The sequence below is a fragment of the Cellulosimicrobium sp. SL-1 genome (assembly GCF_011033075.1).
Lineage (GTDB): Bacteria > Actinomycetota > Actinomycetes > Actinomycetales > Cellulomonadaceae > Cellulosimicrobium > Cellulosimicrobium funkei.
The window spans coordinates 1-56,684 of record NZ_JAACJC010000010.1 but is presented as its reverse complement, the minus strand read 5'-3'; the positions used below and the strand labels follow the sequence as shown (position 1 = coordinate 56,684).

The window sequence follows — 56,684 nt, the reverse complement described above, 5'->3', positions numbered from 1 at the left end:
CCGCGCGCGGCTTCCTCGGCACCGGCCGCCGTTTCGAGGCTCGCGGCGAGGCGGGCGGCGTGCGGGTCGTCGACGACTACGCGCACCACCCGACCGAGGTGGCCGCGCTGCTCGCCGCCGCCCGGCCCGTCGCGGCCGGCGGCCGGGTGCTCGTGCTGTTCCAGCCGCACCTGTACTCGCGCACCGCGACGTTCGCGCGCGAGTTCGCGCAGGCGCTCGCCGGAGCGGACGAGGTCGTGGTCACGGGCGTCTACGCGGCGCGCGAGGAGCCGGACCCGGCCGTGAGCGCGCGCACGATCACCGACCTGGTCGACGCCCCCGGCGTGGTCGTCGCCGCGGTCGAGGACCGCGTCGAGGCGGCCCGCCGCGTCGCGGACGCCGCCCGCCCGGGCGACCTCGTGCTCACGGTCGGTGCGGGGGACGTCACCGAGCTCGGCCCCGTCGTCCTGGAGCGCGTCCGCGCGCGTCGCGACGGCGCCCCGGCGCCCGGAGGAGGCGAGGCCTGATGCGTCCGCCGCCCCAGCCTCGTCCCGCCGCGCCGCGGCCGGGCCGGTCGGGCGCGGGCGAACGGGCCGGACGGCCCGCGGCTCCGGGCCCCGCGAAGCCGGCCCCGAGCTCCGCGAAGCCGGCCCCGCCCGCGGGCGCGCGCCGTGCGCCGGTCGAGGACACGCCGACGCGACCGGTGCGCCGCGTCGCGGCACCGGGCTCCGAGCTCGTGCGCTCGTCGGGCGGCCGACCCGGCACCGATCGTCCTCCGGCCGCGCGCGGTGGCGGCGGCCGGGCCACGGGCACGACGACGTCCGTACCGCGCGGCGCGTCCGCCGCCCCGATCGGGGTCGTCTCGCACGGCATGGCCGAGCGGCTCGCCGAGCGCGACGCGATGCGCCGTCACCGGGTCCGCACGCGCGTCCTCGGCTGGGTCGCGGCGCTCCTCGTCGTCGCCGGTCTCGCGTGGGTGGCGTTCTTCTCGCCCGCGCTCGGCCTCGACCTCGACAAGGTCACGGTCTCCGGCGAGGGCACGGTGATCGACCCGCAGCAGGTCCGCGACGTGGTCGCCGCCGCGGACGGCGTGCCGCTGCCGCGGCTCGACACGGTCGCGCTGCGCGAGCAGGTGCTCGACCTCAACGGCGTGCGCGACGTCGAGATCCGGCGTGCGTGGCCCTCGGGGCTCGCTGTGCTCCTCGAGTCGCGCGAGCCCGTCGTGGCGGTGCCCGTGGACGACGGCTTCGCGCTGCTCGACGCCGACGGCGTCCACGTGCGCACCGACCCGGTCGTGCCCGAGGGGTTGCCGGAGATCGACGCGCCGCTCGACGACCAGGGGGCGCGGGCGCTCGACGCCGCGCTCGTGCTGCTCAACGCGCTCCCGGCGGACCTCCACGCGCAGGTCGCGGAGGTCTCGGCGCCGACGCGCGACGCGGTCCGCATGACGCTGCGGGACGGCGTCGTCGTCGAGTGGGGGAGCTCCGAGGAGGCGGCGCTGAAGGTGCGCGTCCTGCAGACGCTCCGGGCCGTCCCGGAGAACGCGGGGGTCACCGTGTACGACGTCTCGGCCCCACGGCTCCCGGTGACGCGGTGAATGCGCGCGTGGCGATCCCCGACACGCGCGAGACGGTCGTTGATGATGGGCACGTCGACACCTACGGTCGACCCATGAACGACCTGACATAACTATAACCCTCTACTTGAGGGTGAAGGTTCAGGGCTGACCGATCGAGAGGCATTGACGTGGCAACTCCGCAGAACTACCTAGCAGTGATCAAGGTGGTCGGCATCGGCGGTGGGGGCGTGAACGCCGTCAACCGGATGATCGAGGTCGGCCTCAAGGGTGTCGAGTTCATCGCCATCAACACGGACGCCCAGGCGCTCCTCATGTCCGACGCGGACGTCAAGCTCGACGTCGGTCGCGAGCTCACGCGCGGTCTCGGCGCCGGCGCCGACCCCGAGGTCGGCAAGAAGGCCGCCGAGGACCACGCCGAGGAGATCGAGGACGTGCTGCGCGGCGCGGACATGGTCTTCGTCACGGCGGGCGAGGGCGGCGGCACCGGCACGGGCGGCGCACCGGTCGTCGCCCGCATCGCGCGCTCGCTCGGCGCGCTGACCGTCGGCGTCGTGACGCGGCCCTTCACGTTCGAGGGCCGCCGCCGCTCGGTCCAGGCGGACCAGGGCATCGAGAACCTGCGCAACGAGGTCGACACCCTCATCGTCATCCCGAACGACCGCCTCCTGTCGATGTCGGACCGCAACGTCAGCGCGCTGCAGGCGTTCCACCAGGCCGACCAGGTGCTGCTGTCCGGTGTCCAGGGCATCACCGACCTCATCACGACCCCCGGTCTCATCAACCTCGACTTCGCGGACGTCAAGTCCGTCATGCAGGGCGCGGGCAGCGCCCTCATGGGCATCGGCAACGCGCGGGGCGACGACCGCGCGGTGCAGGCCGCCGAGATGGCGATCTCGTCGCCGCTCCTCGAGGCGAGCATCGACGGCGCCCACGGCGTGCTGCTCTCCATCCAGGGTGGCTCCGACCTCGGCCTGTTCGAGATCAACGAGGCGGCGCGCCTGGTCCACGAGGCCGCGCACACCGAGGCGAACATCATCTTCGGCGCCGTGATCGACGACGCGCTGGGCGACGAGGTCCGTGTCACCGTCATCGCGGCCGGCTTCGACGGCGGTGCCCCGCAGGTGCGGGGCGACGCGCGGGCGCTCGGCCAGGTGGCCGGCGCCCAGCGCCCCGCGACGAGCGCGATCCCGGTCGTGCCCGCCGCGCGGGCCGTGCCGCCGGCACCGACGACGGGCGCGCACACGCTGCCGCGGCCGGTCGTGCCGATCCAGCCGGAGGCCGACGACGTCCCCGTCACGCTCGACGGCGGTCACGGCCCGGTGCCGGTGCAGCCGGTCGCCCCCGCGCCGTTCACCGTGGTCGGTTCCGGCGACGCCGGGAACCACAACGCGGAGGCCGTGCCGGGCGGGCAGAACGAGGGCGTCGACGTGCCCCCGCGGATCTTCGACGAGGAGCCCCCGCGCCGCAAGGTCGAGGAGCTCGACGTGCCCGACTTCCTCAAGTGACGGTGCGCGACCGCGCGGCGCGGTGCGGGGCGGCGTGAGCGCCGGGACCGTGCAGGACGGGAGGGGTGGCGCCGACGGCGCCGCCCCTCCCGTCGTGCTCGAGGTGGACCTCGGGCCGGGGGTGCGCGCCGGATTCACGACGCGTGACGGCGGGCTCTCGCCGGCGCCGTGGGACACGCTCAACCTCGGGCTGAACGTGACCGACGACGCCGACCGGGTGCGCGCGAACCGCGCGCGGGCAGCCGCGTGGCTCGGTGCGGACCCGGCCTTCGCGACGCAGGTCCACGGCACCCGGGTCGCGACGGTGGAACCTGCGCCGCGCGGTGCGGACCCCGTCGACACGGTGGGGGAGGCCGACGCTCTCGTCGCCCCGTCCCGCGGCGTGGGTCTGGGCGTCCTCGTGGCCGACTGCGTGCCCGTCCTCCTCGCGGACGCCGAGGCGGGCGTCGTCGGCGTCGCGCACGCCGGACGCCGTGGCCTCGCGCACGGGGTGGTCGACGCGGCGCTGGGCGCCCTGGTCGCCGCCGGCGCACGGGTCGACCGGGTGCGGGCCGCCGTCGGGCCGAGTGCGTGCGGGCGGTGCTACGAGGTGCCCGCGTGGATGCGCGACGACGTCGCGCTCGCGCGTCCGGCCACGTGGTCGACGACGTCCTGGGGGACGCCGGCGCTCGACCTGCCCGCGGGGGTCGTCGCCGACCTCGTCGCGGCGGGCGTGGCGGACGTCGTGCGCGTCCCGGCGTGCACGATCGAGGACGAGCGGTTCTTCTCGCACCGTCGGGCGGCGCGCCGCGGCACGACGACCGGTCGGTTCGCCGGGCTCGTGGCGCTCACCGGCACCTGAGCGGGCTCGGTCCGACCTCCGCACGAGGTTGCGCACGCCGGGCGTGTCGTCCGGGGCTCGCCGCGCACCCTCGGTTAGCGTGAACGCACCGGTCCGACGGCCGGTGGACCGAGGATCGATCGAGGACGGAGCAAGGCCCATGGCGGGAGCGCTGCGCAAGACCATGCTGTATCTGGGCCTCGCTGATGATCGCGGCGAGGACGAGCAGGACGAGTACGTCGACGAGCTCGACGAGACGGGGGCGGACGTGGCGCACGACTACCAGGCACCGGTGACGCCGCTGCACCGCGCGCTCGGGCCGCGCGAGGTGCCGCAGACGAGCATGTCGGCGGCCGAGCTGCGGCGGATCACGACGGTGCACCCGCGGTCGTACAACGACGCGCGCGTGATCGGCGAGGCGTTCCGCGGCGGCACCCCGGTGATCATGAACCTCTCGGACATGGACGACGCGGACGCGAAGCGCCTCGTCGACTTCTCCGCGGGCCTCATCTTCGGGCTGCACGGGGCCATCGAGCGCGTCACCAACAAGGTGTTCCTGCTCTCGCCCGAGCACGTCGAGATCACCGGCGAGGAGCAGGCCGCCGCGCCGGCCCCCGGTCGCGCGGGCTTCTACAACCAGAGCTGAGCGTGCGCGCGGCGCGGTGACCCGCCGAGCACGCGCCGCACGCACGGAGGGGCGGACGCGGTGACGCGCCCGTCCCTCCTGCGCGTCCGCCCTGGGCGTAGCGCGTGTCCCCGGCGGGGCCGGGGGCGGTGCGTCTGGCACAGTTGACCCGTGATCTGGGACCTCATCACAGGCATCGTCGGATTCCTGCTCTGGCTCTACCTGCTGCTGCTCATCGGTCGGCTCGTGTTCGACTGGGTGCAGTTCTTCGCCCGCGACTGGAGGCCCCGGGGGGTCCTGCTGGTGCTCGCCGAGGTGATCTACTCGGCGACGGACCCGCCCCTGCGCGCGCTGCGTCGGCTCATCCCGCCGCTCTCGCTGGGTCAGGTGCGCCTCGACCTCGCATTCATCATCCTGTTCTTCGCGGTGACGATCGCGGCGCAGGTCGTGTCCTCGCTCTGAGACGCACGTCACCCGATCGGGGTGTCCGGGCGGTCCGTACCGGGCCGCTACGTCCGGTTCGCCCCGACCCCCACCGCACGCCCGCGCACGCTGCACGCCGTCGGCACGGTTCGACGGCGCGCGACGGCGCGGCTGCTCCCGCCCCTGAGGGCAATGTCCGCTACTTTGGAGTCTGGTGATCGCGAGGTCGCCCGGACCGACACGCAAACGCTATGAGGTGAACCGATGGCACTGCTCACTGCAGAGGACATCCTGAACAAGAAGTTCTCGGCGACGAAGTTCCGCGAGGGCTACGACGTCGAAGAGGTCGACGACTTCTTGGACGAGGTGGTGAGGACCCTCAACTCCGTGCAGGAGGAGAACGAGGACCTCAAGGCGAAGCTCGCCGCGGCGGAGCGTCGTCTCGCCGAGCTCAGCCGAGCCGACGCGTCCAGCGCTGCGGTGCAGCCCCCCGTCGTCGAGACGCCGAAGGCGCCCGAGCCGGAGCCGGAGCCCGTGCGCGCCGCCCCGATCTCGCAGGCCGTCGTCACGAAGAACGCGGCGGAGCCCGAGTCGGCGACGGGCATGCTCCAGCTGGCCCAGAAGCTGCACGACGACTACGTGCGCTCCGGCCAGGAGGAGGGTGACCGCCTCATCGCGGAGGCCAAGGAGGAGGGCTCGCGCATCGTGCGCGAGGCCGAGGAGACCTCGCACCGCACGCTCTCGCAGCTCGAGCAGGAGCGTTCGCTCCTCGAGCGCAAGATCGACGAGCTGCGGATCTTCGAGCGCGACTACCGCACGCGTCTCAAGAGCTACCTGCAGAACCTGCTGGGCGACCTGGACAACCGGGGCAGCGCCCTCCCGCCGCGCAGCAACGTCGGCGGGGCGAGCCGCACGAGCGACCTCGCTCCCGGCATCTAGCACCTGCGTCGACCGTCCGGCAGCGGCCGGTACGCCACGCACCTACGCCTTCTCTCCCGCCTCGGCGGACCGGCGTGGTGTGTTGTGCGTACCGGCCGCTGCGTCTACTCTCGCGTGACTCGAACTTGGAGGGGCGACATGACCAAGCTCACCACCGCGGCCCGTTCGGCCGTGCGCGACCGTTTCCCGAACCTCGCGAAGGACGTCAAGTCCTTCCCCGTGCGCGACGGGGAGGAGCCCTGGACCCTGCGGGAGGCCGAGGAGCTCGCCGCGGAGCTGCTCGCCGAGAAGGAGCGGCTGGAGGGGGAGCTCGCCGTCGCGGACGAGGAGCTGTCGAACCTCCTGCGGCACTCCGGTGACGGCGCCGGCGACGACCAGGCGGACTCCGGGTCCAGCGCCCTCGAGCGAGAGCAGGAGCTGACGCTCGTCAACAACGTGCGCGACCTCCTCGCGCAGACGTCGCACGCGCTCGACCGCATCGCGGCCGGCACGTACGCGACGTGCGAGGAGACGGGGCTGCCGATCGGCAAGGCGCGCCTCCAGGCGTTCCCGCGCGCGAACCTCTCGGTCGAGGCCAAGCAGCGCGCCGAGCGGCGCTGAGCGCCGACGCGTCGCGGGGCCGCGTCGACCGGGGCGACGACGTGGCAGACTTGCGGCCGATGTCCACCTCCGCGCGCCCCGAGCCCACCGACCCCGCCGACGCCTCCCCGCAGGCGCCCGCCGACCTCGCCGCAGGAGCCGTCCGGCGCGGTCCGCGACGCGTCCTGGTCGTGTGGACCGTCGTCCTCGCCGTCCTCGTCCTCGTGCTCGACCAGCTCACCAAGTGGTGGGCGGAGTCGAGCCTCACGCTGGGCGACGACACGATCCCGCTGGTGGGGTCGCTGCTCGGGCTGCGGCTCATCTACAACCCCGGTGCGGCGCTCTCCATCGCGACCGGCATGACGTGGCTCCTGACCATCGTCGTGGTCGCGGTCGTCGTCGTCATCGTGCGCATGGTGAGCCGCATCGGCTCGCGCGCGTGGGCCGTCGCGCTGGGCCTCCTGCTGGGCGGCGCGCTCGGGAACCTCGTCGACCGCTTCTTCCGGGAGCCCGGCTTCGCGCGCGGGCACGTCGTCGACTTCATCGCCTACGCGAACTGGTTCGTGGGCAACGTCGCGGACATCGCGATCGTGGCCGCGGCCGTGATGATCGCCGTCCTGTCGGTGCTCGGCATCGGGCTGGACGGGACGCGCCACGGCGGCGACCACGCGGGCTCCGGGACGAGCGCCGACGACGCCGTCGAGCCGACGTCCGGGCCCGCACCCGAGCCGACCGCCACGGGGACCGACGACGAGGGGGCGCGGTGAGCCTCCGGTCGCTCCCGGTGCCCGACGGCCTCGCGGGCGAGCGGGTCGACGCCGGGCTGTCCCGGCTCCTCGGCCTCTCGCGGACGCGGGCCGCAGAGCTCGCCGCAGGCGGCGCCGTCCGCCTCGACGGGCGCGAGGTCGGCAAGTCCGACCGGCTCGTCCCGGGCGGGTGGCTCGAGGTCGACGTGCCCGACGCCGCGCCTGTCGTCGAGGTCGTCGCGGAACCCGTGCCGGGCATGGGCATCGTGCACGACGACGACGACCTGGTGGTCGTCGACAAGCCCGTCGGGGTCGCGGCCCACCCGTCGCCGGGCTGGACGGGCCCGACCGTCGTCGGCGCCCTCGCGGCCGCGGGGTACCGGATCTCGACGTCGGGCGCCGCGGAGCGCCAGGGCATCGTGCACCGCCTCGACGCCGGGACGTCGGGACTCATGGTCGTCGCGAAGAGCGAGGTCGCGTACACCGCGCTCAAGCGCGCCTTCAAGGAGCGCACGGTCGAGAAGGTCTATCACGCGCTCGTCCAGGGCCATCCCGAGCCCACCACCGGGACCATCGACGCGCCGATCGGGCGGCACCCCAGCGCGGACTGGAAGTTCGCGGTCACGGCGGAGGGCAAGCCCTCGGTCACGCACTACGAGGTGCTCGAGATGCTGCCCGCCGCGTCCCTCGTCGAGGTGCACCTCGAGACGGGTCGCACGCACCAGATCCGGGTGCACTTCTCCGCGCTGCGGCACCCGTGCGTCGGCGACCTCACGTACGGTGCCGACCCGGTGCTGGCCTCGCGCGTGTCCCTGACGCGCCAGTGGCTGCACGCGATGCGCCTCGGGTTCGAGCACCCCACGACCGGGCAGTGGCTCGAGCTGACGAGCGAGTACCCGGACGACCTCGCGCACGCGCTCGAGGTGCTGCGCGGGGCGTACGCGTGACCGTCGCCGCCTCGGGGCCGGGCGACGCCCGGCTCGCCGTGGAGCGCGTGGCCGACGACGCCGGGCTGGCCGCCGCGCACGCGCTGCGGCTCGCGGTGTTCGTCGACGAGCAGGGGGTGCCGGTCGAGGAGGAGATCGACGACCTGGACACCGCGGAGACGACCACGCACGTGCTCGTCCGGGACCGCGACCGGGGCGGGGACGTCGTCGGCACGGGCCGGCTCCTCACGGACCCCGCGCACCCGGGAGAGGTGCACGTCGGCCGGGTCGCGGTCGCCGCGGTCGCGCGCGGCACCGGCGCGGGAGTCGCGGTGATGCGCGCGCTGGAGGAGGTCGCGCTCGCCGAGCACGCGGTCCCAGGGCCGGACGGACGCCGCGCCGTGCGCGTCCTCCTCTCCGCCCAGGTCCAGGCGATCGGCTTCTACGAGCGGCTCGGGTACGCCGTGTCCGGACCCGTCTACCTCGACGCGGGCATCGACCACCGCGACGCCGCCAAGACCCTGACGACGGACGTCTGACCCCTCTCGGCGGGGCACCGCGCGCCGTTCGCGTGACGTGCCGCACGACCCGCCGCGACCTCGCCCGGGTGTGGGTGGGGCACGCCTAAGATCGGTGCATGCCCACCGCGACCGAGGACTTCGTCCACCTCCACGTCCACACCGAGTACTCGATGCTGGACGGTGCGGCCCGGATCGGGGACCTGTTCGACGAGGTCGAGCGCCTGGGCCAGAAGGCCATCGCGACGACGGACCACGGCTACGTGTTCGGGGCGTTCGAGTTCTGGTCGCGGGCGCAGGCGAAGGGCATCAAGCCGATCATCGGCGTCGAGGCGTACGTCACGCCGGGCACGAGCCGGTTCGACCAGACCCGCGTGCGGTTCGGGCAGCAGGGGCAGGAGTCCGACGACGTGTCGGCGCGCGGTGCGTACACGCACATGACGCTGCTCGCGAAGGACAACGAGGGTCTGCACAACCTGTTCCGGGCGTCGTCGCTCGCGTCGCTCGAGGGGCAGATGGGCAAGTGGCCGCGCATGGACCGCGACCTCCTCCAGCGCTACGGCAAGGGCCTCGTCGCGACGAGCGGGTGCCCGTCGGGCGAGATCCAGACGCGCCTGCGCCTCGGCCAGTGGGACGAGGCGGTGCGGACGGCGGGCGAGCTCCAGGACATCTTCGGCCGCGAGAACTTCTTCGTCGAGCTCATGGACCACGGGATCGACATCGAGACACGGGTCACGAAGGACCTCCTGCGCCTCGCGGAGACCATCGGGGCGCGCCTCGTCGCGACGAACGACCTCCACTACGTGCGCGAGGAGGACGCTTCCAGCCAGGAGGCGCTGCTCGCGATCAACTCCGGCTCGACGCTCGACGACCCGGACCGGTTCAAGTTCGACGGCACCGGCTACTACGTGAAGTCGGCGGCCGAGATGCGCCGGGTCTTCGCGGAGCTCCCCGAGGCGTGCGACAACACGCTGCTCATCGCCGAGCAGTGCGAGGTGTCGTTCGACACGAAGGCGAACTACATGCCGCGGTTCCCCGTCCCCGAGGGCGAGGACGAGACGAGCTGGTTCGTCAAGGAGGTCGAGCGCGGGCTGCACCGCCGCTACCCGAACGGCATCCCGGACGCGGCGCGCAAGCAGGCGCAGTACGAGACCGAGGTCATCATCCAGATGGGCTTCCCGGGGTACTTCCTCGTGGTCGCCGACTTCATCAACTGGGCCAAGGACCAGGGCATCCGCGTCGGCCCCGGCCGTGGGTCCGCCGCAGGCTCGATGGCGTCGTACCTCATGGGCATCACCGAGCTCGACCCGCTGGAGCACGGGCTGATCTTCGAGCGGTTCCTCAACCCCGAGCGCGTCTCGATGCCCGACGTCGACGTCGACTTCGACGAGCGTCGGCGCGGGGAGGTCATCCGGTACGTCACGGAGAAGTACGGCGACGACCGCGTCGCCCAGATCGTCACCTACGGCACGATCAAGGCCAAGCAGGCCCTCAAGGACTCGGCACGGCTCCTCGGCTTCCCGTTCGCGATGGGGGAGAAGCTCACCAAGGCGATGCCGCCGGCCGTCATGGGCAAGGACATCCCCCTGTCGGGGATCTTCGACCCGAAGCACGAGCGGTACTCCGAGGCCGCGGAGTTCCGCCAGCTCCACGACACCGACCCGGAGGCTCAGCGCGTCGTCGAGCTCGCGCGGGGTATCGAGGGGCTGAAGCGGCAGTGGGGCGTGCACGCCGCGGGCGTCATCATGTCGAGCGACCCGCTCATCGACATCATCCCGATCATGCGCCGTCCCCAGGACGGCGCGGTCATCACGCAGTTCGACTACCCGACGTCCGAGGGCCTCGGCCTCATCAAGATGGACTTCCTCGGGCTGCGGAACCTCACGATCCTCGACGACGCGCTCGAGAACATCGAGATGAACGGCAAGGAGCCGATCGAGATCGAGTCGCTCACGCTCGACGACAAGGCGTCGTACGAGCTGCTCGCGCGCGGTGACACGCTCGGCGTGTTCCAGCTCGACGGCGGCCCCATGCGCGCGCTCCTGCGCCAGATGAAGCCGGACAAGTTCGACGACCTCTCGGCCGTCATCGCGCTGTACCGCCCGGGCCCGATGGGCATGAACTCGCACACGAACTACGCGCTGCGCAAGAACGGGCTGCAGAAGATCGAGCCCATCCACCCGGAGCTCGAGCAGCCTCTCGCGGAGATCCTCGACGAGACCTACGGCCTCATCGTCTACCAGGAGCAGGTCCAGAGGGCCGCGCAGATCCTCGCCGGGTACTCGCTCGGACAGGCCGACCTGCTGCGGCGCGCGATGGGCAAGAAGAAGAAGGAGATCCTCGACAAGGAGTTCGTGCCGTTCCAGGCGGGCTGCCGGGAGCGCGGGTACTCCGACGCCGCGATCCAGGCGGTCTGGGACACGCTGGTCCCGTTCGCGGGCTACGCCTTCAACAAGGCGCACTCCGCCGGGTACGGCCTCGTGGCGTACTGGACGGCGTTCCTCAAGGCGAACTACCCGACGGAGTACATGGCGGCGCTCCTGCAGAGCGTGCGCGACGACAAGGACAAGCTGGCCCTCTACCTCAACGAGTGCCGCCGCATGCACATCACCGTGCTCCCGCCGGACGTGAACGACTCCGCGGCGAAGTTCACCGCGGTGGGCGGCGACATCCGCTTCGGTCTCACGGGCGTGCGCAACGTCGGCGCGAACGTCGTCGACGCGATCATCCGCACGCGCGAGGAGAAGGGCGCGTTCACGTCGTTCACCGACTTCCTCGACAAGGTGCCGGCCGTGGTGTGCAACAAGCGCACCATCGAGTCGCTCATCAAGGCAGGCGCGTTCGACTCGCTCGGCCACGCGCGGCGCGCCCTGCTCGTCGTGCACGAGCAGGCCGTCGACTCGGTGATCAGCGTCAAGCGCAAGGAGGCGGAGGGCCAGTTCGACCTCTTCGCCGACTTCGGGGGCGCCGACGCCGAGGACGGCATGTCGTTCTCCGTCGACGTGCCCGACCTCCCGGACTGGGACAAGAAGCAGCGCCTCGCGTTCGAGCGCGAGATGCTCGGCCTGTACGTGTCCGACCACCCGTTGTCCGGGCTCGAGCACGTGCTGACGCGCGCCGCGGACACCGGGATCGCGAACCTCCTCGCCGACGAGGGCCGGCCCGACGGCTCCACCGTGACGATCGCCGGCCTCGTGACGTCGCTCCAGCGCAAGATGAGCAAGAACGGCAACCCGTGGGCCGCGGTGACCATCGAGGACCTCGAGGGCGCCGTCGAGGTCATGTTCTTCGGCGAGACGTACCTCGCGTACTCGACCGTCCTCGCCGAGGACCAGGTCGTGGTCCTGCGCGGGCGCGTGCGCCGGCGCGACGACACGATGCAGCTCCAGGCGATGGAGGTCTCGCTCCCGGACATCACCGTGGGCGCGGAGTCGCCGCTCGCCGTGAAGGTCTCGCACACGCGCTGCGTCGAGCCGATCATCCTGCGCCTGCGCGAGGTCCTCGCGACGCACCCCGGCTCGGCCGAGGTGCACGTCCAGGTCCTCGAGCCCGGCAAGACCACGGTCGTGCGCGCGGGCGACGGGCTGCGGGTCGAGAAGTCGCCGGCGCTGTTCGGCGACCTCAAGGCGCTGCTCGGGCCGTCCTGCCTGCTCTGACACGCCGACGCCGTCGGTCCGGCACTGCGCACGGTCCCGCCGCGCAGACGGTCCCGCCGCGCAGACGGTGCCACCGCCCGGGCGGTGCCGTCCTGCCCGCGCTGCGGCGCACGCAGGACGGCGCACCCGCTGCGGCTCGTCGGCGGCGTCGTGTGACGACCGGCACGAGACGGCTCCGGCCGGTGCCGGGCAGGCCGCGCCTAGACTCGCGAGCGTGATCCGACTCAACCCCGAGCAGCGCGTCTTCGTCACCGAGCGGCACCTGGCCACGCTCACGACCCTGCGCGAGGACGGGAGCCCGCACGTCGTCCCGGTGGCGTTCACCTGGGACCCGGACGCGGGCGTCGTGCGGATCACGACGAACCGCGGGTCGGTGAAGGCGCGCAACGCCCGCCGGACCGGGCCGGACGGGGCGCACCCGCGCGCCGCGGTGTGCCAGGTCGACGGCGGACGGTGGCTCACGCTCGAGGGGACGATCGAGGTCGTCGAGGACGCGGAGGAGGTGGCGGACGCCGTCGCGCGCTACGCCCGCCGCTACCGCCCGCTGACGCCCAAGCCGGAGCGCGTGGTGCTGCGCCTCACGCCGGACAAGGTGATGGCCTCGACGTACATGGCCTGACCCCTACCCGGCGGGTCGTACTCGCGGCTCAGGCGACGGTCGCGCTCTCCCCGCCCTGCGGCCGGTCCACCGTGACGACGTCGCCCCGGTGCAGCTGGCGTCCCCGGCGCGTGTCCACCTCGCCGTTCACGCGGACCTCGCCCTCGGTGACGAGCTCGCGCGCCTCCGCGCCGGACTCGGCGAGCCCGGCGAGCTTGAGGAACTGGCCGAGGCGGATGACGTCGTCGGAGATCTCGACCGGGCGGGCGTCGTCGGAGGCGTTCATGACGCCATTCTCCCCGGCGCCGCGTGCCGCGACGACACGACTCCCGACGAGAACGCGCCCGGCGCGGGCCACCAAGACGACCGGTGGGCGAAACGCGCTCGTCGCGGGCCTCCCGGGCTCCTAGACTCGTCGCATGATCTCCCGCATCGATCTCCGAGGGCGTTCCCTGTCCGCACGCGAGCTCGCCGAGGCCCTGCCGCGCGCAGAGGTCGGCGTGGAGGACGCGGCGCATCGGGTCGCGCCGATCCTCGAGGCGGTGCGGACGCGCGGGGCCGAGGCCCTGCGCGAGTACGCCGAGCGCTTCGACGGCGTGCGGCCGGAGCACCTGCGGGTGCCGGCCGACGAGATCTCCGCGGCGCTCGCGGCGCTCGACCCGCAGGTCCGGGCAGGGCTCGAGGAGTCGATCCGCCGGGTCCGGCTCGTGCACGCGGCGCAGCGCCCGCAGGACTTCACGGTCCAGGTCGCGCCGGGCGCCCAGGTCCGCCAGCGGTGGGTGCCCGTGCGCCGCGTCGGGCTCTACGCGCCCGGTGGTCTGGCCGTCTACCCGTCGTCCGTCGTGATGAACGTCGTCGCGGCGCAGGAGGCGGGCGTGCCGAGCCTCGCCGTCGCGTCGCCGCCGCAGCGGGACAGCCACGGCCTGCCGCACCCGACGATCCTCGCCGCGTGCGCGCTGCTCGGCGTCGACGAGGTGTACGCCGTCGGCGGGGCGCAGGCTGTCGCGATGTTCGCGTACGGTGCGGCCGGCAGCGAGCCGCAGGACGGCGACGTGCTGTGCGAGCCGGTCGACGTGGTGACGGGCCCCGGCAACGTCTTCGTCGCGGCGGCCAAGCGGCTCGTGCGAGGCGTCGTGGGCATCGACGCGGAGGCGGGCCCCACCGAGATCGCGGTCCTCGCCGACGCCTCGGCGGACCCGGGGCACGTCGCGGCCGACCTCATCAGCCAGGCGGAGCACGACCCGCTGGCCGCCGCGGTGCTCGTCACCCCGTCGGTCGAGCTCGCCGCCGCGGTGGAGGCGCGCCTCGCGGACCTCGTGACCGCGACGAAGCACGCGCAGCGCGTCGCGCAGTCGCTCGCGGGCCCGCAGTCCGCGATCGTGCTCGTCGACGACCTCGAGCACGGGCTGCAGGTGGTGGACGCCTACGGCGCGGAGCACCTGGAGATCCAGGCCGCGGGGGCGGCCGAGCTCGCCGAGCGCGTCACGAGCGCGGGGGCGATCTTCGTCGGGCCCTGGTCGCCGGTCTCGCTCGGCGACTACATGGCCGGCTCGAACCACGTGCTGCCGACGGGCGGCTGCGCGCACTTCTCCAGCGGGCTCGGCGTGCACAGCTACGTCAAGGCCGTCCAGGTGGTCGAGTACGACCGCGACGCCCTCGAGGACCTCGCGGACCGGATCGTCGCCGTGGCGAACGACGAGGACCTCCCGGCGCACGGCGAGGCGGTGCGAGCGCGGTTCCTGTGACCGCCGGTCGGTCCGGCGCGCCGCTCGACGGCGGCCCGCACGGGGTCTCCGCGCGGGACGCCGTCGTGCGGGTGCGGCGTGCCGTCCCGCGCGACGCGGCCGACCTCGTGTCGTTGCGCGTGCACCTCATGCGCGCGATGGGCGAGCCCGGCGCGGAGGACCCGACGTGGCAGGGCCGGGCACGCGCGTGGTTCGCCGCGGGTCTCGCGACGACCGACGTCGTCGCGTTCGTCGTCGACGCGCCGGGACGCCTCGCGGCGTGCGCGCTCGTCGAGCTGCACCGGTCCGCGCCGTCGGCGCGCAACCCGCGCGGCACGACGGCGCACCTGTCGAACGTCTGCACGCACCCAGGAGACCGCGGCCGGGGGTTCGGTCGCGCGTGCGTCGGAGCGGCGCTGGACTGGGCCCGCACGGCGGGCGCGGACTCGGTGTCCCTCCACGCGACGCCGGAGGGCGAGCCGCTCTACCGGTCGCTCGGCTTCGTGGACACGACGTACACCGAGCTGCGCCTGCGCTGGTGACGCGCCCGGTCGCCGGGCCGAGCCCGCGTCAGCGCACCCCGAGCACGAACGGGTGCACCGCCGCCGCCCCGGCGCGGCGCAGCAGGCGTGCCGCGACCGTGAGGGTCCAGCCCGACTCGGTGTAGTCGTCGACGAGCAGCACGCGGCGCCCGGCGAGCCCCGCGCGCGCGGCGTCCGACAGCTCGAGCTGGAGGCGGCCCGCGACGCCCGCGAGGCGCGTCGCGGAGTTCACGTCGTGCCGGCCCGGCTCCTCGCGGCCCGGGACCGGCCCCACCGCGCCGATGAGCGGCTTGCCGAGGTAGCTCGCGAGCCCGTTCGCCAGGTGGAACGTGAGCCGCGGACGCGTCGCGGAGCGGACCGCGACGACGCCGTCCACGAGGAGCCGCCGCTCGGCCGGGGCCGTGCCGTCAGGAGAGTCGTCCTCGGCCCCGGTCCCCGGGTCCGGCTGCGGGGCGGACTCGTAGAGCTCCGCCCAGTCGTCGAGGACGCGCGCGGCGGCGCGCCGGAGCGCGACGGGGGTGTCGCCGTCGGGCGTCGTGGCCGCGAAGAGCTCGCGCAGCGGCGCGGACCAGCCGAGCCCGTCGAGGCGCGCGACCGCGCGCCCGGTCTCCGCGAGCTCGTCCGCACCCAGGCGCCCGCGCAGGTCGAGCCCCAGGCGGTCCATGCCGCTCGGCCACTGCCGACGGGCCACGACCTCGACGCCGGGGCGGTCCATGTCGGCGCGCGCGGCGGCGACGGCCTCCGCGTCGGGGAGCGCGGGCAGCGTCACGCCGCCGCACGTGTCGCAGCGGCCGCACCGCCACCCGTCCTCGAGCTCCGGGTCGTCGAGCGCAGCGCGCAGGAACGCCATGCGGCACCCGTCGGTGGCCTCGTAGTCGAGCATCGCCTGCTGCTCGGCCGAGCGCGTGGCGTCGACGCGCGCATAGCGCTCCGCGTCGTACGTCCAGGGCTCACCCGTCGCCTCCCAGCCGCCCTTGACGCGCCGGACCGCGCCGCCGACGTCGAGCACCTTGAGCATCCCCTCGAGGCGTGACCGCTTGAGGTCGACCTGCGTCTCGAGCTGCGCGACGGACTGCGTGCCGCCCGCGCCGAGGGCGTCGAGGGTCGCGCGCACCTGGTCCTGCGGCGGGAACGCGGTGGACGCGAACCACTCCCAGATGCGGCGGTCCTCCTCGCCCGGCAGGAGCACCACGACGGCCGAGTCCACGCCACGGCCCGCGCGCCCGACCTGCTGGTAGTACGCGATCGGCGAGCTCGGCGCCCCGAGGTGGACGACGAAGGCCAGGTCCGGCTTGTCGAAGCCCATCCCGAGCGCGGAGGTCGCGACGAGCGCCTTGACGCGGTTCTCCTTGAGGTCCTCCTCGAGCCGCTCGCGCTCGGCGGGGTCCGTCTGGCCCGTGTACGACGCCACGGCAAGACCGGCGGCGCGGAGCTGGCTCGCGACCTGCTCGGCGGCGGAGACGGTGAGGCAGTACACGATCCCCGAGCCGTCGACGTCCTGGAGCGCCTCGACGAGCCACGCGACGCGCGTCGGCTGGTCGGGCAGGCGCAGCACGGCGAGGTGCAGCGACTCGCGGTCGAGCCCGCCGCGCAGGACCAGCACGTCCTCGTGGGCCGCTCCGCCCCCGACGTCGCCGGCGGCCCCGCCCGCGGCGTGCGCCGCGGTGACGCCGAGCTGCTCCGCGACGTCGGCGGTCACGCGCTCGTTCGCCGTCGCGGTCGTCGCGAGCACCGGGATGCCGGGCGGCAGGTCGGCGAGCAGGGTGCGGATGCGCCGGTAGTCCGGCCGGAAGTCGTGGCCCCAGTCCGAGATGCAGTGCGCCTCGTCGATGACGACGAGGCCCGCGTCGGCCGCGAGCCGGGGGAGGACCTCGTCGCGGAAGCCGGGGTTGTTGAGCCGCTCCGGCGAGCACAGGAGGACGTCGACCTCGCCGTCCGCGATCGCGCGGTGGACGTCGTCCCACTCCGTGACGTTGGCCGAGTTGATCGTCACCGCCTTGATCCCGGCGCGCGCGGCGGCCGAGATCTGGTCACGCATGAGCGCGAGGAGCGGGGACACGATCACCGTCGGGCCGGCGCCGCGGTCGCGCAGCAGCCGGGTCGCGACGAAGTACACGGCCGACTTGCCCCACCCGGTGCGCTGCACGACGAGCGCACGACGGCGGAACGCCACGAGCGCCTCGATCGCGCGCCACTGGTCCTCGCGCAGCGTCGCGTCGTCGCGCCCCACGAGGGCGCGCAGCGCGGTCTCGGCGTCCTCGCGCAGCGACTGCCCGTCGAGGAGGCCGCGCAGCATGGCGAGCTTGGCGCGCTTGGCGGCCTCGCCGCCGTCGGCCGCCGGAACGGGCGTGGGGTCGGGCGCGGGGTCGTCGCCCCGAGCGCCCGTGCCCGGGACCTCGCCGCCGGCCGTGCGCGCGGCGGGAGCCGTGGCCGCCGGTGCCTGCGGCGCCGCCCCCGCCCACGGGTCGCCGAACGGGTCGGCGGGCTCGTCGAGCGGCGGCTCGTCGGCCGGGTCGAAGGGCAGGTCGGCGTACGGGTCGGTGGGGCTCACCCGCACGATCGTAGGCGCACCCGCCGACCCTCGGGCCGTCGTGCACAGCCCCGGCCCGCGACCCGGTCGGGGGTCACGGGCAGGGGACGACGGGGCAGCGGCCCGACGTCAGGAGCGCATGTCCATGACGACGCGCCCGTCGATCCGCCCCTCCTCCATCTCGGCGAAGATCGCGTTGATGTCGTCGAGCGGACGCACGGTGTAGGTCGGCTTGATCTTGCCGCGCGCGAAGAAGTCGAGCGCCTCGGCCATGTCCTTGCGCGTCCCGACGATCGACCCGCGCACGGTCAGGCCGAAGAGGACGGTCGTGAAGATGTCGAGCGGGAACTTCTCCGGCGGGAGGCCGACGAGGGAGACCGTGCCACCGCGGCGCAGCGCCCCCACGGCCTGCGGGAACGCGTGCGCGTTGACGGCGGTGACGAGCGCGCCGTGGACGCCACCGCCCGTCTTCTCGCGGATCTCGGCCGCCGCGTCGGGCGACGTCGCCGCGTTCACCGTCACCTCCGCGCCGTGCTTGCGCGCGAGCGCGAGCTTCTCGTCGTCGACGTCCACCGCGGCGACGCGGCGGCCCATCGCGACCGCGTACTGCACCGCGATGTGCCCGAGGCCGCCGATCCCCGAGACCAGCACCCACTCGCCGGGCTGGGTGTCCGTGACCTTGAGCCCCTTGTAGACGGTGACGCCGGCGCACAGGATCGGCCCGACGGCGGAGAGGTCGACCCCGTCGGGGATCACCGGGCAGTACCGCGAGTCGACGAGCATGTACTGGCCGAACGAGCCGTCGACCGAGTAGCCGCCGTTCTTCTGCTGCGGGCACAGCGTCTCCCAGCCCGTCTCGCAGTACTCGCACTCGCCGCACGCGCTCCACAGCCAGGCGTTGCCGACCGTGTCACCCATGCGCACGCGCGTGACCTGGTCGCCGACCGCGACGACCGTGCCGACGCCCTCGTGGCCCGGCACGAACGGGGGAGCGGGCTTGACCGGCCAGTCGCCGTGCGCGGCGTGCAGGTCCGTGTGGCACACGCCGGTGTAGTCGACCTTGACCAGGGCCTCGTGGGGCCCGGGCGACGGGACGTCGAGCTCCTCGACGACCAGCGGGTCGGTGAACGAGCGGACGACGGCGGCACGCATGGCGGGCACGGGGATCACCTCGTTTTCTCGGGGAGAGGGCCAGGAGGACCCTGCCGACGGTCCTCCCTTCCCTCTCGACGCTACGCGCGCGACGCCGCTCCGGCGCCCCGGACGGCCGGACCGGCGACCGACGTCCGCCCAGGTCGGGACCTCCGCCTCTCGTCGGCGAGGCCGACCGTCCCGGCCGACCGCGCGCCGACCGCGCGCCGACCGTCCCGGGGACCGCCGCGTGCCCGTCGTCCCGGGTGCCCGCGTGCCGGACGTCACGGGCGGCCGCGCGTCCACGCTTCGTAGACTGGGGGAGTGACCCCACCCTCCGTCGCGGGACGACCCCTGCTCCCGCTGCGCCCCGAGCTCGCCGGCGTCGAGCCGTACGGCGCGCCGCAGCTCGACGTCCCGGTCCTGCTCAACGTCAACGAGAACCCGCACGCGCCGAGCGAGGCCGTCGTCGCGACCATCACGCGCGCGGTGCACGACGCCGCCACCGGGCTGAACCGGTACCCCGACCGCGACTTCCTCGGCCTGCGCACCGACCTCGCCGCCTACCTCGGGACGGAGGCGGGCGTCGCGCTGGGGGCGGAGCAGCTCTGGGCGGCGAACGGCTCGAACGAGATCATGCTCCACGTGCTGCAGGCCTTCGGCGGCCCGGGGCGCACGGCCGTCTCCTTCGCTCCGACGTACTCGATGTACCCGGAGTACGCGCGCGACACCCACACGGACTGGGTCGTCGGGCGCCGCGCGGAGGACTTCACGCTCGACCCGGAGCACGCCCGCGAGGTGATCGCGCGCGAGCAGCCGTCCGTCGTCCTGCTCGCGAGCCCGAACAACCCGACCGGCACGGCGCTGCCCGCCGCGACCGTCGAGGCGGTGTGCGAGGCGGCGCTCGCGGTGCGCGTCCCGCTCCCCGGGGGGCAGGAGGCGCCCGCCGTCGTCGTCGTCGACGAGGCGTACGGCGAGTTCCGGCGCGCGGGGACGCCGTCGGCGCTCGAGCTGCTCGAGCGCTACCCGAACCTCGCGGTGACGCGCACGATGTCCAAGGCGTTCGCGCTCGCGGGCGCTCGCGTCGGGTACCTCGCGGCGTCGCGCGAGCTCGTCGACGCGCTGCGCGTCGTGCGCCTGCCGTACCACCTGTCGGCGGTGACGCAGGCGGTCGCGCGCGCGGCCCTCGCGCACTCGGGCGAGCTGCTCGCGCAGGTCTCCGCGCTGCGCGAGCGCCGCGACGAGACCGTCGCGTGGCTGCGCTCGCTGCGGCACCCGGACGGTCGTCCGTTCGAGGTCGCGGAGTCCGACGCCAACTTCGTCCTGTTCGGCACGTTCGCGGACCGGCACGCGGTCTGGGCGGCGTTGTTGGAGCGGGGCGTGCTCATCCGGGAGACTGGTCCCGACGGCTGGCTGCGGGTGTCGATCGGCACCGGCGACGAGATGAGGGCCTTCCGTCAGGCCCTCGTGGAGGTGGCAGGACTGTGAAGCGCACCGCGCGCATCGAGCGCGCGACGTCCGAGTCGAGCGTGCTCGTCGAGCTCGACCTCGACGGGACCGGACGGACCGAGATCTCGACGACCGTCCCGTTCTACGACCACATGCTCACGGCGCTGGGCAAGCACTCGCTCATCGACCTCAAGGTCGTCGCGACGGGGGACACCCACATCGACGCGCACCACACGGTGGAGGACGTCGCGATCACGATCGGCGAGGCGCTGCGCGTCGCGCTCGGCGACAAGGTGGGCATCGGGCGCTTCGGCGACGCGACGGTCCCGCTGGACGAGGCCCTCGCGCTCGCCGTCGTCGACGTGTCCGGGCGGCCGTACCTCGTGCACTCGGGCGAGCCGGAGGGTCAGGAGTACCACCTCATCGGCGGGCACTTCACGGGGTCGCTCACGCGGCACGTGCTCGAGTCGATCGCGCACCACGCGGGCATCTGCATCCACGTGCGCGTCCTCGCGGGCCGCGACCCGCACCACATCGTCGAGGCGCAGTTCAAGGCGCTCGCCCGGGCGCTGCGCGCCGCCGTCGCGCCGGACCCGCGCGTCGAGGGCGTCCCGTCCACGAAGGGAGCCCTGTGAGCACGCACGACGACGACGCCCTGGACGGCGTCGAGATCCCCGACGACCTCTCGTCGCTGACGGCCTCGGCGGTCCCCGATCTCGTGGCGCTCATCACGCAGATCGCGGGCGCGGAGCCGCTCGCGGCGGCGTGCTCGCTCGCGCAGGTCGAGGCGGACGTCGTCCCGACCGACGTCGGTGCCGTGGCGGTGCTGCGCGACCCCGCAGGCGACGCGCCCGCGCACGCGGCCGCCGCTCTGACGACCCTCGTCAAGGGCGTGCCGCTCGTGCTCGTCGAGCGCAGCGGCGAGCAGCTCACGATGACGCGCTGGGCGGACGGCGTGCAGGGTGACACCCTCGCGCCGGGCCTCGTGCTCGGCGGTGCGCCCGAGTCGCTCGAGGACCTGCTCACCGGCACGACGACGCTCGCGGACCAGGACGGCGTCGTGGCGAGCTCGTCGATCTCCCGCTGGAAGGCGATGCGCCTGCTCACGTCGGCGGCGCGGCGCGCACGGAAGGACGGCGCATGACCGAGCCCACCGCGGCGACGCCCGCCGCCCGCCGCCCGTCCGTCGTCGTGCTCGACTACGGGTTCGGCAACGTTCGCTCGGCCGTGCGCGCGCTCGAGCGCGTCGGCGCGGACGTCGAGCTGACGGCCGACCGGGCGCGCGCGCAGGACGCGGACGGGCTCGTCGTCCCGGGCGTCGGCGCGTTCGCCGCGGTCATGACCGGTCTGCGCGGCGTGCGGGGCGACGAGATCGTCGGCCGGCGGCTCGCCGGCGGGCGGCCCGTCCTCGGGATCTGCGTGGGCATGCAGGTCATGTTCGAGCAGGGCGACGAGCACGGGACGCTCACCGACGGGCTCGGGGAGTGGGCGGGCCTCGTCGACCGTCTCGAGGCCGACGTCGTGCCGCACATGGGTTGGGACACCGTCGACGTGCCCGAGGGCAGCGTGCTGTTCCGCGGGGTCGAGCACGAGCGCTTCTACTTCGTGCACTCCTACGCGGCCCGGTCGTTCACGACCGGCCAGGACCTCCCGGCGGACTCGCCCGTCCGCCGACCGCTCGTCACGTGGTCCGAGCACGGTGGCCGCTTCGTCGCGGCCGTCGAGAACGGCCCGCTGTCCGCGACGCAGTTCCACCCCGAGAAGTCGGGCGACGCCGGCGCGACCCTGCTCGAGAACTGGGTCCGCTCGCTCTGACCGTCCGCGCGCCGAGGCACACGCCCGGCGCGCACCACCCGGCGCGAGCGACGCGCCACCGCCTACACCGATGGAGACCCTCGTGACCGACCGCCTCGTGCTGCTCCCCGCCGTCGACGTCGCCGACGGCCAGGCCGTCCGCCTCGTCCAGGGCGAGGCGGGCTCCGAGACCTCGTACGGCGACCCGCTCGCCGCCGCGCTCGACTGGCAGTCCGGCGGCGCGGAGTGGATCCACCTCGTGGACCTCGACGCCGCGTTCGGCCGCGGCTCCAACGCGGAGCTGCTCGCCGACGTCGTCGCGCGCCTCGACGTGCAGGTCGAGCTGTCCGGGGGCATCCGCGACGACGCGTCGCTCGAGCGCGCGCTCGCCACCGGCGCGCGCCGCGTCAACCTCGGCACCGCGGCGCTCGAGAACCCCGAGTGGACGGCGAAGGTCATCGCGGAGCACGGCGACGCGATCGCCGTCGGGCTCGACGTGCGCGGCACCACGCTCGCCGCGCGCGGGTGGACGCAGGAGGGCGGAGACCTGTGGGAGGTCCTCGACCGCCTGGAGGCCGCCGGGTGCGCGCGGTACGTCGTCACGGACGTGACCAAGGACGGGACGCTGCGCGGCCCGAACCTCGACCTGCTGCGCGACGTCGCGGCGCGCACCGACGCGCCCGTCGTCGCGTCCGGCGGCATCTCCAGCCTCGAGGACCTCGAGGCGCTGCGCTCGCTCGTGCCGGCCGGCGTCGAGGGCGCGATCGTGGGCAAGGCCCTCTACGCGGGCGCGTTCACGCTCCCGCAGGCGCTCGACGTCGCGGGCCGGCCGTGACGACCGACCACGAGCCCGCGGGCCCGGGCAAGGCGCTCCCGCCGTCGTCCGGCTTCGCGGGCGACGACGGGTCGGCGGACCCGGCGCTCGCGGGGCTCCTCGACGCGTACGCCGCGGGCTCGGCCCCGCTGTCCGACGTCGTCGCGCGACTCGGCGAGACGCGCGTGCTCGTGCCGATCCTCGCCGAGCTCGAGAGCGCGGGCGAGGGCGAGCACGGGCACACGGTCGACAAGGAGGCGTCGGCGGGGGTCGTCGCCATCGAGGCGCCGGACGGGCGCCGCGCGCTGCCCGTGTTCACGTCCGTCGCGGCGATGGCGGCCTGGCGCGCGAGCGCGCGGCCGGTGCCGGTGGACGCGCGCCGCGCGGCGCTGTCCGCCGTGAGCGAGGACTGGTCGCTCCTCGTGCTCGACCCGGCGGGACCGGTCACCGCGCTCGTGCCACGCCCGGCCGTGTGGGCGCTCGCGCAGGGCAAGGACTGGTCGCCCGCGGTCGTCGACGGGGTCGTCGTGCCGGAGGTGCTCGCCGCCGTGCAGGGGTCGCTCGCGGGCGTGCCGCACGTCGCGCGCGTCTGGGCCGAGCCGGGCCGCCGGGCCGAGGTCGCGGTGGTCCTGCGCATCGACGCCGGTCTCGACCGCGCCGGTCTCGACGCCGTGCTCGGGCAGGTCAACGCCGCGCTCGCCACGGACGCCGTGGTGTCCGAGCGCGTCGACGGGCTCGAGCTCCGCGTCGGCCGGGCCGACTGAGGCGGTCGTCCGCCCGGTCCGGCCCGCGCGGACGCGTCGGCCGTACGGGTCGGCGGGCAGCGCGGTCCGGGCTCAGCGCCGGCGCAGGCGGCTGAGGCCCCACGCGAGCGCGGCCGAGAACGCCACGACCGCGCCCAGGGCCTGCCCGCCGAGGATCACGCGGTTGAGGTCGAGGGCGGGCTGCCAGCGCACGCCCGCGTCGTCGACGACGTAGACGCCCTTCGCGACGACGCGCACCCCGAACCCGCCGCCACCGCCCGAGCCCTCGCCGCCCGCCTCGCCCCCGGCGTTGCCGGAGCCCGGGTCGGACGTCGAGCCGCCGTCCGCGGTGCCGTCGTCGGGACCGGCGTCCGCCCCGCGGGCCGCCGCACCGACGCGACGGCGCCAGTCCGCCGCGCCCTTGCCGGAGAGCTCGCCGGCGCCGGACCCCCAGCCGGATCCCGTGCCGCCCCAGACCGTCGCGACGGGGATGACGAGCGTGCCGTCCCGCTCGTACGACTCCCCGAAGACGCGACGCACGGTGAGCGTGTCGCGCGCCGCGTGGGTGATGTGCGCCGGGTCGACGGGAGGCGTGTCCGAGCTCGCGTGTGTGCTCATGGCACGAAGGGTAGACCTGGGCCCCCCGGTGCGCGCGGGAACCGCGCGCACCGCCTCGCCGTCGAGGCCGTCGGTGCACGGGCGCCCGGACGGGTCAGGCGTCGCACTCCGGGAGGGCCGTGAACGCGGACTCGTCGCCGAGCATCGTCTGGAGGGTGCTCACGGGCACGAGGAGCGACTTCTCCGTCGACGTCTTCGCGTAGACCACGCCGATCACCTCGCCCGCCTCGTTGAGCGCGGCGGACCCGGAGCTGCCGGGCTCGACGGGGGCGTCGGTGACGAGCACCTCGCCGAGGTTCTCGTGCAGCGGGTCCGTCGTCGTGCCGATGACCGACCCCTGCGTCACGGTGAGCCGCCCGCCCTCGGGGTACCCGACGACCGTCACCGCGTCGCCGGGCGCCGGGTCGGCGGCGGCGAGGGTCGGGGCGGACGGGAGGTCCTCCGCGGTCCGGACGATCGCGAGGTCCGCCAGACCGGCCACGCTCGCCGTCTGGGCGGCGATGTCACGCCCGTCGTAGGTGAGGAGCTGGAGCGAGCGCGACGAGTCGACCACGTGCTTGTTGGTGATGAGGGTCCGGGAGTCGACGGCGAACCCCGAGCCGGTGGACAGGCCGTCGCACCGGACGTTGCGGATGCGCACGGCCATGCGCTGGACGGCGTCGAACCCGTCGGGGGAGAGGTTCTCCGAGCCGGCCGGGTCGTCGGGCGCCACGAGCGACGGCACGACCGAGCCCGGCACCGGCTCGGGGAGCTCCGGCAGGACGCCGCACGCGCCGAGCGAGCCGCCCGCGAGCGACAGCCCGAGCAGCGCGCCGACGACGCGCACCGCCGCGCGCCGGGACGGGCGGCGCGTCATCCGGCGAGCTCCTGCTGGAGCTGGGCGTTCGCGTCGGTGGCCTCCTGGCAGAGCACGCCGACCTGGTCCGCGAACCGGTCGATGTCGGCGGGGTCGTAGGCGTCCCGGTTGTTGAGGTACCCGATGAGCTGCGTCTGCGCCGTCGTGCACTGCCCGAGCGCGGCCGCGACCTTGCCCGCGGCGTCCGAGACCCGGCTCTGGTAGTCCAGGTACTGCTGGGACGCCTCGTTCTCGTCGCCCAGCTGGGCCTTCTCGTTGGCGAGGTCGCTGATGCGGTCCTGGGCGGCGGTGAGCTGGGTGCGCGCGGACTCGAGCTCCGCGTTCGCGCCGTCGAGCTCGGTGCGCAGCTGCGCGACGTCCTGCCCGAGCCCGCGCGCCTGCGCCTCCCACCCGGCGCTCGTCTCCTGCCAGCGCGTCGTGGTGAGCCACAGGTACGCGCCGACGCCCAGCGCCGCGGCGAGGGCCAGCGCGAGCACGACGACCGCGACCACGGCCCCGCGACGCCGACGCGGCCGGGTCGCCGCGGCGTCGTCGCTCGCCGGCGCGCCGTCGCCCGGCGCGGTCGCCGTGGCGGACGCCGCCCCGGGTGCGGCACCCCCGGGGCCGGCCGCCGGCGCGAACGACGGCGGCCCGACGGCGCCCGGTCGGGCCGCCGGGACCGCGTCGGCCGGGGTGCCCCGCGGCACGCTCTCGGGCGGCTGCGGCGGGCCCGCGGGACCGCCGTGCGGGGGCGGGACCGGGGGCGTGCTCAACTCACGGCGCCCGTGTACTTCTCGCCCGGCCCCTCGCCCGGGGCGTCCGGGTAGACCGACGCCTCGCGGAAGGCCAGCTGGAGCGAGCGCAGCCCGTCGCGGAGCGAGCGGGCGTGCTGGTTGCCGATGTCGGGGGCGCTCGCCGTCACGAGCGCGGCGAGCGCGTTGATGAGCTTGCGCGCCTCGTCCAGGTCGAGGTGGCCCTGCTCCTGCGCGTCCTCCGCGAGGCCGCACTTGACGGCGGCGGCGCTCATGAGGTGGACGGCCGCGGACGTGATGACCTCCACGGCGGCCACGTCGGCGATGTCGCGCACCGCGTCGGTGGTGGGGTCGGGCACGGCGGCGTTCTCGGTACTCATGGCGACCATCTTTCCATCCGACGGCGGGAGCGGTGGCCCGGTGCGCGAGAAGGACGGCCGACGCGCCCCGGGCCGGGGACGACGTCGGCCGCCGCCCCTGGCGAGGGGCGACGGCCGACGGGGTGCGACCGCCCCGCAGGGCGGCCACGACGGGTCAGACGCGGACCGGCTCCGCGGCCGTCCCGGGCTGGCCGCCCTCGAGCGGGGCGTCCGCGGCGGCGAGGGCCGCACGCAGCTCGCGACCCAGGTTCGCGTCGACGTACGTCCAGTACTGCACGGCGCGCTCGCGGATGTCCTCGCTGCGCACGGCGCCGACGTGGCCCGTGATCGTCTCGAGGAAGCGCGCGCGGGCGGCGTCGTCGAAGACCTCGCGGTAGAGCGTGCCCGCCTGGCCGAAGTCGTCGTCCTCCGGGTGCAGCGTCGCGGCGCTGCGCGTCAGCTCGCCGTCGGCCTCCCAGCCGGCGGACTCCGCCGCGCGGGCCGGGTCGGCGTGCGCGCCGCCGCGGCTGTTCGGCGCGTACACCGGCGTGGTCGCCGACGAGAACGAGTAGCGCATCGACCCGTCCTTCGCGTACGAGTGACCGGCCTCGGCCGCGGCGTGCGGCGCGTTCACCGGGAGCTGGGCGTGGTTCGTGCCCACGCGGTACCGGTGGGCGTCGGCGTAGGAGAAGATGCGCGCGAGCAGCATCTTGTCCGGGCTCGTCGCGATGCCCGGCACGAAGTTGCTCGGCGCGAACGTCGCCTGCTCGATCTGCGCGAAGTAGTTCTCCGGGTTGCGGTTCAGCTCCATGACGCCCACCTCGATCAGCGGGTAGTCGGCGTGCGGCCACACCTTCGTGAGGTCGAACGGGTTGAACCGGTAGGTCTTGGCGTCCTCGTACGGCATGACCTGGACCGAGAGCGTCCAGCGCGGGAAGTCGCCCCCCTCGATGTGCTCGTACAGGTCGCGGATGTGGTGGTCCGAGTCCGACCCGGCGAGCTGCGAGGCCTCGTCCGCGGTGAGGTTCTTGATGCCCTGCTGAGTCTTGAAGTGGTACTTGACCCAGAACCGCTCGCCCGCCGCGTTGATCCACTGGTAGGTGTGCGAGCCGAACCCGTCCATGTGGCGCCAGCTCGACGGGAGGCCGCGGTCACCCATGAGCCAGGTCACCTGGTGCGCCGACTCGGGGGAGAGGGACCAGAAGTCCCACTGCATGTCGTTGTCGCGCAGGTTCGAGCCCGGCAGGCGCTTCTGCGACCGGATGAAGTCGGGGAACTTGATGCCGTCGCGCAGGAAGAACACGGGCGTGTTGTTGCCGACGAGGTCGTAGTTGCCCTCGGTCGTGTAGAACTTCAGCGCGAAGCCGCGGGGGTCGCGCCAGGTGTCGGGCGAGCCCTGCTCGCCGGCGACGGAGGAGAAGCGCGCGAGCATCTCGGTCGTCGTGCCGGGCTGGAACAGCGCCGCGCGGGTGTACGCGCTGACGTCCTGGGTCACGGTGAACGTGCCGAACGCACCGCCGCCCTTGGCGTGCACGACGCGCTCCGGGACGCGCTCGCGGTTGAACTGGGCGAGCTTCTCGACGAGGTAGTGGTCGTGCAGGACGATCGGGCCGTCGGCGCCGACGGACTGCGAGTGGGCGTCCGAGGCGACGGGCGCGCCGGCGTTCGTGGTGGTGAAGGGGGCGGTCATGGGTCTCCTTCCGTGAGCCGCGGGTACGGCTCGTCTGGCGTTCTCAAACAGTGCATCCGTGAGGAAACGGACGCGCTCCGGGTGCACGAGGCCCCGGAGCGGGTGGTGCGGGGTCAGTCGGCGCAGTCCGGGCAGAGTCCCCAGAACGTCACCTCGGCGGTGTCGATCCGGAACCCCGCGGTGCTGCTGGGGGTGAGGCACGGGGCGTGGCCCACGGTGCAGTCCACGTCGGCGACGGCGCCGCAGCCCCGGCACACCACGTGGTGGTGGTTGTCACCGAGCCGGCGCTCGTAGCGGGCCGGGTGCCCGGCCGGCTCGATGCGGCGCACGAGCCCCTTGTCGGTGAGCGTGTGCAGGACGTCGTAGACCGCCTGGACGGAGACGGAGCCGAGCGCCGTGCGCGCGGCGCGCAGCACGTCGTCGGCGTCCGCGTGCTGCTGCACCTCGACGGCGTCGAGCACGGCGAGGCGTGCGGCGGTGACGCGCAGGCCGTGGTCGCGGAGCTCGCTCTCGTGGCGTGCGCGGCGGGGCCCGTCCTCGAGGCCGGTGCCCGCGGTCGACGTCGCTCCTGTGGTCATGGCGCCCACTCTACCCCCCTATTCTGGAAGAGTTCCATTGATGGATCGGATCAGATGTCCACGGGTACGGTCGGCTCGACCTGCACGGCCGCTCTGCTATCCTTGACAGCTGACCGACCCGTTCGTGTCCGCACCGCCCGGTTCCGGGTGGTGGGGAACACGTACGGGTGCGCAAGTGGATGACATCCCACCCGGGCTTCGACCGCCGACTCACGTCGCGACAGAGGCCGGGTCCTGGTCCGGAGCGAGCCCCTCGGGGACCGTTCCGCCGTGGTCGTCGCGTTCGCGTGACGTCCCGACCTGATGGCCTCCGCCCTGCGCCAGGGACGGAGGCCTTCTTCGTGTCCGGGCGGTCTACCGACGACTTCCTAGGAGCATCACATCAGCGAGCCTCGCATCAACGATCGGATCCGCGTCCCCGAGGTCCGACTCATCGGTCCCGGCGGGGAGCAGGTCGGCGTCGTCCGCACCGAGGTTGCCCTGAGCCTTGCCCAGGACGCGGACCTCGACCTCGTCGAGGTCGCCCCGGACGCCCGGCCCCCCGTCGCCAAGCTCATGGACTTCGGCAAGTTCAAGTACGAGTCCGACATGAAGGCGCGTGAGGCGCGGCGCAACCAGGCGAACACGGTCCTCAAGGAGATCCGTTTCCGCCTGAAGATCGACCCGCACGACTACGGCACCAAGAAGGGCCACGTCGAGCGCTTCCTCGCGGCGGGCGACAAGGTCAAGGTCATGATCATGTTCCGCGGCCGTGAGCAGTCGCGCCCCGAGATGGGTGTCCGCCTGCTCCAGCGCCTCGCGGACGACGTCGCGGAGCTCGGCTTCGTGGAGTCCATGCCGAAGCAGGACGGGCGCAACATGACCATGGTGCTCGGTCCGGTGAAGAAGAAGGCCGACGCCAAGAGCGAGCAGCGCAAGCGCGCGCAGGAGGCCGAGCCGCGTCTCACCAAGTCCGCCCAGCGCGCCGCTGCGCGCTCCGGCGACGACGCGGACGTGACCGACGAGCCCGAGACGGTCGAGACGCAGACCGTCGAGGCCACCGGCGCGGTCGAGGCGACGGAGACCACGGCCGCGGTCGAGGCCGCCGCCCCGGTCGAGGAGCCCGCCCCGGCCGAGGCCCCGGCGCAGGCCGCTCCGGCTCCGCGCTCCGCTCCGGCTCCGCGGTCTGCTCCGGCTCCGCGGTCTGCTCCGGCTCCGCGGTCGGCTCCTGCCCCGCGTCCCGCGGCTCGGCCGGCCGCGGACTCGAAGCCGGCGGCGCCGCGCCCGACGCCCGCGGCCTCGCCCGCGTCGTCGGACGGCGCGAAGCCCGCAGCACCCCGGCCCGCCGCGCCGAAGCCGGGCGTCCCGCGCCCCGCGCCCAAGCCGGCACCCAAGCCGACGCCGCGCGGCAAGGCCGGCTGACACCGGCACCACGGACGGACCCTGCTCGGGGTCCGGGCCCACCGGCCCGGACCCGAACACGTCGGCCACCGCGAGGTGGCTGACCGGACACAAGGAGAGACGGCAGTCATGCCGAAGAACAAGACGCACTCGGGTGCCAAGAAGCGCTTCCGCATCACGGGTTCCGGGAAGGTCATGCGCGAGCAGACCAACGCCCGTCACTACCTCGAGCACAAGGCGACCAAGCGCAAGCGCCGCCTCGCTGCCGACCAGGTGGTCTCGCCCGCCGACGTCAAGTCCATCAAGAAGCTGCTCGGCAAGTGACCCGGCAGGTGGCGGGACCCGCCACCGACCGGCTCACCCCTGAGCCCCGAACTGCAAGGAGCATCACGTGGCACGCGTGAAGCGGGCGGTCAACGCCCAGAAGAAGCGCCGTACGACCCTCGAGCGCGCCAGCGGCTACCGCGGCCAGCGCTCGCGCCTCTACCGCAAGGCGAAGGAGCAGGTCACCCACTCCCTCGTCTACTCCTACCGTGACCGCAAGGCGCGCAAGGGCGACTTCCGCAAGCTGTGGATCCAGCGCATCAACGCTGCGTCGCGCGCCCAGGGCCTGACGTACAACCGCCTCATCCAGGGCCTCAAGGCCGCGGGTGTCGAGGTCGACCGTCGCCTGCTCGCGGAGCTCGCGGTCAACGACGTGGCCGCGTTCAACGCGCTCGTCCAGGTCGCGAAGGACGCGCTCCCCGAGGACGTCAACGCGCCCAAGGCCGCAGCCTGACCAGCGCCTCGCCCGGCCGCCCGTCGGCCACGGACGCCCGTCCGGCGCCCGGCCCGCTCGACCCCACGCTGACGAACCCTCGCAGCGACCGGGTCAAGGCGGTCCGTGCGCTGGCCGGGCGTCCGGCGCGTTCACGGCACGGACAGCTCCTCGTGGAGGGCCCGCAGGGCGTCCGCGAGGCCGTCCGGCGCGCCTCAGACCGGGTCCGTGACGTCTACGTCACGCCCGCTGCGGCGGACCGGCACCCGGAGATCGTCGCCGACGCGCGCGCGGCCGGGCTGCACGTGCACGGCGCGACGCCCGAGGTGCTGGCGGCGATGAGCGCCGACGCGCAGGGCGTGCTCGCCGTCGTGCGTGCGGACGCGCCGCGGCTGGAGGACGTCGTCGCGACGCTCGCGCGGCGCGATCGCCCGGCGCTCGTCGCGGTGCTCGCGACGGTCCGGGACCCGGGCAACGCGGGGACCGTGGTCCGCGCGGCGGACGCCGCCGGGGCCGACGCCGTCGTGCTCGCCGGCGAGAGCGTCGACGTGCACAACCCGAAGGTCGTGCGCTCGACGGCCGGGTCGCTCTTCCACCTCCCGGTCGTCACGGGCGTGAGCCTGGCCGAGGCCGTCGCCGCGCTGCGCGGCGCGGGGCTCGCGGTCCTCGCCGCCGACGGCGCGGGGGACCTCGACCTCGACGACCTGCTCGACGTGGCCGGCGCCAAGGGCGCCGGTACGGAGCGCCCGGTCGACCTCGCCGCGCCGACCGCATGGGTCTTCGGGAACGAGGCGTGGGGGCTGCCCCCGGAGGACCGCGCGCTGGCCGACGCCGTCGTGCGCGTGCCGATCCGCGGCCGGGCCGAGTCCCTGAACCTCGCGACGGCGGCGACGGTCTGCCTCTACGCCTCCAGCCGCGCGCACCGGCCCGCCCGAGGCCCGGGCGCCGACCCGGAGGGCGGCGCGTGAGACTGTTCGCCGCGCTCTACCCGAGCGCCGCGGCGCTCGACCACCTCGCGCTCGCCCTCGCGGACGCCCACGCCCAGGAGGCCCGCCGGCCCGACGGCGCACCGCTCGTCCGCTGGACGTCCCCCGAGCTGTGGCACCTCACGGTGTCGTTCTTCGGCGACGTGCCCGAGGGGGCCGTCCCCGACCTCGCGGCGGCGCTCGAGCCGGTCGCGCACGACGCCGCACCGCTCGACCTCCGGCTCCGGGGCGCCGGCGTGTTCGACCGCCGCGTCCTGTGGGTGGGCGTCGGCGGGGACGGTGCCGACGCCCTGCGGGCGCTGAGCGCCGCGGTCGCCGAGGCGGCGGGCGACGCGGGCGTGCGGGTGGACCGCCGTCCCCGGCAGCGCGCGCACCTCACCGTCGCGCGGGCCGCGGCCGGGGCGCGCCAGGCGAACCGCCGGGCGCGCGGTCGCGGCGCGACCCGTCCCGACCGCACCGCGGGCGACCCGCTCGCCGCGCCCGCCGCGGCCCTCGCCGTGTACGCCGGCCCGGGGTGGACGACCGACGCGCTGCACCTCGTCGAGTCCGACCTCGGCGACGCCTCGGGGCACCCGGTGCACCGGACGCTGCGGACCCTGCCGCTCGGGCCCGCCGCGCGCTGAGCGGGACCACCCTCCGGCCGCGCCCGGAGACGCCTGTGCGAGGATGGGCCGCATGAGCCTGCGCGGTGGTCGTCGATTTCCCGGGCCCGTCACGGGCCCGCGCGACTGACGCGTGCTCCCCGCCCGCCTCGTGGCGGGACGGGTCCTGGCCCGGACGGGCGCCCTAGAATGACGGCGACGCGCGCACGTGCGCGCCCCGCACGCCCCGCCCCGAGCGGCGCGTGCCGCGGGTCGACGCCGGCCGTCGTCCGCTCCCCGCAGTCCCGCCCTCGCCAGGAAGGCACGCATGTCCAGCCCTGACGCCGACGTCGTCACCCCCCACGCGGGCGACGGCGGACCGGACACCACCACCGGACCCTCCCCGCTCGACGCCGACGCGCTGCAGCGCGCGCTCGACGCCGCGCTCGCCGCCGTCGCCGCGGCCGGCGACCTCGACGCGCTCAAGCGCGTGCGCACCGAGCACGCGGGCGACCGCAGCCCGCTCGCGCTCGCGAACCGCCAGATCGGTTCGCTCGCCCCCGCGGACAAGAAGACCGCGGGCAAGCTCCTCGGCCCGCTGCGCGGCCGGCTCAACCAGGCCCTCGCCGCGCGCCAGGCCGAGCTCGAGGCCGAGCGCGACGAGCGCGTCCTCGTCGAGGAGGCCGTGGACGTCACGCTGCCCGTGGACCGCGTCCCCGCGGGCGCGCGGCACCCGCTCGAGACGCTGCAGGAGCGCGTCGCGGACTTCTTCGTCGGTATGGGCTGGGAGATCGCGGAGGGCCCCGAGGTCGAGGCGGAGTGGTTCAACTTCGACGCCCTGAACTTCGGCGTGGACCACCCCGCGCGCCAGATGCAGGACACGTTCTACGTCGCCGGCCCCGACGGCGAGGACGGCGCGGAGCCGTCGAACCTCGTGCTGCGCACCCACACGTCGCCGGTCCAGGCCCGCTCGCTGCTCGAGCGCGGCGTGCCGCTGTACGTGGCGTGCCCGGGCAAGACGTTCCGCACGGACGCGCTCGACGCGACGCACACGCCCGTCTTCCACCAGGTCGAAGGCCTGGCGATCGACAAGGGCCTGACCATGGCGCACCTGCTCGGCACGCTCGACGCGTTCGCGCGCGCGATGTTCGGCCCGGACGCGCGCACGCGCCTGCGGCCCGCGTACTTCCCGTTCACCGAGCCGAGCGCCGAGATGGACCTGTGGTTCCCCCAGAAGAAGGGCGGGCCGGGCTGGATCGAGTGGGGCGGCTGCGGCATGGTCAACCCGAACGTGCTGCGGTCCGTCGGGGTCGACCCCGACGAGTACTCGGGCTTCGCGTTCGGCATGGGCATCGAGCGCACGCTCATGCTGCGCCACGGGATCGCGGACATGCACGACATGGTGGAGGGCGACGTGCGCTTCTCCGCCCAGTTCGGAACGGAGATCTGATGCCGTACGTCGCCATCGACTGGCTGGGCGACCACGTCGAGCTGCCCGCGGGGCTCACCGCCGAGCGGCTCGCCGCCGACCTCGTCCGCGTCGGCCTGGAGGAGGAGGCGATCCACGGCGCGGCCGTGACGGGTCCCCTCGTCGTCGGGCGCGTCCTCGAGATGACGCCCGAGCCGCAGAAGAACGGCAAGACGATCAACTGGTGCCTGGTCGACGTCGGGCCGGAGCACAACGCCGCCGAGATCAAGGGCGTCGAGCCGGCAGACATGCCGGCGGGCGGTGCGCGCGGCATCGTGTGCGGCGCGCACAACTTCGCGCCGGGCGACCTCGTCGTGGTCGCGCTGCCGGGCTCCGTCCTGCCCGGTCCGTTCCCCATCGCGAGCCGCAAGACGTACGGGCACGTGTCCGACGGCATGATCTGCTCGCAGCGCGAGCTCGGCCTCGGCGAGGACCACGACGGCATCATCGTGCTGCCGCGGCTCGGGTACGCGGCCGAGGACCTCACCCCGGGGCAGGACGCGGTCGCGCTGCTCGGGCTCGGCGACGAGGTGCTCGAGATCAACGTGACGCCCGACCGCGGGTACGCGTTCTCCTACCGCGGCGTCGCGCGCGAGTTCTCGCACTCGACGGGCGCGCGCTTCACGGACCCGGGCCTGCCCGGCTCCCTGCCCACGCCCCCGCCCGCGGCGACGCCCGACGGTTTCCCCGTCGAGGTCGACGACGCGGCGCCGGTCCACGGCGTCGTCGGGTGCGACCGCTTCGTCACGCGCGTCGTGCGCGGGCTCGACCCCGCGGCGCAGACGCCCGCGTGGCTGCAGCGCCGCCTCACGGCGTCGGGCATGCGGCCCATCTCGCTCGCGGTCGACGTGACGAACTACGTCATGCTCGACCTCGGGCAGCCCCTGCACGCGTACGACCTCGAGAAGGTCGCGGCTCCCGTCGTGGTGCGGCGCGCCGCCCCGGGCGAGCGGCTCACGACGCTCGACGACGTGGACCGCGCGCTCGACCCGGAGGACCTGCTCATCACCGACAGCCCCGACGGTGCGCGCGGCGCGCGCGTCCTGGGTCTCGCCGGCGTCATGGGCGGTGCCTCGTCGGAGGTCGGGCCGGAGACGACGGCGGTGCTCGTCGAGGCCGCCCACTTCGATCCCGTGACGGTCGCGCGCACGTCGCGCCGCCACAAGCTGTCGAGCGAGGCCGCGAAGCGGTTCGAGCGCGGCGTGGACCCGCAGCTGCCCGCGGTCGCGGCGCAGCGCGTCGTCGACCTGCTCGTCGAGCTGGGCGGCGGGATCGCGGACCCGGCCGTCAGCGACCTCGACCGCGTGACCGCGCCCGCCCCGATCCGCCTGCCCGTCGGCGAGGCCGAGCGCCTCGTCGGCGTGCCGTACACGCTCGAGCAGGTCGTCGGGACGCTCGGGGCGATCGGGTGCACGGTCGCCGCGGACGACGCCGCCGCGACGGGCGTCGTCGTCGTGACCCCGCCGTCGTGGCGCCCCGACCTCACCGAGCCGGCCGAGCTGGTCGAGGAGGTCGCGCGCCTCGTCGGGTACGACGAGATCCCGTCGGTGCTCCCCGCCGCTCCCGGCGGCCGCGGGCTCACGCGCGAGCAGCGCGTGCGCCGGGCGGTCGCCCGCGCGCTCGCCGAGCACGGGTTCGTCGAGACGCTGAGCTACCCGTTCGTCGGCGAGGGCGAGCTCGACGCGCTGCGGATCCCCGCGGACGACGAGCGCCGCCGGGCGCTGCGCCTGCTCAACCCGCTGGCCGACGACCGTCCCCTGATGCGCACGGACGTGCTGAGCACGCTCCTGGAGACCACGCGCCGCAACGTGGGCCGCGGGCTCGGGGACGTCGCCGTGTTCGAGGTCGGGCTCGTGACGCACCCGCGCCCGGGCGCCCCGGCCGCGCCGTCGCTGCCCGGCGGGGTGCGTCCCTCCGACGACGACCTCGCCGCGATCGAGGCCGCGCTCCCGGCGCAGCCGCGCCACGTCGCGGGCGTCCTGGTCGGTCGTCGCGAGCGGGCGGGCTGGTGGGGCCCCGGCCGGCCGGCGGACTGGACGGACGCGCTCGACGCGGCGCGCCTGGTCGCGGACCGCGCCGGCCTGCGGGGGGACGACGCCGTGCGCGTGGTCGCCGACACCGCGCGGGCCCCGTTCCACCCCGGCCGCTGCGCGCGCCTCGAGCTCGCCGACGGGACGGTCGTCGGGCACGCGGGCGAGCTGCACCCCAAGGTGCTCGAGAACGTCGGCCTGCCCGCCCGCTCCGTGGCGTTCGAGCTCGACCTGTCGGCGCTCGTCGCAGGTGCGTCCGACGAGCCCGTCCAGGCGACGCCGGTCTCCGGGTTCCCGGCGGCGAAGGAGGACCTCGCGTTCGTCGTCGCCGCCGACGTGCCGGCCGAGGCGCTGCGCGCCGCGGTCGTCGAGGGCGCCGGCGAGCTCGCGGAGGAGGTCGTGCTGTTCGACGTCTTCACGGGCGAGCAGGTGGGCGCCGGGCGCAAGTCGCTCGCGTTCTCGCTGCGGCTGCGCGCCGCGGACCGCACCCTCACCGCCGACGACGTCGCGCGGGTCCGGGAGGGCGCCGTGGCCGCCGCGCGCGAGCGCGTCGGGGCGGAGCTGCGCGCATGAGCGACGCACCGGGGGAGGGCACGACGCCGGACGTGGTGCCCGCGCGCACCGCGCTCGTCACCGGGGCGTCGCGCGGCATCGGCCGCGCGGTCGCCGTCGGGCTCGCCGCGGCCGGTCTCGACGTCGCGCTCCTCGCGCGCGACGCGGGCCGGCTCGCCGGGGTGGCCGACGAGATCGCCGCGCTCGACGGCGCGGGCCGGGCCGTCGTCGTCACGGCGGACGTGACCGACGCGGCGGCGGTGGCCGCGGCCGTCCGCGAGGCCGAGGCCGCGCTCGGGAGCGTGGACCTGCTCGTCAACAACGCGGGCCGGGTCGACGCCGAGGTGCCGCTCTGGGAGGCGGACCCCGACGAGTGGTGGGCCGTCCTGGAGACCAACGTGCGCGGGCCGTTCCTGCTCGCGCGCGCGGTCGTGCCCGGGATGCTCGCGCGCGGCGGCGGCCGCGTCGTCGACCTCAACAGCGGCGCGGGCTCTCACGACATGGAGGGCGCGAGCGCGTACAACGCGAGCAAGACGGCGCTGCTGCGCCTCGGGGCGAACGTCCACCGCTCGGGCCACGCGCTCGGGTTGCGGACCTTCGAGGTGTCGCCGGGCGTCGTGCAGACCGACATGACGGCGTCCATGGTCATGCACGAGGGCCGCACGGAGTGGACGCCCGTCGAGCGCACGGTCGAGATGGTCGTCGCGATCGCCCGCGGCGAGCTCGACGCGTTCTCGGGGTCGTTCGTGCGCGTGACGCACGACTCGCCCGGGTCGCTCCGCGCGGCCGCCCAGGAGGCCGCCCGCGCGGGCGTCGCGCTGCCCGGGCCGGACGGCCGTCGGCTGCGCGTCACGCGCTGGGGCGCCGACGACCCGATGCCGGGAGAGCTCCCCGCCCGCTGAGCGCACGCACCCCGCACGGCCGACGCCGCCCGACCCCCCGGTCGGGCGGCGTCCGTGCGTCCGGGCACCGGGTCACAGCGGGACGCACGTGTCCCGGTCGACCCACACGTGCCACAGGCCCCGCTCGGGGTGCTCGTACTCGAACGCCACGAGCCCGCCTGCGTCGTGCGTGACGACGCCCGTGAGCACGACCCGCCGGCCGTCGCGGTCGAACGTCGTGCAGAGGGCGGGCACCTGGACCGGGACGGGCGCGTCCGGCAGGAAGGGGCGGGTCGCGGGGGCGACGTGCTGCGTCATACCCGGAAAGACGCGCGCACGCGCGTCGTCTCACGCGTCGGGGCGGGTGAAAAGCGCACGGGTCGCCGCGTAGCATGGCCCGCGACACGGGGTGCCCCGCACCGGGGCTGAGATGAGACCCGTCGAACCTGATCTGGCTCGTACCAGCGAAGGGATGTCCGCGCGATGAAGCTCGCCCTGCCTCGGCACACCTCCGACCCGGTCCCCGCCCCCGCGGACCGTGATCACCGACCCGACCCGGGCCGTCGGCCTGACCGGGCCCCGTCCCGCCCCCGCGTCCTCTCCGTCGCGGGGACCGACCCGACCGGCGGTGCCGGGATCCAGGCCGACCTCAAGGCGTTCTGCGCGCACGGCGCCTACGGCATGGCCGTCACCACGGCGCTCGTCGCGCAGAACACCCACGGCGTGCGGTCGGTGCACGTCCCCGGGCCGGCGTTCCTGCGCGCGCAGCTCGACGCCGTGTCCGACGACGTCGAGGTCGACGCCGTGAAGATCGGCATGGTCGCAGACGAGGCGAACGCCCGTGCCGTCGGGGAGTGGCTCGACGACCTCGCCGCGGCGCGCGCCGCCGCGGGCGGTCCGCGGCCCTGGGTGGTCCTGGACCCGGTGATGGTCGCCACGTCCGGCCACCGTCTCCTCGACGCGGGCGCCGAGCAGGCCGTGCGCGACCTCGCCGCGCGCGCCGACGTCGTCACGCCGAACCTGCCCGAGCTCGCCGTCCTCGGCGGGCAGGAGCCCGCGACGACGTGGGACGACGCCCTGCGCCAGGCGACGGCGTACGCGACCGCGAGCGACGCCGTCGTGCTGCTCAAGGGCGGTCACCTCACCGGACGCACGTCGCCCGACGCGCTCGTCGTCCCCGCGCCCGGGCCGACGACGGGCCGCGCGCCGGGGGCGGCCACCGTCACGACGTTCGACGCCGAGCGCGTCGACACGCCCCACACCCACGGCACGGGGTGCTCGCTCTCGGCGGCGCTCGCAGCGCTGCGGCCGCAGCGCGCGAGCTGGGAGGAGGCCGCGCGCGAGGCGAAGGAGTGGCTCACGGGCGCGCTGCGTGCCGGCGCCGCGCTGCGGGTGGGGACGGGCCGGGGGCCCGTGGACCACCTGCACCGCTCGGCGCCCGTGCGGCCGGGCTGAGCCCAGGCCGACCGGGCCGACCGGGCGAGCCCGGGCTGCCGTGACGTGCCTGCGCCCGGCCCCGCGGGACGCGCTCAGGCCGTGGGGCGGCTCGGTGCGTGGGCGGCCCTGCGGTCGGCTCCGCGGTCGGTGTCGAGGTCGGCCAGCGCGTCGCGGAGCACGGCGAGCGTCGCGCGCGCGACGGCGAGGCGCTGCGCGGGCGGGGCGTCCGCGGGCCGCGTGGTCACCTTGGCGCCGACGAGCGGGACGGGGCCGGCCGCGGCGAGGAACTCGCGCACCTCGGCCGGGCCGAGCATCGACTCGTCCGGGCCGGGGAGCGCGGGGTCCGGGCCGTGGGGCGGCACGTGCGCGTCCGCCCACGGCGCGCCCCACCGGCCGGCCCGGCCCGCGGCACCGGAGAGCATCGCGCTCGCGAGGAGGCCCGCGCCCGCGGCCGCCCGCGCGTGCTCGACGGGCGTCGCGGCGCTGCGCCCCTCGATGGCGGACCGGCCCCAGTTGAGCCCGACGTGCAGGGGGTGGCCGGTGTCCCGGGCCGCGCGCGCGACGGCGGCGATCTCGTCGTCGAGCGCGAGGAAGCCCTTCTCCGCGGCCCGGACCGGGCGCGGACTGGAGCTCGACCGCGACGACGCGCTGTCGACCCTCCGCCTCGGCGAGCCGGGTCACGGCCGCGAGGACGCGTGCGACGCCGTCGACCGCCTCGCGCCGACCCTCCTCGTCGTCGGACGCGAGGCCGTAGGAGCGGTCGGCCCCGGCGCGGCGGGCCGTCGCGGCGACCGTCGTCGGCAGCAGCGCCCAGTGCGCCGGCAGCGCGGCCGCGGTCGTCGCGAGCGCGCCCGGGTCGTCCGGGTCGACGGGGTGCTCGAGGCCGCCGAGGCCGTCCTCGTCGAGGGCGGCGTACCAGCCGCCCGGGTCGGGGACGCCCGCGAGGGCGTAGGCACCGAGCAGGGTCAGGGGGCGGTCGTGCAGGTCGGTCATCGGTCCTCGTCGGTCGTGGTGGGGGTGCCTCACGCGTCAGGCGCGGGCGACGTCCTGGTCGGCGGTGGCGTACTCGCACGCGTAGCCCGGCGGGACCCAGCGCCACCGTGCCTCGACGTCCTGCACCGCGACGCCCGCGGGCCGGTCGGCGACGCACGCGTCCGCCTGCTGGCGCACCGCCACGGTCACGTAGTAGACGACGAACACCGCGGTGAGCAGCACGGCGAGCACGGTCACGGTGCGGCGCAGCGCGGGGGAGGGGCCGCCGTCGGAGCCGTCCTCCTCGCCGGGACGCGGCGGCACCCAGTCCCAGCTCACGCGGTGCCGGTCGTCGTGCCGGTCGTCGTGCCGGTCGTGGTGGCGGGAGCGTCGTCCGCCCCGGCGGGCCGGAGCAGCACCTTGCCGGTGGTCGCCCGTCCCTCGAGCGCGCGGTGGGCGTCGGCGGCGTCGGCGAGCGGGAACGTCGCGCCGACGCGCACGTGCAGCGTGCCGCCCGCGACGGCGCCGAGCACCTCGGTCGCGCGCTCGACGAGCTCGGCGCGCGTCGCCGTGTGGTCGGCGAGCTTGGGCCGCGTGAGGAACAGCGAGCCGCCCGCGTTGAGGCGCTGCGGTTCGAACGGGGGGACCTGCCCCGACGAGCCGCCGTAGAGGACGAGCGTGCCGCGGCGGCGCAGCGACGCGAGCGACGCGTCGAACGTGTCCTTGCCGACCGAGTCGTACACCGCCGCGACGCCCTCGCCGCCCGTGAGCCCCCGCACGACCTCGGGCAGCTCGGCGGTGAGGTCGGCGAACGCCGTGTACTGGATCGCGTGCTCGGCGCCCGCGCCGCGGGACAGCTCCGCCTTCTCGGGGGTCGAGACCGTGGAGATCACGTGCGCGCCCCGCGCCACGAGCATCTGCGTCAGGAGCAGCCCGACGCCGCCCGCGCCCGCGTGCACGAGCACGCGGTCGCCCGGGCGGACGGGGTACGACGACGTGCACAGGTAGTGCGCCGTGAGCCCCTGGAGCGCGACGGCGGTCGCGTCCTCGAGCGCGACGGCGTCGGGCACGTGCAGCGCCTGCCCGGCGTCCACCGCGACGAGCTCCGCGTACGACCCCGGCGCCTCGGTCCACACGACGCGGTCCCCGACGGCGAACCCCTCGACCCCCTCGCCCACCTCGGCGACGACCCCCGCCCCCTCGCTCCCGACGACGTGCGGGTAGTCCATCGCGTACACGCCGGAGCGCTTGTACGTGTCGATGAAGTTCACGCCCGCCACCGCGGAGCGGACGAGAAGCTGCCCCGGGCCCGGCGACGGGTCGGGCAGCTCGGTGTACTCGAGGACCTCGGGACCGCCCGCCGCGCGGGCCACGATCGCGTGCATGACCTCAGCCTAGGGTCGCGCGGCGGTCACGGTCGCCCTCGGTCGGCGACCTTCGCGTGCACGGCCGCGAGGTGCTCGCGCGCCGCCGCCGCGGCGCGGCCGGTGTCCCGGTCGCGGACGGCGTCCAGGATCGCCTCGTGCGCGTCCTGGTCGTCCCGGTGCGTCGTGCCCGTCCGGTCGAGGTCGACCATGGCGACCATCGCGCGACGCAGGCGCGGGACGAAGGTCGCGAAGAGCTCGGCGAGCACCGCGTTGTGCGCGGCGTCGACGACCGCCCGGTGGAACGCGAGGTCCGCGTCAACGTACTCGGCGGGCGACGCCGTCGCCGTGACCTGCCCGCGGCGGGCGAGCGCCGTCGTCATGGTGCGCAGGTCCGCGGGCGTGCGGCGCGCGGCGGCGAGCCCCGCGGCCTCCGCCTCCAGCGCCGCGCGCACCTCGAGCACGTCGACGATCTCGCCGCGGCGCAGCACCTCGTCCCAGTCGTCGGCGGTGTCCGTCGAGACGACGTACACGCCCGAGCCCTGCCTGCTGTCGAGGACGCCGCGGCCCGCGAGCTGGCGGATCGCCTCGCGGACGGTCGATCGGCCGACGCCGAGCTCGGCGGCGAGCGCCTGCTCCCCGGGCAGCCGGTGGTCGAGGGGCCAGGCACCGGAGCGCACGCGCTCGAGCAGGAGCTCGGCCGCCTGGTCGGCCAGCGGGCGTCGTTGCAGCGCGGTCATGGAAACCTCTCAGGTTGTCTGAGGACTTGATCGGCGCTAGCGTACCCCGAATGTCCTGGACGGCGCTCCTTCTTCGGCGCCACGGCGGGGTCTGACCGGACCGGCCCCCCGCCGTGGGGGTCCGTCGTGCGCCGGTCGTCCCGCGCCCCCCACTCCGGGGCTCCAGCCGAAGGACCGCTATGACCGTCTCCACCACGCCCGCCCGCACGGACCGCCCCGCCGCCAGGACCACGCCGCCGTGGAACCGGCAGCGCCCGTCGCCCATGCCGTCGTCCCGCTACGCCGACGTCCACGCCCGTGTCGACGTGCCCGACCTGCCTGACCGCCGCTGGCCGAACCGCCGGCTCACCCAGGCGCCGCTCTGGGTCCCCGTCGACCTGCGCGACGGCAACCAGGCGCTCGCGGAACCGATGGACCCGGCGCGCAAGCGCCGCTTCTTCGAGCTGCTCGTCGCGATGGGGTACACCGAGATCGAGGTGGGCTACCCGTCGGCGTCGCAGACCGACTTCGACTTCGTGCGCCTGCTCGCCGAGACCGACCTCGCGCCCGAGCACGTGACCGTCGTCGTGTTCACCGCCGCGCGCGCCGACCTGATCGCGCGCACGGTCGAGTCCGTGCGCGGGCTGCGCAACCCGGTCGTCGTCCACGTGTACGCCGCGACGGCGCCCGACTGGCGGGACGTGGTGCTCGGCCGCGACCGCGAGGAGCTCGCCCGGCTGATCACCGACGCCGGGACCGAGGTGCTGCGCCACGCCGGCGACGACCCGCGCGTCCGGTTCGAGTTCTCGCCCGAGGTGTTCAACCTCACCGAGCCCGACTACGTGCTCGACGTGTGCGACCGCATGACGACGCTCTGGGACGCGACGCCCGAGCGGCCCGTCGTCCTCAACCTCCCCGCCACGGTCGAGGTCGCGACGCCCAACGTCTACGCCGACCAGATCGAGTACATGGACCGGAACCTCGCGCGGCGCGACGGCGTGATCCTCTCGGTCCACCCGCACAACGACCGGGGCACCGGCGTCGCGTGCGCCGAGCTCGCGGTCCTCGCGGGCGCGCAGCGCGTCGAGGGGTGCCTGTTCGGCAACGGCGAGCGCACCGGGAACGTCGACCTCGTGACGCTGGGCCTCAACCTGCACGCGCAGGGCGTCGACCCGATGGTCGACTTCTGCGACCTCGACGCGATCCGCGACGTCGTCGTGGCGTGCAACCGGATCGACGTCCACCCGCGCCACCCGTACGTGGGCGACCTGGTGCACACCGCCTACTCCGGCACCCACCAGGACGCGATCCGCAAGGGGATGGCGCGGCACCGGGCCGACGCCGCGGCGGCCGGCCTCGACCCCGCGGCCGCGCCGTGGCGCGTGCCATACCTGCCGGTCGACCCCGCCGACCTCGGGAGGTCGTACGAGGCCCTCGTGCGCGTGAACAGCCAGTCCGGGAAGGGCGGCGTCGCGTACGTGCTGCAGTCCGTCCACGGCCTGGACCTGCCCCGGGGCCTCCAGGTGGACCTCGCGCGCCGTGTCCAGGAGCACGCCGACGCCACCGGTGCCGAGGTGACGCCCGACGTCCTCCTCGCGCTGTTCGACGCGGCCTACGCGCGCCCGGGCGCCGTCGCGCCCGTCGCATGGACGAGCCGGCGCGCCGACGACGGGACGGAGCACCTCGACCTCGAAATCACGGTCGACGGCGAGCGCGTCGCCACGTCCGGCACGGGCACCGGCGCGGTCGACGCCCTCGTCGACGCGCTGGCCCGCCTCGGCCGCCCGGTGGAGGTCCTCTCGCTCACCCAGCAGTCCGTCGGCAGCGGCAGCGACGCGACCGCGGTGACCTACCTCGAGCACCGCGGCCCCGACGGCGCCCCGCGCTGGACCGTGGGTCGTGACGCGTCCGTCCTGGGAGCCGCCGTCCGCGCGGTCTGCGCGGCGACGGCCTGAGGTCGGGTTCGCGGGTCTGCGGGGATCTACGGCCCGCAGGGTCGGGTCCGCGGGTCTGCAGGGATCCACGGCCCGCGGGGCCGGGTCCGCGGTGGGGTCGGACCGTGCGCTCGGACTGGCGCACCGTCGCCCTGGTCTTCCGGGCGGAGGTCGAAGGAGTGCGCCTTGGCGTCCTTCGCGCACGGTCCGACCCCACCGCTCGTCCTGTCCCGCACCGCACGACCGAGGTCAGGCCCGGCGGTTCGGTCAGGCTCGGCCCGTCGCCTCGGTCCCGGACGTTCCGCTGAGAAGCGAGAAGTGGCCCCTCCGAGCCCCGCTCGTGGGGCTACTTCTCGCTTGTCGTCACCGCATGTCGGCTCGGACGAGTCCGGCGGACCGGCCGCGGGGCTGGAGGCCCGATGCCGATCCGCGGACGTGACCCGCGGACCGTTGACCCCACCAGCTCGACCCCGCGTACCGTGGGGCGGGACCTCCGGCCCGACCGTTGCATAAGTATGTATAGTGATGCATATGACGATCAGAGTCGCGGTCGCGGGTGCGTCCGGGTACGCGGGCGGGGAGACGCTCCGCCTGCTCGCCGGGCACCCCGAGGTGGAGATCGGCGCCGTGACGGCGCACAGCAACGCGGGCACGCTCCTCGGCGAGCACCAGCCGCACCTGCGATCCCTGGCCGACCGCGTGCTCCTGCCGACGGCGGTCGAGCACCTCGTGGGGCACGACGTCGTCGTCCTCGCGCTGCCGCACGGTGCCTCGGGCGAGATCGCGGCGCAGCTCCCCGACGACGTGCTCGTGCTCGACCTCGGCGCGGACCACCGGCTCGAGTCCGCGGCGGACTGGTCGGCGTTCTACGGCTCCGAGCACGCGGGCACGTGGCCGTACGGGCTGCCGGAGCTCCTGCTGACGAACGTGCCGGGTGCCGCGGCGACCGAGACCAGGCAGCGTGAGCGGCTCGCCGGTGCGCGGCGCGTGGCCGTCCCCGGGTGCAACGTCACGGCTGTCACGCTCGGCATCCAGCCGGGCGTCGCCGCCGGGCTCGTCGAGGGCACGGACCTCGTCGCGGTGCTCGCCAACGGGTACTCGGGCGCGGGCAAGTCGCTCAAGCCGCACCTGCTCGCGTCCGAGGCGCTCGGGTCGGCGCAGCCGTACGCCGTCGGCGGGTCGCACCGGCACATCCCGGAGATCGCGCAGAACCTGCGGGCCGCCGGAGCCCCGGCCGTGAGCATCTCGTTCACGCCGACGCTCGTGCCCATGTCGCGCGGCATCCTCGCCACGGTGACGGCGCGCCTGTCCGACGACGCCGCGCGCCTCGACCCCGCGGCGCTCGACGCGCGCGTCCGCCAGGCCTGGGAGGACGCGTACGTGGGAGAGCCGTTCGTCCGCGTGCTGTCTGCGGGGCGGTGGCCGACGACGGCGATGACCCTCGGCGCGAACACCGCGCTCGTCCAGGTCGCGGTCGACCACGCGGCGGGCCGCGTCGTCACCGTCACGGCGATCGACAACCTCGTCAAGGGCACCGCGGGCGCCGCGGTGCAGTCCATGAACATCGCGCTCGGCCTGCCGCAGACGGCGGGCCTCACGACCGAGGGGGTCGCCCCGTGACCGTCACCACCCCGCAGGGCTTCCGGGCCGCCGGCGTCGCCGCCGGGCTCAAGTCCACGGGCGCGCGCGACGTCGCGCTCGTCGTCAACGACGGGCCGCTCGACGTCGCCGCGGCCGTCCTCACGACGAACCGCGTGTTCGCGGCGCCGGTCGCCTGGACGCGCCAGGCCGTGCGCGACGGGCGCGCGACGGCCGTCGTGCTCAACTCGGGCGGCGCGAACGCGTGCACCGGGCCGGAGGGCTTCGCCGACACGCACCGCACGGCGGAGCACGTCGCCGACGTCCTCGCGACGTCGGCGGGCGACGTGCTCGTCTGCTCGACGGGCCTCATCGGCGTGCGGCTGCCCATGGACACGCTCCTCGCGGGCGTCGACGCCGCCGCGGCGGCGCTCGCGGACCCGGTCGCCGCGGTCGACGGCGGCGGCGACGCCGCGCTCGCGATCATGACGACGGACACCGTGCCGAAGACGGTGGCGGTGGTCCGCGAGGTCACGGACACCACCGCGACGGACGGCGCCGCGACGTGGTCCGTGGGCGGCATGGCGAAGGGCGCGGGCATGCTCGCGCCGGGCCTCGCGACCATGCTCTGCGTGCTGACGACGGACGCCGTCGTCGACGCCGCGACGGCCGACGCCGCGCTGCGGGCCGCGACCCGCACGACGTTCGACCGCGTCGACTCCGACGGCTGCATGTCGACGAACGACACCGTGATCCTGCTCGCCTCGGGCGCGTCCGGGGTCGAGGTCGGTCTCGACGCGCTCACCGACGCCGTCACCGAGGCGTGCGGGTCGCTCGCGCGCCAGCTCGTCGCCGACGCCGAGGGCGCGAGCCACGACGTCGCCGTCACGGTGGTGGGTGCGTCGAGCGAGGACGCCGCGGTCGCCGTCGCGCGCGCCGTGACACGGTCCAACCTGTTCAAGGCCGCGATCTTCGGCAACGACCCGAACTGGGGCCGCATCGTGTCCGCCGTCGGGACCGTCCCCGAGGACGTCGCGCCGTTCGACGCGCTCCTGCTCGACGTGTCGGTCAACGGCGTCCAGGTCTGCCGGGCCGGGGGAGTGGGCGAGCCCCGCGAGCTCGTCGACCTCGCGGCCGAGCGCGAGGTGCGCGTCGAGATCGACCTGCACGCCGGCTCCGCGAGCGCGACCGTCTGGACCAACGACCTCACGCACGACTACGTCCACGAGAACAGCGCGTACTCCTCATGAGCGACTCCACCACGCCCACGCCCCACCCGGACGACGCCGCGTTCGACACCCGCACCGACCTGCGCCCCGAGCAGAAGGCCGAGGTGCTCGTCGAGGCCCTGCCGTGGCTCGAGGAGTTCGCCGGCGCGCTCGTCGTCGTCAAGTACGGCGGCAACGCCATGGTCGACGACACGCTCAAGGCCGCGTTCGCCGAGGACATGGTGTTCCTGCGCCGCGTCGGGCTGCGCCCGGTCGTCGTGCACGGCGGCGGCCCGCAGATCTCCGCGATGCTGGACCGGCTCGGCATCGAGTCCGAGTTCCGCGGGGGCCTGCGCGTGACGACGCCGGAGGCGATGGACGTCGTCCGCATGGTCCTCACCGGCCAGGTCTCGCGCGAGCTCGTCGGTCTCATCAACGCGCACGGCCCGTACGCCGTCGGGCTCTCGGGCGAGGACGGCGGCCTGCTGCAGGCCCAGCGCCGGCACGCGACCGTCGACGGCGAGCCGGTCGACGTCGGGCTCGTCGGCGACGTCGTCGAGGTACACCCGTCCGCGGTCCAGGACCTGCTCGACGCCGGCCGCATCCCCGTCGTGTCGACCATCGCCCCCGACCTCGAGGACCCGACCCAGGTGCTCAACGTCAACGCGGACACCGCCGCCGCGGCGCTCGCGGTCGCGCTCGGCGCGAAGAAGCTCGTCGTCCTGACCGACGTCGAGGGCCTGTACACGTCGTGGCCGGACCGGGGCTCGCTCGTCGCGCAGATCACGCGCTCGGAGCTCGCGGCGCTCCTGCCGTCGCTCTCGGCGGGCATGGTCCCCAAGATGGAGGCGTGCCTGCGCGCCGTCGAGGGCGGGGTCCCCGCGGCGACGGTCATCGACGGCCGCGTGCCGCACTCGACGCTGCTCGAGGTCTTCACCACCCAGGGCAACGGGACGATGGTCGTCCCCGACGCCGCGGGCGCGCCGGCGCCCGCGCTCACCACGACCGCCGGAGGGGCCGCGTGAACGCGCTCGACCACCCGACGGGCGCGCCCGCGCCCGCACCGACGACCACCGTGACGGCCCCGGCCGACGGCTCCGTCGCGCAGTGGACCGACCGCTACACCCACGCGGTCATGGACACGTTCGGCCCGCCGCAGCGCGTCCTCGTGCGCGGCGAGGGCGCGTACGTGTGGGACGCCGACGGGAAGCGGTACCTCGACCTGCTCGCGGGCATCGCGGTCAACGCGCTCGGCCACGCGCACCCGACGCTCACGGCGGCGGTCTCGGCCCAGCTCGGCACGCTCGGGCACGTCTCGAACTTCTTCGGCACCCCGACGCAGATCGCGCTCGCCGAGCGCCTGCTCGCGCTCGCGGAGGCGCCCGAGGGGTCGCGCGTGTTCTTCACGAACTCGGGCACGGAGGCGAACGAGGCGGCGTTCAAGATGACGCGCCGCACGGGCCGCACGCGGGTCCTCGCGCTCCAGGGCGGCTTCCACGGGCGGACGATGGGCGCGCTCGCGCTGACGTCGAAGTCCGCGTACCGCGAGCCGTTCGAGCCGCTCCCCGACGGCGTCGAGTTCGTCGCGTTCGACGACGTCGCCGCGCTCGAGGAGGCCTTCTCGCCCGCGGCCGTGGCGGCCCGCGGCGAGGTCGCGGCGCTCGTCGTCGAGCCCGTGCAGGGCGAGGCCGGCGTGCGCGCGCTCTCGCCGGGCTACCTCGTCGCCGCGCGCGAGCTCACCGCGCGCCACGGCGCGCTGCTCGTCCTCGACGAGGTGCAGACCGGCGTCGGGCGCACCGGCTCGTGGTTCGCCTACCAGCAGCCGGAGGTGGGCGGCGGCGTCGTGCCCGACGTCGTCACGCTCGCCAAGGGCCTCGGCGGTGGGTTCCCCGTCGGCGCGGTGGTCGCGTACGGCGAGCGGGCGGCGACGCTGCTCGGCCGCGGCCAGCACGGGACGACGTTCGGCGGCAACCCCGTGGCGGCGGCGGCGGCGCTCGCGACGCTCGGGGTGATCGAGCGCGACGGGCTGCTCGAGAACGTGCGGGCCGTCGGGGCGCTCCTGCGCGACGGCATCGCCCGTGCGGGGAACCCGCTCGTCGCGGGCGTGCGCGGCCGCGGGCTCCTGCTCGCCGTGCAGCTCACGCGGCCCGTCGCGGCCGACGTCGCGCGCACGGCGCTCGACGCGGGCTTCGTCGTCAACGCCGTCGCGCCCGACGCGATCCGGCTCGCGCCGCCGCTCGTCCTCACGCCCGACCAGGCGCGCGACGTCGTCGCGTTCTTCGCCGCGGTCGCGGTCCCCGAGGACCCCGCCGCCCCGGCCGGCGCACCCACCACCCCCACGACCGACCCCACGACGAGGAGCTCCTGATGGCCCCCCGGCACTTCCTGCGCGACGACGACCTCACGCCCGCCGAGCAGCGTCAGGTCCTCGAGATCGGCCTCGCGTTCCGCGACGACCGCACGTTCCGCCAGCCGCTCGCCGGGCCGCAGGGCGTGGCCGTCCTGTTCGACAAGCCGACGCTGCGCACGCAGCTCTCGTTCGCGACGGGCATCGCCGAGCTCGGCGGCTTCCCGGTCGTCGTGGACGGCCGGCTCGCCCAGGTCGGGGTGCGCGAGTCCGTCGCGGACGTCACGCGCGTCCTCGACCGGCAGGCGTCCGCCATCGTGTGGCGCACCTTCGGCCAGGACCGGATCGAGGAGATGGCGGCGATCAGCCGGGTCCCGGTCGTCAACGCGCTCACCGACGACTTCCACCCGTGCCAGATCCTCGCGGACCTCCTGACGATCGCCCAGCTCCGCGGCGGGACGGGCGCGCTCGCGGGCCAGACGCTCGCGTACGTCGGCGACGGCGCGAACAACATGGCGCACTCCTACCTGCTCGGCGGCGCGACCGCGGGCCTGCACGTGCGGGTCGGCACGCCGGACGGGTACCCGCCGCACCCGGTCTTCGTCGCCGACGCCGAGCGGATCGCGGCCGAGACCGGCGGCTCGGTGCTCGTCACGGCCGACCCCGTCGAGGCCGTCGCGGGGGCGGACGTCGTCGCGACCGACACGTGGGTGTCGATGGGCGACGAGGCGGAGGCCGAGGACCGCGCCCTGCCGTTCGTGCCGTACCAGGTGAACGACGAGCTCCTCGCATACGCGCAGCCCGACGCGATCGTGCTGCACTGCCTGCCCGCCTACCGCGGCAAGGAGATCACCGCCGAGGTGATCGACGGCCCCCGCTCGGCGGTGTGGGACGAGGCGGAGAACCGGCTGCACGCGCAGAAGGCGCTGCTCACGTTCCTCCTGGAGCGGTCGTGACCGAGGCCCGCACGGCGACGACGAAGACGGCGCGCCACGCGCGCATCGCCGAGATCGTGCGCCGCACCGAGATCCACTCCCAGGCGGAGCTCGCGCGCGAGCTCGAGCGCGAGGGCCTGTCGGTGACCCAGGCGACGCTGTCGCGCGACCTCATCGAGCTGCGCGCGGAGAAGGTGCGCGGCGCCTCGGGCGCGCTCGTGTACGCGGTGCCGGGGGAGGGCGGGGACCGCAGCGTGCAGACCGCGGAGTCGCCCGAGTACCTCGCGGCCCGGCTCGCGCGCCTGTGCTCGGAGATGCTCGTGTCCGCCGAGGCGTCCGCGAACCTCGTCGTGCTGCGCACGCCCCCCGGTGCTGCGAACTACCTCGCGTCGGCGATCGACCACTCCGTGCTCCCGCACGTGCTCGGCTGCATCGCGGGCGACGACACGATCCTCGTCATCGCGCGCGACCCCGACGGCGGCGCGGACCTCGCGCGGCGCTTCCTCGAGCTCTCCGGACCCCACGGCGGGCCCGTCCCCGGCACGCCGGACTGACCGCCGTCGGCCCACGCCCCGCGCGGCCGCAGCGCCCTGCGAGACTGGACCCCGACCCCACCCGCACGTCACAGAAAGAGACCGTCATGACTGAACGCGTCGTGCTCGCCTACTCGGGCGGCCTGGACACGTCGGTGGCCATCGGCTGGATCGCCGAGGCCACGGGCGCCGAGGTCGTCGCCGTCGCGGTCGACGTCGGCCAGGGTGGGGAGGACCTCGAGGTCATCCGGCAGCGTGCCCTGGACTGCGGCGCCGTCGAGGCGTACGTCGCCGACGCGCGCGACGAGTTCGCGGCGGAGTACTGCATGCCCGCGCTGCGCGCGAACGCCCTGTACCTCGACCGGTACCCGCTCGTCTCGGCGCTGTCGCGTCCGGTCATCGTCAAGCACCTCGTGCGCGCGGCGCGCCAGTTCGGCGCGACGACCGTCGCGCACGGCTGCACGGGCAAGGGCAACGACCAGGTGCGCTTCGAGGTCGCGACGACGTCCCTCGCGCCCGAGCTCAAGACGATCGCGCCCGTGCGCGACCTCGCGCTGACGCGCGAGAAGGCCATCGAGTACGCGGAGAAGCACGCGCTGCCCATCGCCACGACGAAGCACAACCCGTTCTCGATCGACCAGAACGTGTGGGGGCGCGCGGTCGAGACCGGCTTCCTCGAGGACATCTGGAACGCGCCGACCAAGGACGTCTACAACTACACCGACGACCCCACGTTCCCGCCCGTCGCGGACGAGGTCGTCGTCACGTTCGAGCAGGGCGTCCCGGTCGCGCTCGACGGCGTCGCGGTGACCCCGCTGCAGGCGATCCAGGAGATGAACCGCCGCGCGGGCGCCCAGGGCGTCGGGCGGATCGACATCGTCGAGGACCGGCTGGTGGGCATCAAGTCGCGCGAGGTCTACGAGGCGCCGGGCGCGATCGCCCTCATCGCCGCGCACCAGGAGCTCGAGAACGTCACGCTCGAGCGCGAGCAGGCCCGCTTCAAGCGCGGCGTCGAGCAGCGCTGGACCGAGCTCGTCTACGACGGCATGTGGTTCAGCCCGCTCAAGCGCTCGCTCGACGTGTTCGTCGACGACACCCAGCGCTACGTGTCCGGCGACGTGCGCCTCGTGCTGCACGGCGGGCGCGCGACCGTCACGGGCCGGCGCTCGGACGCGAGCCTCTACGACTTCAACCTCGCGACGTACGACGAGGGCGACTCGTTCGACCAGTCGCAGGCCAAGGGATTCATCGAGATCTACGGTCTCACCGCGAAGCTCGCCGCCGCGCGCGACGAGAAGTTCGGCAACGGTGTGGACCTCGGGACGGGAGCGCTGTGAGCACGCACGACGACCAGGACGGCACCGCCGTCGAGCCGACCGAGACGGCGCGCGTCAGCCTGTGGGGCGGCCGGTTCGCGGGCGGCCCCGCCGACGCGCTGGCCGCGCTGAGCAAGTCCACGCACTTCGACTGGCGCCTCGCGGGCCAGGACGTCGCGGGCTCGAAGGCCCACGCGAAGGTCCTGCACGCGGCCGGCCTGCTCGACGACGACGAGCTCGACGGCATGCTCGCCGCGCTCGAGCGCCTGCGCGAGGACGTCGCGTCGGGCGCGTTCGTCGCGGCCGACGACGACGAGGACGTGCACACCGCGCTGGAGCGCGGGCTCATCGAGCGAGCCGGGCCCGAGCTCGGGGGCAAGCTGCGCGCGGGCCGGTCGCGCAACGACCAGATCGCGACGCTCACGCGCATGTACCTGCGCGACGAGGCGCGCACGATCGCGCGACTCGTCCTCGACGTCGTCGACGCGCTCATCGAGCAGGCCGCCGCGCACCCGGGCGCGGCCATGCCCGGCCGCACGCACCTCCAGCACGCCCAGCCGGTGCTCCTCGCGCACCACCTGCTCGCCCACGCGTGGCCGCTGCTGCGCGACGTCGACCGGTTCATCGACTGGGACGTGCGCGCCGCGCGCTCGCCGTACGGGTCGGGGGCGCTCGCGGGCTCGTCGCTGGGCCTGGACCCGGCCGCGGTCGCCGCGGAGCTCGGGTTCGACGGCCCGGTCGAGAACTCGATCGACGGCACCGCGTCGCGCGACGTCGTCGCGGAGTTCGCGTTCGTCGCCGCGATGCTCGGGGTCGACCTCTCGCGCCTCGCGGAGGAGGTCATCCTCTGGGCGACGAAGGAGTTCGGCTTCGTGCGCCTGCACGACTCCTACTCCACGGGGTCGAGCATCATGCCGCAGAAGAAGAACCCGGACGTCGCCGAGCTCGCGCGCGGCAAGGCGGGCCGCCTCATCGGCGACCTGGCGGGCCTGCTCGCGACGCTCAAGGGCCTGCCGCTCGCGTACAACCGCGACCTCCAGGAGGACAAGGAGCCGGTGTTCGACCAGGTCGACACGCTCGAGGTGCTCCTGCCCGCGTTCTCCGGCATGGTCGCGACCCTCGAGTTCGACACCGACCGGATGGCGTCGCTCGCGCCGCAGGGGTTCTCGCTCGCGACGGACGTCGCCGAGTGGCTCGTGCGCGAGGGCGTGCCGTTCCGCGTCGCGCACGAGGTCGCGGGCGCGTGCGTGCGCACGTGCGAGGAGCGCGGCATCGAGCTGTGGGACCTCTCGGACGACGACCTCGCGTCCATCTCCGAGCACCTCACGCCGGGCGTGCGCGACGTGCTGAACGTCGAGGGCTCGCTGGCGTCCCGCGACGCCGTGGGCGGCACCGCCCCGGTGCGGGTCGCCGAGCAGCTCGAGGCCGCGAAGGAGCGCTCGGCGGAGTACCGCTTCTGGGCCCAGGACTGACGGTGCCCCGGCTCGCGGTGCGGTGCGCGTGCCCGGCGGCGCGGGCGTGAGCGTCGGTCCGGACGTCCTCGCCGAGCTCGTCCGCCAGGTGCGCGACGCCGTCCCGCGCCTCGGCCCGCCCGGCCCGGGCGCGCTCGCCGCGGGGGAGCCGACGGCGTCGGGCACGCGCCTCGTCGTGGTGGACGGGCCCGCGGGCTCGGGCAAGACGACCCTCGCGGCCCAGCTCGGGGGCGCGCTGCCCGCCCAGGTGCTCCACATGGACGACCTCTACGAGGGCTGGCGCGGCCTCGAGCCCGCCTGGGCGCGGCTCGACGCGTGGGTGCTGACGCCGCTCGCCGCGGGCCGTGCCGGGCGGTACCGCCGGTACGACTGGCACCTCGACCGCTTCGCCGAGTGGCACGACGTCCCGGCCGCGCCGTACCTCGTGGTCGAGGGCTGCGGGGCGGGGCGGCGCGAGGCCGACCAGGTCGCGGCGCTGCGCGTGTGGGTCGAGGCGCCGGACGACGTCCGGCTCCGGCGCGGCCTCGACCGGGACGGCGAGGACCAGCGCGACCACTGGCTCGCGTGGATGGCCGCGGAGCGCGAGCACTACCGCCGCAACGGCACGCGCGAGCGCGCGGACGTCGTCCTCGACGGGTGGGGTCGGCTCGTGCGCACCGGGCGGACGGCGCCCGGCCCGGGCCCGACCGCGCCCCGCACGGACGTGGGCGGCGAGGCGTAGATTGCCCGGGACGGGAGGTGGTGGCATGCCGGCGGAAGCCTGGACGGACACTGCGACGGACACGGCGACAGACACTGCGGGGAGCGCGGCGACGGGCACGGTGACGAGCACGGCGGCGGGCACCACGACGGGTGCCGCGACCGGGACGAGCGAGGCCGGGGGCGCGCGCGTCGTCGGGCCGTGGGACGCCCCGGCGCGCGGCTGGTACGCGCGCGACGTGCACGAGGTCGCGCGCGACCTCCTGGGCGCCCTGCTCACGCGGCGCAGCGCCGAGGGCGACGTCACGCTGCGGATCACCGAGGTCGAGGCGTACGACGGCGAGCGCGACCCGGGCTCCCACGCCTTCCGCGGGCGCACCGAGCGCAACCGCGCCATGTTCGGCGAGCCGGGCCGCCTCTACGTCTACCGCCACCTGGGTCTGCACCACTGCGTCAACGTCGTGTGCGGGCCGGTGGGCCGCGCGTCCGCCGTCCTGCTGAGGGCCGGGGAGGTGACCGACGGCGTCGGGCTCGCCCGGTCCCGCCGGGTCGCCGCGGGCCGGTGCGACTCCGACCGCCAGATCGCGCGCGGCCCGGCGCGTCTCGCGGTCGCGCTCGACCTCGACCTGCGCCACTACGGCGCGGAGCTGACGGACCCGGACGGCGAGCTCGTGCTGCACCGGGCGACGGACGGGCCGCACCGGCCGCCGATCGCCACGGGACCGCGCGTCGGCGTGTCGGGCGACGGCGGGGACGGCGAGCTGTACCCCTGGCGGTACTGGCTCGCGGGGGACCCGACGGTGTCCGCCTACCGCCGCGTGAGCGCGCGCTCCCGCTGAACCGGGGCCGTCGACCCGCGGCGTCACGGTCCGGCGCCGCCCGCGAGGTGGGCGGTGGCCGGGCGACGGCGTCCGGCACGGCAGACTAGGACCCGCGGCCCGGACGGGGCCGCACCCTCGTGCCCGCACGGCGGGCACTCGACGAAGGAGCAGAAGTGAGCGACGTTCTCGACGAGCTGCAATGGCGGGGCCTGGTGGCGCAGTCCACCGACGAGGCCGCGCTGCGCGCCGCGCTGGCCGAGGGCCCGATCACCTATTACTGCGGCTTCGACCCGACGGCGCCGAGCCTGCACCACGGCCACCTGGTCCAGCTCCTCCTGCTGCGCCACCTCCAGCTCGCCGGCCACCGGCCGATCGCGCTCGTGGGCGGCGCGACGGGCATGATCGGCGACCCGCGCCAGTCGGGGGAGCGGGTGCTCAACTCGAAGGAGACGGTCGCCGACTGGACCGAGCGCCTGCGCGGCCAGGTCTCGCGCTTCCTGGACTTCGAGGGGGAGAACGCGGCGCGCGTCGTCAACAACCTCGACTGGATCTCGGAGATGTCGGCGATCGACTTCCTGCGCGACGTGGGCAAGCACTACCGCCTCGGCACGATGCTCGCCAAGGACACGGTGGCGCGCCGCCTGAGCTCGGACGAGGGCATCAGCTTCACGGAGTTCAGCTACCAGATCCTCCAGGGCATCGACTTCCACGAGCTCTACCTGCGCCACGGGGTCACGCTGCAGACGGGCGGGAACGACCAGTGGGGCAACCTGCTCTCGGGCGTCGACCTCATCCGTCGGACGGAGGGCGCGTCGGTGCACGTCATGACGACGCCGCTCATCACGAAGGCCGACGGCACGAAGTTCGGCAAGACCGAGGGCGGAGCCGTCTGGCTCGACGCCGACATGATGAGCCCGTACGCCTTCTACCAGTTCTGGCTCAACGCGGCGGACGACGACGTCGTGCGCTTCCTGAAGATCTTCACCTTCCGCTCGCGCGAGGAGATCGCGGAGCTCGAGGCCGCGGTCCGGGAGCGGCCGGGGGCGCGGGAGGCGCAGCGCACGCTCGCCGCCGACGTGACGACGCTCGTGCACGGGGCGGCGGCGACCGAGGCGGTCATCGCGGCGAGCCAGGCGCTCTTCGGGCGTGGCGAGCTCGACGCCCTCGACGAGCGCACGCTCGAGGCGGCGGTCGCCGAGCTGCCGCGCGCGACGGCGCAGGTCGGTGACCCGGTCGTCGACCTCCTGGTGGCGTCGGGCCTCGTCGCGTCGAAGGGGGCGGCGCGCCGGGCGGTCGCGGAGGGCGGCGCGTACGTCAACAACGTCAAGGTCACCGGTGAGGACGCGACGCTCGGGGCCAACGACCTGCTGCACGGACGGTTCGCGCTGCTGCGCCGGGGCAAGAAGACCCTCGGGGTCGCCGTCGCCGGCTGATCCGGAGGGCGAGGGACAGGAGGGGCCGGGCCGCGTCGAGCGGTGCCGGCCCCTCCTGCGTCGGGTCCCGCGGGGACGGCCCGGAGCGGATTTGGCACTCCCGCGGAGCGCGTGTAGTGTTCTCGACGTTCGCCCGGCAGGGAGGAACGGACACCGGGTCTCGATCATCCGAGACGGTGGCTGGTCCCCCGGGCGGTCCCCTCGAAGATCGACAGGGTGCTTCGCGCGCCCTGAGGATGTTCGAGGCTGCTGGCTCCACGGCCGGCCCTCCGAGCTCGGAACACCGAGTTGGAAGGGACACCGAGGATCTGGTAGATTAGAGAAGTTGCCCCAAGCGAGGTTCTGCCCGGTCGGGTGGTGCTGAGTTGCTGTGTGTCGGTTGTTTGAGAACTCAACAGTGTGCTTGTTAGTCAATGCCAAATTTTTTGTCCCTGTGGCATGGCTGGCCTGGTTGCCCGTCGGGTGGTTGGGTTGGTTGTGTCTGGGATTCCTTTGGTTGATTTCGGAAGATGATGTCATCTTTCGTGTTGATGCCAGTTTTGTGAACCCTGTTGGGGTTCGCTTCGTATGGATTGTTCACTGCTGGGTTTGTCCTGGTGGTGGGCGTTGTTCATTTACGGAGAGTTTGATCCTGGCTCAGGACGAACGCTGGCGGCGTGCTTAACACATGCAAGTCGAACGATGATGCCCAGCTTGCTGGGTGGATTAGTGGCGAACGGGTGAGTAACACGTGAGTAACCTGCCCTTGACTTCGGGATAACTCCGGGAAACCGGGGCTAATACCGGATATGAGCCGCCTTCGCATGGGGGTGGTTGGAAAGTTTTTCGG

Annotated in this window: 55 protein-coding genes, 1 rRNA gene, 1 pseudogene and 1 riboswitch (1 of these 58 running past the window's edge); of the genes and pseudogenes, 43 read left to right on the top strand and 14 right to left on the bottom strand. The window is 74.9% G+C overall.

Annotation, left to right across the window (positions count from 1 at the left end):
* The 13 genes from murC to GWJ10_RS15655 all read left to right on the top strand — a co-directional run.
* Window positions 1–506: the final stretch of a UDP-N-acetylmuramate--L-alanine ligase gene (gene murC / locus GWJ10_RS15720; RefSeq protein WP_346773838.1), read on the top strand. 973 nt of this gene lie to the left of the window's left edge; the window shows 506 of its 1,479 coding nt (coding positions 974–1,479); its start codon lies off the left edge, out of view; the stop codon is at window positions 504–506.
* On the top strand, window positions 506–1,576 hold the full coding sequence (locus tag GWJ10_RS15715) for a cell division protein FtsQ/DivIB (protein WP_163188440.1): 1,071 nt from the start codon (window positions 506–508) through the stop codon (window positions 1,574–1,576). The genes murC and GWJ10_RS15715 overlap by 1 nt, the downstream gene beginning before the upstream one ends.
* A 149-nt stretch (window positions 1,577–1,725) precedes the next feature.
* The gene (gene ftsZ, locus GWJ10_RS15710; RefSeq protein WP_076406550.1) at window positions 1,726–3,063 is read left to right on the top strand and encodes a cell division protein FtsZ; all 1,338 of its coding nucleotides are present in this window, start codon (window positions 1,726–1,728) and stop codon (window positions 3,061–3,063) included.
* Between the two features lie 34 nt (window positions 3,064–3,097).
* Complete coding sequence (gene pgeF / locus GWJ10_RS15705) at window positions 3,098–3,904, top strand: peptidoglycan editing factor PgeF (RefSeq protein WP_241005854.1); 807 nt, start codon at window positions 3,098–3,100, stop codon at window positions 3,902–3,904.
* Between the two features lie 139 nt (window positions 3,905–4,043).
* The gene (gene sepF, locus GWJ10_RS15700; RefSeq protein WP_034652914.1) at window positions 4,044–4,529 is read left to right on the top strand and encodes a cell division protein SepF; all 486 of its coding nucleotides are present in this window, start codon (window positions 4,044–4,046) and stop codon (window positions 4,527–4,529) included.
* Window positions 4,530–4,679: 150 nt separating this feature from the next.
* Window positions 4,680–4,970, top strand: a complete 291-nt coding sequence (locus GWJ10_RS15695; protein ID WP_240696747.1) for a YggT family protein — start codon at window positions 4,680–4,682, stop codon at window positions 4,968–4,970.
* Window positions 4,971–5,195: 225 nt separating this feature from the next.
* On the top strand, window positions 5,196–5,870 hold the full coding sequence (locus tag GWJ10_RS15690; protein WP_061267590.1) for a DivIVA domain-containing protein: 675 nt from the start codon (window positions 5,196–5,198) through the stop codon (window positions 5,868–5,870).
* Window positions 5,871–6,008: 138 nt separating this feature from the next.
* Window positions 6,009–6,470, top strand: a complete 462-nt coding sequence (locus GWJ10_RS15685; protein WP_021482712.1) for a TraR/DksA C4-type zinc finger protein — start codon at window positions 6,009–6,011, stop codon at window positions 6,468–6,470.
* A 59-nt stretch (window positions 6,471–6,529) separates the two neighbouring features.
* A complete protein-coding gene (locus GWJ10_RS15680; RefSeq protein ID WP_163188438.1) occupies window positions 6,530–7,216 on the top strand; it encodes a signal peptidase II in 687 nt (228 codons plus the stop codon).
* Window positions 7,213–8,142 (top strand): RluA family pseudouridine synthase, encoded by a 930-nt coding sequence (locus tag GWJ10_RS15675; protein ID WP_163188436.1) that lies wholly within the window; start codon window positions 7,213–7,215, stop codon window positions 8,140–8,142. Before GWJ10_RS15680 ends, GWJ10_RS15675 begins: the two co-directional genes overlap by 4 nt.
* Entirely contained in the window at window positions 8,139–8,660 is a 522-nt protein-coding gene (locus tag GWJ10_RS15670; RefSeq protein WP_076406551.1) for a GNAT family N-acetyltransferase, read from the top strand. The genes GWJ10_RS15675 and GWJ10_RS15670 overlap by 4 nt, the downstream gene beginning before the upstream one ends.
* 98 nt (window positions 8,661–8,758) lie before the next feature.
* Window positions 8,759–12,295: a DNA polymerase III subunit alpha gene (dnaE, locus tag GWJ10_RS15665; protein ID WP_061267591.1), complete on the top strand. Its 3,537-nt coding sequence runs from the start codon at window positions 8,759–8,761 to the stop codon at window positions 12,293–12,295.
* A gap of 214 nt (window positions 12,296–12,509) precedes the next feature.
* Window positions 12,510–12,914 carry a PPOX class F420-dependent oxidoreductase gene (locus GWJ10_RS15655; RefSeq protein WP_076406553.1) on the top strand — a complete coding sequence of 135 codons (405 nt, stop codon included), beginning with the start codon at window positions 12,510–12,512 and terminating at the stop codon, window positions 12,912–12,914.
* Between the two features lie 28 nt (window positions 12,915–12,942).
* Here GWJ10_RS15655 and GWJ10_RS15650 read toward each other — a convergent pair whose 3' ends face one another.
* Window positions 12,943–13,179 carry an RNA-binding S4 domain-containing protein gene (locus GWJ10_RS15650; RefSeq protein ID WP_034652908.1) on the bottom strand — a complete coding sequence of 79 codons (237 nt, stop codon included), beginning with the start codon at window positions 13,177–13,179 and terminating at the stop codon, window positions 12,943–12,945.
* 133 nt (window positions 13,180–13,312) lie between these two features.
* Between GWJ10_RS15650 and hisD the strand changes: the two genes are divergently transcribed.
* Together hisD and GWJ10_RS15640 are read left to right on the top strand one after the other, a co-directional pair.
* Window positions 13,313–14,638 (top strand): histidinol dehydrogenase, encoded by a 1,326-nt coding sequence (hisD, locus tag GWJ10_RS15645; protein WP_163188434.1) that lies wholly within the window; start codon window positions 13,313–13,315, stop codon window positions 14,636–14,638.
* Window positions 14,635–15,159, top strand: coding sequence for a GNAT family N-acetyltransferase (locus tag GWJ10_RS15640; RefSeq protein ID WP_163188433.1), 525 nt, complete (start codon window positions 14,635–14,637; stop codon window positions 15,157–15,159). The genes hisD and GWJ10_RS15640 overlap by 4 nt, the downstream gene beginning before the upstream one ends.
* Before the next feature lie 28 nt (window positions 15,160–15,187).
* Here GWJ10_RS15640 and GWJ10_RS15635 read toward each other — a convergent pair whose 3' ends face one another.
* Window positions 15,188–17,455, bottom strand: coding sequence for a DEAD/DEAH box helicase (locus GWJ10_RS15635; protein ID WP_163188590.1), 2,268 nt, complete (start codon window positions 17,453–17,455; stop codon window positions 15,188–15,190).
* 363 nt (window positions 17,456–17,818) lie between these two features.
* Window positions 17,819–18,841, bottom strand: a complete 1,023-nt coding sequence (adhP, locus tag GWJ10_RS15630; RefSeq protein WP_163188588.1) for an alcohol dehydrogenase AdhP — start codon at window positions 18,839–18,841, stop codon at window positions 17,819–17,821.
* Between the two features lie 303 nt (window positions 18,842–19,144).
* Between adhP and GWJ10_RS15625 the strand changes: the two genes are divergently transcribed.
* The 6 genes from GWJ10_RS15625 to GWJ10_RS15600 all read left to right on the top strand — a co-directional run bounded on the left by GWJ10_RS15625 (window position 19,145) and on the right by GWJ10_RS15600 (window position 23,641).
* A complete protein-coding gene (locus tag GWJ10_RS15625) occupies window positions 19,145–20,308 on the top strand; it encodes a histidinol-phosphate transaminase (protein WP_043658521.1) in 1,164 nt (387 codons plus the stop codon).
* A complete protein-coding gene (gene hisB, locus GWJ10_RS15620) occupies window positions 20,305–20,904 on the top strand; it encodes an imidazoleglycerol-phosphate dehydratase HisB (protein WP_021482124.1) in 600 nt (199 codons plus the stop codon). The genes GWJ10_RS15625 and hisB overlap by 4 nt, the downstream gene beginning before the upstream one ends.
* A complete protein-coding gene (locus tag GWJ10_RS15615; RefSeq protein WP_034654090.1) occupies window positions 20,901–21,413 on the top strand; it encodes a hypothetical protein in 513 nt (170 codons plus the stop codon). The genes hisB and GWJ10_RS15615 overlap by 4 nt, the downstream gene beginning before the upstream one ends.
* Entirely contained in the window at window positions 21,410–22,084 is a 675-nt protein-coding gene (hisH, locus tag GWJ10_RS15610) for an imidazole glycerol phosphate synthase subunit HisH (protein WP_051028482.1), read from the top strand. The genes GWJ10_RS15615 and hisH overlap by 4 nt, the downstream gene beginning before the upstream one ends.
* An 82-nt stretch (window positions 22,085–22,166) precedes the next feature.
* The gene (gene priA / locus GWJ10_RS15605; RefSeq protein ID WP_034654096.1) at window positions 22,167–22,898 is read left to right on the top strand and encodes a bifunctional 1-(5-phosphoribosyl)-5-((5-phosphoribosylamino)methylideneamino)imidazole-4-carboxamide isomerase/phosphoribosylanthranilate isomerase PriA; all 732 of its coding nucleotides are present in this window, start codon (window positions 22,167–22,169) and stop codon (window positions 22,896–22,898) included.
* Window positions 22,895–23,641: an SseB family protein gene (locus GWJ10_RS15600; RefSeq protein ID WP_043658523.1), complete on the top strand. Its 747-nt coding sequence runs from the start codon at window positions 22,895–22,897 to the stop codon at window positions 23,639–23,641. Before priA ends, GWJ10_RS15600 begins: the two co-directional genes overlap by 4 nt.
* A 72-nt stretch (window positions 23,642–23,713) precedes the next feature.
* On the opposite strand, the gene GWJ10_RS15595 is transcribed toward GWJ10_RS15600, so the two are convergent.
* The 6 genes from GWJ10_RS15595 to GWJ10_RS15570 all read right to left on the bottom strand — a co-directional run bounded on the left by GWJ10_RS15595 (window position 23,714) and on the right by GWJ10_RS15570 (window position 28,452).
* Complete coding sequence (locus tag GWJ10_RS15595; protein ID WP_051028483.1) at window positions 23,714–24,238, bottom strand: hypothetical protein; 525 nt, start codon at window positions 24,236–24,238, stop codon at window positions 23,714–23,716.
* 94 nt (window positions 24,239–24,332) lie between these two features.
* Window positions 24,333–25,094 carry a serine protease gene (locus GWJ10_RS15590; RefSeq protein WP_061267597.1) on the bottom strand — a complete coding sequence of 254 codons (762 nt, stop codon included), beginning with the start codon at window positions 25,092–25,094 and terminating at the stop codon, window positions 24,333–24,335.
* Window positions 25,091–25,846 (bottom strand): hypothetical protein, encoded by a 756-nt coding sequence (locus tag GWJ10_RS15585; protein ID WP_241005853.1) that lies wholly within the window; start codon window positions 25,844–25,846, stop codon window positions 25,091–25,093. Before GWJ10_RS15585 ends, GWJ10_RS15590 begins: the two co-directional genes overlap by 4 nt.
* Window positions 25,843–26,205 carry a DUF1844 domain-containing protein gene (locus GWJ10_RS15580; protein ID WP_043659864.1) on the bottom strand — a complete coding sequence of 121 codons (363 nt, stop codon included), beginning with the start codon at window positions 26,203–26,205 and terminating at the stop codon, window positions 25,843–25,845. The genes GWJ10_RS15585 and GWJ10_RS15580 overlap by 4 nt, the downstream gene beginning before the upstream one ends.
* 154 nt (window positions 26,206–26,359) lie before the next feature.
* A complete protein-coding gene (locus GWJ10_RS15575) occupies window positions 26,360–27,874 on the bottom strand; it encodes a catalase (protein WP_061267598.1) in 1,515 nt (504 codons plus the stop codon).
* A gap of 113 nt (window positions 27,875–27,987) precedes the next feature.
* Window positions 27,988–28,452 (bottom strand): Fur family transcriptional regulator, encoded by a 465-nt coding sequence (locus GWJ10_RS15570; protein WP_081600341.1) that lies wholly within the window; start codon window positions 28,450–28,452, stop codon window positions 27,988–27,990.
* A 381-nt stretch (window positions 28,453–28,833) separates the two neighbouring features.
* Here GWJ10_RS15570 and infC point away from each other — a divergent pair, with 381 nt between their 5' ends.
* From infC to GWJ10_RS15530, 8 genes are all read left to right on the top strand, one after another.
* A complete protein-coding gene (infC, locus tag GWJ10_RS15565) occupies window positions 28,834–29,853 on the top strand; it encodes a translation initiation factor IF-3 (RefSeq protein WP_163188586.1) in 1,020 nt (339 codons plus the stop codon).
* 108 nt (window positions 29,854–29,961) lie between these two features.
* Window positions 29,962–30,156: a 50S ribosomal protein L35 gene (rpmI, locus tag GWJ10_RS15560; RefSeq protein WP_034653792.1), complete on the top strand. Its 195-nt coding sequence runs from the start codon at window positions 29,962–29,964 to the stop codon at window positions 30,154–30,156.
* 67 nt (window positions 30,157–30,223) lie between these two features.
* The gene (gene rplT / locus GWJ10_RS15555) at window positions 30,224–30,610 is read left to right on the top strand and encodes a 50S ribosomal protein L20 (RefSeq protein WP_024840664.1); all 387 of its coding nucleotides are present in this window, start codon (window positions 30,224–30,226) and stop codon (window positions 30,608–30,610) included.
* 68 nt (window positions 30,611–30,678) lie between these two features.
* The gene (locus GWJ10_RS15550) at window positions 30,679–31,557 is read left to right on the top strand and encodes an RNA methyltransferase (RefSeq protein ID WP_163188584.1); all 879 of its coding nucleotides are present in this window, start codon (window positions 30,679–30,681) and stop codon (window positions 31,555–31,557) included.
* Entirely contained in the window at window positions 31,554–32,198 is a 645-nt protein-coding gene (gene thpR, locus GWJ10_RS15545) for an RNA 2',3'-cyclic phosphodiesterase (protein WP_163188431.1), read from the top strand. Before GWJ10_RS15550 ends, thpR begins: the two co-directional genes overlap by 4 nt.
* A gap of 286 nt (window positions 32,199–32,484) precedes the next feature.
* A complete protein-coding gene (pheS, locus tag GWJ10_RS15540; protein WP_083712017.1) occupies window positions 32,485–33,606 on the top strand; it encodes a phenylalanine--tRNA ligase subunit alpha in 1,122 nt (373 codons plus the stop codon).
* Window positions 33,606–36,227, top strand: a complete 2,622-nt coding sequence (gene pheT / locus GWJ10_RS15535) for a phenylalanine--tRNA ligase subunit beta (protein ID WP_163188429.1) — start codon at window positions 33,606–33,608, stop codon at window positions 36,225–36,227. Before pheS ends, pheT begins: the two co-directional genes overlap by 1 nt.
* Window positions 36,224–37,108, top strand: coding sequence for an SDR family oxidoreductase (locus GWJ10_RS15530; protein WP_163188427.1), 885 nt, complete (start codon window positions 36,224–36,226; stop codon window positions 37,106–37,108). The genes pheT and GWJ10_RS15530 overlap by 4 nt, the downstream gene beginning before the upstream one ends.
* A 72-nt stretch (window positions 37,109–37,180) precedes the next feature.
* Here the strand turns inward: GWJ10_RS15530 and GWJ10_RS15525 are convergent, their stop codons facing one another.
* Complete coding sequence (locus GWJ10_RS15525) at window positions 37,181–37,405, bottom strand: hypothetical protein (protein WP_034651423.1); 225 nt, start codon at window positions 37,403–37,405, stop codon at window positions 37,181–37,183.
* Between the two features lie 77 nt (window positions 37,406–37,482).
* Window positions 37,483–37,577, top strand: a riboswitch (TPP riboswitch).
* Here GWJ10_RS15525 and thiD point away from each other — a divergent pair.
* Window positions 37,571–38,542: a bifunctional hydroxymethylpyrimidine kinase/phosphomethylpyrimidine kinase gene (thiD, locus tag GWJ10_RS15520; protein WP_163188425.1), complete on the top strand. Its 972-nt coding sequence runs from the start codon at window positions 37,571–37,573 to the stop codon at window positions 38,540–38,542. (Overlaps the previous riboswitch by 7 nt.)
* Window positions 38,543–38,616: 74 nt before the next feature.
* Here the strand turns inward: thiD and GWJ10_RS19900 are convergent.
* From GWJ10_RS19900 to GWJ10_RS15495, 4 genes and pseudogenes are all read right to left on the bottom strand, one after another.
* Window positions 38,617–39,517 (bottom strand): annotated as a pseudogene (locus tag GWJ10_RS19900) (DUF4862 family protein).
* A gap of 36 nt (window positions 39,518–39,553) precedes the next feature.
* Window positions 39,554–39,835 (bottom strand): hypothetical protein, encoded by a 282-nt coding sequence (locus tag GWJ10_RS15505; RefSeq protein WP_076406572.1) that lies wholly within the window; start codon window positions 39,833–39,835, stop codon window positions 39,554–39,556.
* A complete protein-coding gene (locus tag GWJ10_RS15500) occupies window positions 39,832–40,881 on the bottom strand; it encodes a quinone oxidoreductase (protein ID WP_163188423.1) in 1,050 nt (349 codons plus the stop codon). The genes GWJ10_RS15505 and GWJ10_RS15500 overlap by 4 nt, the downstream gene beginning before the upstream one ends.
* Before the next feature lie 26 nt (window positions 40,882–40,907).
* Window positions 40,908–41,600, bottom strand: coding sequence for an FCD domain-containing protein (locus GWJ10_RS15495; RefSeq protein ID WP_163188421.1), 693 nt, complete (start codon window positions 41,598–41,600; stop codon window positions 40,908–40,910).
* Between the two features lie 179 nt (window positions 41,601–41,779).
* On the opposite strand from GWJ10_RS15495, the gene GWJ10_RS15490 reads away from it, so the two are divergent.
* The 13 genes from GWJ10_RS15490 to GWJ10_RS15430 form a co-directional block, all read left to right on the top strand.
* Window positions 41,780–43,534, top strand: a complete 1,755-nt coding sequence (locus GWJ10_RS15490; RefSeq protein ID WP_241005852.1) for a 2-isopropylmalate synthase — start codon at window positions 41,780–41,782, stop codon at window positions 43,532–43,534.
* A 504-nt stretch (window positions 43,535–44,038) separates the two neighbouring features.
* Window positions 44,039–45,133: an N-acetyl-gamma-glutamyl-phosphate reductase gene (gene argC, locus GWJ10_RS15485; protein ID WP_163188414.1), complete on the top strand. Its 1,095-nt coding sequence runs from the start codon at window positions 44,039–44,041 to the stop codon at window positions 45,131–45,133.
* Window positions 45,130–46,341, top strand: a complete 1,212-nt coding sequence (gene argJ / locus GWJ10_RS15480; RefSeq protein WP_163188412.1) for a bifunctional glutamate N-acetyltransferase/amino-acid acetyltransferase ArgJ — start codon at window positions 45,130–45,132, stop codon at window positions 46,339–46,341. Before argC ends, argJ begins: the two co-directional genes overlap by 4 nt.
* Window positions 46,338–47,324: an acetylglutamate kinase gene (gene argB, locus GWJ10_RS15475; RefSeq protein ID WP_163188410.1), complete on the top strand. Its 987-nt coding sequence runs from the start codon at window positions 46,338–46,340 to the stop codon at window positions 47,322–47,324. The genes argJ and argB overlap by 4 nt, the downstream gene beginning before the upstream one ends.
* 50 nt (window positions 47,325–47,374) lie before the next feature.
* Window positions 47,375–48,667, top strand: a complete 1,293-nt coding sequence (locus tag GWJ10_RS15470; RefSeq protein WP_241005867.1) for an acetylornithine transaminase — start codon at window positions 47,375–47,377, stop codon at window positions 48,665–48,667.
* Window positions 48,667–49,602, top strand: a complete 936-nt coding sequence (argF, locus tag GWJ10_RS15465; protein ID WP_061269213.1) for an ornithine carbamoyltransferase — start codon at window positions 48,667–48,669, stop codon at window positions 49,600–49,602. Before GWJ10_RS15470 ends, argF begins: the two co-directional genes overlap by 1 nt.
* A complete protein-coding gene (locus tag GWJ10_RS15460) occupies window positions 49,599–50,135 on the top strand; it encodes an arginine repressor (RefSeq protein WP_043655538.1) in 537 nt (178 codons plus the stop codon). Before argF ends, GWJ10_RS15460 begins: the two co-directional genes overlap by 4 nt.
* Before the next feature lie 86 nt (window positions 50,136–50,221).
* Complete coding sequence (locus GWJ10_RS15455) at window positions 50,222–51,451, top strand: argininosuccinate synthase (RefSeq protein WP_043655541.1); 1,230 nt, start codon at window positions 50,222–50,224, stop codon at window positions 51,449–51,451.
* A complete protein-coding gene (gene argH / locus GWJ10_RS15450; RefSeq protein ID WP_163188408.1) occupies window positions 51,448–52,902 on the top strand; it encodes an argininosuccinate lyase in 1,455 nt (484 codons plus the stop codon). Before GWJ10_RS15455 ends, argH begins: the two co-directional genes overlap by 4 nt.
* 46 nt (window positions 52,903–52,948) lie before the next feature.
* Window positions 52,949–53,623, top strand: a complete 675-nt coding sequence (locus tag GWJ10_RS15445; protein ID WP_206154412.1) for a uridine kinase — start codon at window positions 52,949–52,951, stop codon at window positions 53,621–53,623.
* A 25-nt stretch (window positions 53,624–53,648) separates the two neighbouring features.
* A complete protein-coding gene (locus GWJ10_RS15440) occupies window positions 53,649–54,440 on the top strand; it encodes a DNA-3-methyladenine glycosylase (protein WP_163188406.1) in 792 nt (263 codons plus the stop codon).
* Window positions 54,441–54,595: 155 nt separating this feature from the next.
* Window positions 54,596–55,855, top strand: coding sequence for a tyrosine--tRNA ligase (gene tyrS / locus GWJ10_RS15435; protein WP_163188404.1), 1,260 nt, complete (start codon window positions 54,596–54,598; stop codon window positions 55,853–55,855).
* Between the two features lie 613 nt (window positions 55,856–56,468).
* Window positions 56,469–56,684: ribosomal RNA gene (locus tag GWJ10_RS15430) — 16S ribosomal RNA — on the top strand; the annotation flags it as partial.

Bases quoted from the DNA above. Each gene is read 5' to 3' on its own strand.
- GWJ10_RS15685 (WP_021482712.1), top strand. From the start codon at position 6,009: ATGACCAAGCTCACCACCGCGGCCCGTTCGGCCGTGCGCGACCGTTTC.
- sepF (WP_034652914.1), top strand. From the start codon at position 4,044: ATGGCGGGAGCGCTGCGCAAGACCATGCTGTATCTGGGCCTCGCTGAT.
- GWJ10_RS15635 (WP_163188590.1), bottom strand. From the start codon at position 17,455: ATGCTGCGCGGCCTCCTCGACGGGCAGTCGCTGCGCGAGGACGCCGAG.
- hisH (WP_051028482.1), top strand. From the start codon at position 21,410: ATGACCGAGCCCACCGCGGCGACGCCCGCCGCCCGCCGCCCGTCCGTC.
- dnaE (WP_061267591.1), top strand. From the start codon at position 8,759: ATGCCCACCGCGACCGAGGACTTCGTCCACCTCCACGTCCACACCGAG.
- hisD (WP_163188434.1), top strand. From the start codon at position 13,313: ATGATCTCCCGCATCGATCTCCGAGGGCGTTCCCTGTCCGCACGCGAG.
- GWJ10_RS15595 (WP_051028483.1), bottom strand. From the start codon at position 24,238: ATGAGCACACACGCGAGCTCGGACACGCCTCCCGTCGACCCGGCGCAC.
- pheS (WP_083712017.1), top strand. From the start codon at position 32,485: ATGTCCAGCCCTGACGCCGACGTCGTCACCCCCCACGCGGGCGACGGC.
- GWJ10_RS15500 (WP_163188423.1), bottom strand. From the start codon at position 40,881: ATGCACGCGATCGTGGCCCGCGCGGCGGGCGGTCCCGAGGTCCTCGAG.
- rpmI (WP_034653792.1), top strand. From the start codon at position 29,962: ATGCCGAAGAACAAGACGCACTCGGGTGCCAAGAAGCGCTTCCGCATC.
- GWJ10_RS15440 (WP_163188406.1), top strand. From the start codon at position 53,649: ATGCCGGCGGAAGCCTGGACGGACACTGCGACGGACACGGCGACAGAC.
- GWJ10_RS15690 (WP_061267590.1), top strand. From the start codon at position 5,196: ATGGCACTGCTCACTGCAGAGGACATCCTGAACAAGAAGTTCTCGGCG.
- GWJ10_RS15530 (WP_163188427.1), top strand. From the start codon at position 36,224: ATGAGCGACGCACCGGGGGAGGGCACGACGCCGGACGTGGTGCCCGCG.
- adhP (WP_163188588.1), bottom strand. From the start codon at position 18,841: ATGCGTGCCGCCGTCGTCCGCTCGTTCACCGACCCGCTGGTCGTCGAG.
- GWJ10_RS15580 (WP_043659864.1), bottom strand. From the start codon at position 26,205: ATGAGTACCGAGAACGCCGCCGTGCCCGACCCCACCACCGACGCGGTG.
- GWJ10_RS15525 (WP_034651423.1), bottom strand. From the start codon at position 37,405: ATGACGCAGCACGTCGCCCCCGCGACCCGCCCCTTCCTGCCGGACGCG.
- GWJ10_RS15680 (WP_163188438.1), top strand. From the start codon at position 6,530: ATGTCCACCTCCGCGCGCCCCGAGCCCACCGACCCCGCCGACGCCTCC.
- GWJ10_RS15715 (WP_163188440.1), top strand. From the start codon at position 506: ATGCGTCCGCCGCCCCAGCCTCGTCCCGCCGCGCCGCGGCCGGGCCGG.
- GWJ10_RS15495 (WP_163188421.1), bottom strand. From the start codon at position 41,600: ATGACCGCGCTGCAACGACGCCCGCTGGCCGACCAGGCGGCCGAGCTC.
- argB (WP_163188410.1), top strand. From the start codon at position 46,338: ATGAGCGACTCCACCACGCCCACGCCCCACCCGGACGACGCCGCGTTC.
- GWJ10_RS15590 (WP_061267597.1), bottom strand. From the start codon at position 25,094: ATGACGCGCCGCCCGTCCCGGCGCGCGGCGGTGCGCGTCGTCGGCGCG.
- argC (WP_163188414.1), top strand. From the start codon at position 44,039: ATGCATATGACGATCAGAGTCGCGGTCGCGGGTGCGTCCGGGTACGCG.
- GWJ10_RS15650 (WP_034652908.1), bottom strand. From the start codon at position 13,179: ATGAACGCCTCCGACGACGCCCGCCCGGTCGAGATCTCCGACGACGTC.
- GWJ10_RS15455 (WP_043655541.1), top strand. From the start codon at position 50,222: ATGACTGAACGCGTCGTGCTCGCCTACTCGGGCGGCCTGGACACGTCG.
- argF (WP_061269213.1), top strand. From the start codon at position 48,667: ATGGCCCCCCGGCACTTCCTGCGCGACGACGACCTCACGCCCGCCGAG.
- GWJ10_RS15570 (WP_081600341.1), bottom strand. From the start codon at position 28,452: ATGACCACAGGAGCGACGTCGACCGCGGGCACCGGCCTCGAGGACGGG.
- pheT (WP_163188429.1), top strand. From the start codon at position 33,606: ATGCCGTACGTCGCCATCGACTGGCTGGGCGACCACGTCGAGCTGCCC.
- GWJ10_RS15575 (WP_061267598.1), bottom strand. From the start codon at position 27,874: ATGACCGCCCCCTTCACCACCACGAACGCCGGCGCGCCCGTCGCCTCG.
- GWJ10_RS15490 (WP_241005852.1), top strand. From the start codon at position 41,780: ATGACCGTCTCCACCACGCCCGCCCGCACGGACCGCCCCGCCGCCAGG.
- thiD (WP_163188425.1), top strand. From the start codon at position 37,571: ATGAAGCTCGCCCTGCCTCGGCACACCTCCGACCCGGTCCCCGCCCCC.